Source organism: Larkinella punicea, assembly GCF_003334855.1.
Classification (GTDB): domain Bacteria; phylum Bacteroidota; class Bacteroidia; order Cytophagales; family Spirosomataceae; genus Larkinella; species Larkinella punicea.
On the sequence record NZ_QOWE01000038.1, the window covers coordinates 1 to 52,352 of the forward strand.

General features: G+C 53.0%; 27 protein-coding genes and 2 tRNA genes. 17 read left to right on the forward strand and 12 right to left on the reverse strand.

Going from position 1 to position 52,352, the window contains the following annotated elements; genetic code table 11:
* Positions 1-320: 320 nt before the first annotated feature.
* Positions 321-392, reverse strand: a tRNA-Glu gene (locus tag DUE52_RS30735).
* A 190-nt stretch (positions 393-582) separates the two neighbouring features.
* Between DUE52_RS30735 and DUE52_RS30740 the strand changes: the two genes are divergently transcribed.
* Positions 583-3,153, forward strand: a complete 2,571-nt coding sequence (locus tag DUE52_RS30740) for a M14 family zinc carboxypeptidase (RefSeq protein WP_114409978.1) — start codon at positions 583-585, stop codon at positions 3,151-3,153.
* Between the two features lie 112 nt (positions 3,154-3,265).
* Here DUE52_RS30740 and DUE52_RS30745 read toward each other — a convergent pair whose 3' ends face one another.
* From DUE52_RS30745 to DUE52_RS30765, 5 genes are all read right to left on the reverse strand, one after another.
* Positions 3,266-6,103 (reverse strand): Kelch repeat-containing protein, encoded by a 2,838-nt coding sequence (locus DUE52_RS30745; protein WP_114409979.1) that lies wholly within the window; start codon positions 6,101-6,103, stop codon positions 3,266-3,268.
* Between the two features lie 406 nt (positions 6,104-6,509).
* A complete protein-coding gene (locus tag DUE52_RS30750; RefSeq protein WP_133299988.1) occupies positions 6,510-9,845 on the reverse strand; it encodes a putative Ig domain-containing protein in 3,336 nt (1,111 codons plus the stop codon).
* Between the two features lie 177 nt (positions 9,846-10,022).
* A complete protein-coding gene (locus tag DUE52_RS30755; protein WP_165841067.1) occupies positions 10,023-14,012 on the reverse strand; it encodes a hybrid sensor histidine kinase/response regulator transcription factor in 3,990 nt (1,329 codons plus the stop codon).
* A 155-nt stretch (positions 14,013-14,167) separates the two neighbouring features.
* Complete coding sequence (locus DUE52_RS30760) at positions 14,168-16,885, reverse strand: putative Ig domain-containing protein (RefSeq protein ID WP_114409982.1); 2,718 nt, start codon at positions 16,883-16,885, stop codon at positions 14,168-14,170.
* Positions 16,886-17,136: 251 nt separating this feature from the next.
* Complete coding sequence (locus DUE52_RS30765) at positions 17,137-21,072, reverse strand: hybrid sensor histidine kinase/response regulator transcription factor (protein WP_165841068.1); 3,936 nt, start codon at positions 21,070-21,072, stop codon at positions 17,137-17,139.
* A 182-nt stretch (positions 21,073-21,254) separates the two neighbouring features.
* Here DUE52_RS30765 and DUE52_RS30770 point away from each other — a divergent pair, with 182 nt between their 5' ends.
* Positions 21,255-23,450 carry a carbohydrate binding family 9 domain-containing protein gene (locus DUE52_RS30770; protein ID WP_114409984.1) on the forward strand — a complete coding sequence of 732 codons (2,196 nt, stop codon included), beginning with the start codon at positions 21,255-21,257 and terminating at the stop codon, positions 23,448-23,450.
* Positions 23,451-23,516: 66 nt separating this feature from the next.
* Entirely contained in the window at positions 23,517-23,702 is a 186-nt protein-coding gene (locus DUE52_RS30775; protein WP_114409985.1) for a hypothetical protein, read from the forward strand.
* Between the two features lie 207 nt (positions 23,703-23,909).
* Here the strand turns inward: DUE52_RS30775 and dapA are convergent, their stop codons facing one another.
* The 4 genes from dapA to ligA all read right to left on the reverse strand — a co-directional run bounded on the left by dapA (position 23,910) and on the right by ligA (position 28,688).
* Positions 23,910-24,806 (reverse strand): 4-hydroxy-tetrahydrodipicolinate synthase, encoded by an 897-nt coding sequence (dapA, locus tag DUE52_RS30780; protein ID WP_114409986.1) that lies wholly within the window; start codon positions 24,804-24,806, stop codon positions 23,910-23,912.
* 81 nt (positions 24,807-24,887) lie between these two features.
* Positions 24,888-25,406: a hypothetical protein gene (locus DUE52_RS30785; protein WP_114409987.1), complete on the reverse strand. Its 519-nt coding sequence runs from the start codon at positions 25,404-25,406 to the stop codon at positions 24,888-24,890.
* Positions 25,390-26,613, reverse strand: a complete 1,224-nt coding sequence (locus tag DUE52_RS30790) for an AAA family ATPase (protein ID WP_114409988.1) — start codon at positions 26,611-26,613, stop codon at positions 25,390-25,392. Before DUE52_RS30790 ends, DUE52_RS30785 begins: the two co-directional genes overlap by 17 nt.
* A 29-nt stretch (positions 26,614-26,642) precedes the next feature.
* Positions 26,643-28,688: an NAD-dependent DNA ligase LigA gene (gene ligA, locus DUE52_RS30795; protein WP_114409989.1), complete on the reverse strand. Its 2,046-nt coding sequence runs from the start codon at positions 28,686-28,688 to the stop codon at positions 26,643-26,645.
* Between the two features lie 180 nt (positions 28,689-28,868).
* Between ligA and rpe the strand changes: the two genes are divergently transcribed.
* The 13 genes from rpe (at position 28,869) to DUE52_RS30860 (ending at position 48,450) form a co-directional block, all read left to right on the forward strand.
* Positions 28,869-29,561 carry a ribulose-phosphate 3-epimerase gene (gene rpe / locus DUE52_RS30800; protein WP_114409990.1) on the forward strand — a complete coding sequence of 231 codons (693 nt, stop codon included), beginning with the start codon at positions 28,869-28,871 and terminating at the stop codon, positions 29,559-29,561.
* Between the two features lie 40 nt (positions 29,562-29,601).
* Positions 29,602-31,017, forward strand: a complete 1,416-nt coding sequence (locus DUE52_RS30805) for an alpha-amylase family glycosyl hydrolase (RefSeq protein WP_114409991.1) — start codon at positions 29,602-29,604, stop codon at positions 31,015-31,017.
* A 120-nt stretch (positions 31,018-31,137) separates the two neighbouring features.
* Positions 31,138-33,174 carry an OmpA family protein gene (locus DUE52_RS30810; RefSeq protein WP_114409992.1) on the forward strand — a complete coding sequence of 679 codons (2,037 nt, stop codon included), beginning with the start codon at positions 31,138-31,140 and terminating at the stop codon, positions 33,172-33,174.
* Positions 33,175-33,284: 110 nt separating this feature from the next.
* Complete coding sequence (locus tag DUE52_RS30815) at positions 33,285-35,018, forward strand: glycosyltransferase family 39 protein (protein WP_310587840.1); 1,734 nt, start codon at positions 33,285-33,287, stop codon at positions 35,016-35,018.
* Positions 35,019-35,834 (forward strand): transketolase, encoded by an 816-nt coding sequence (locus tag DUE52_RS30820; protein ID WP_114409994.1) that lies wholly within the window; start codon positions 35,019-35,021, stop codon positions 35,832-35,834.
* 85 nt (positions 35,835-35,919) lie between these two features.
* Positions 35,920-37,917 (forward strand): NAD-dependent epimerase/dehydratase family protein, encoded by a 1,998-nt coding sequence (locus DUE52_RS30825; protein WP_114409995.1) that lies wholly within the window; start codon positions 35,920-35,922, stop codon positions 37,915-37,917.
* A gap of 139 nt (positions 37,918-38,056) precedes the next feature.
* Positions 38,057-38,968: a transketolase family protein gene (locus DUE52_RS30830; RefSeq protein ID WP_114409996.1), complete on the forward strand. Its 912-nt coding sequence runs from the start codon at positions 38,057-38,059 to the stop codon at positions 38,966-38,968.
* Positions 38,969-39,037: 69 nt separating this feature from the next.
* Positions 39,038-40,738, forward strand: a complete 1,701-nt coding sequence (locus tag DUE52_RS30835) for a hypothetical protein (RefSeq protein WP_114409997.1) — start codon at positions 39,038-39,040, stop codon at positions 40,736-40,738.
* Position 40,739: 1 nt separating this feature from the next.
* On the forward strand, positions 40,740-42,416 hold the full coding sequence (locus DUE52_RS30840; protein WP_114409998.1) for a TMEM165/GDT1 family protein: 1,677 nt from the start codon (positions 40,740-40,742) through the stop codon (positions 42,414-42,416).
* 3 nt (positions 42,417-42,419) lie between these two features.
* Positions 42,420-43,562 carry an acyltransferase family protein gene (locus DUE52_RS30845; RefSeq protein ID WP_114409999.1) on the forward strand — a complete coding sequence of 381 codons (1,143 nt, stop codon included), beginning with the start codon at positions 42,420-42,422 and terminating at the stop codon, positions 43,560-43,562.
* A 152-nt stretch (positions 43,563-43,714) separates the two neighbouring features.
* A complete protein-coding gene (locus DUE52_RS30850) occupies positions 43,715-44,488 on the forward strand; it encodes a glycosyltransferase family 2 protein (protein ID WP_114410000.1) in 774 nt (257 codons plus the stop codon).
* A gap of 124 nt (positions 44,489-44,612) precedes the next feature.
* A complete protein-coding gene (locus tag DUE52_RS30855) occupies positions 44,613-47,399 on the forward strand; it encodes a hypothetical protein (RefSeq protein ID WP_133299990.1) in 2,787 nt (928 codons plus the stop codon).
* A gap of 10 nt (positions 47,400-47,409) precedes the next feature.
* On the forward strand, positions 47,410-48,450 hold the full coding sequence (locus DUE52_RS30860; protein WP_114410002.1) for an alginate O-acetyltransferase AlgX-related protein: 1,041 nt from the start codon (positions 47,410-47,412) through the stop codon (positions 48,448-48,450).
* A 14-nt stretch (positions 48,451-48,464) separates the two neighbouring features.
* Here DUE52_RS30860 and DUE52_RS30865 read toward each other — a convergent pair.
* Both DUE52_RS30865 and DUE52_RS30870 read right to left on the reverse strand, forming a co-directional pair.
* Positions 48,465-48,539: transfer RNA gene (locus DUE52_RS30865), tRNA-Val, on the reverse strand.
* Positions 48,540-48,561: 22 nt separating this feature from the next.
* Positions 48,562-49,881, reverse strand: coding sequence for an MFS transporter (locus DUE52_RS30870; RefSeq protein ID WP_114410003.1), 1,320 nt, complete (start codon positions 49,879-49,881; stop codon positions 48,562-48,564).
* Positions 49,882-50,050: 169 nt separating this feature from the next.
* Here DUE52_RS30870 and DUE52_RS30875 point away from each other — a divergent pair, with 169 nt between their 5' ends.
* Positions 50,051-52,117, forward strand: coding sequence for a thioredoxin domain-containing protein (locus tag DUE52_RS30875; protein WP_114410004.1), 2,067 nt, complete (start codon positions 50,051-50,053; stop codon positions 52,115-52,117).
* Positions 52,118-52,352: the final 235 nt, after the last annotated feature.

Below are 52,352 nucleotides of genomic sequence, written 5' to 3' on the forward strand. Positions count from 1 at the left end.
TTCCAGGATGAACTCGGGTAACAGGAACTGAATCAGGGGCAAGAAACTCTCCAAAACAATACAGGTTTGATCAAAAACACAAACCTAAAAAAATCCTACGCCCTCCACAACTTTTGCTCTTGATCCAGGATTTCCTTGCCGGTATGCATACGGTGAGAAACGGGTTAGAACGTCAAATGTAACGGATTGGGAACCGCCATTCAAGCACCCGGACGCATCCGGACAGAAGCGGGATCAGGTATGGGAACCTGCCGGCTGCGTTTTGCCGCAAATTTTCCACAAAAAAATAACCCCGACAAAGTTTGTCGGGGTTATCGGAGTGACCAATACGGGAATCGAACCCGTGTTTCAGCCGTGAAAGGGCCGCGTCCTAACCGCTAGACGAATCGGCCATATCCAGTTTTCAGTTGGTCGGCGACTCATTTGCTAACCCTGATTCTGAAATTGTGGTGCAAAGATACGGCTAAAATTGATAGCTGCAAATCTCCGGCTAAAAAAAAATGATTTTTCTGCGATTTGACGGGGGTTTGTGGTTTCGACTTATTTTTGGGGATTGCCCGATAAATTCATTATTTGCACTTCATGAAAAGACTCTCCTCATTCGGTCTGTGCCTGTTAATGGCTCTGACTACGCTCGCTCAGAACACGTTACAACATCCCGATCAGTTTTTAGGCTATACCGTCGGCAAGCGGTTTTCGCCCCACCACCGGGTGCTGGCCTATGCCGAACAGGTGGCCCGGCAAGCTCCCTCCCAGGTAAAAATAATTCCGTACGGAACCACTTTTGAAGGTCGCCAACTGCTGGCGGTGGTGGTGGCCTCCGAAAAAAACATGGCGCGGCTGGAAGAAATCCGCACCACGCACCTCAAACAGATCGGTCTGGGAAATACCCCCGCTGCAACCCCTCAGGCCGCAAATTCGACGCAACCGCCCATTGCCTGGCTGAGCTACAACGTCCACGGCAACGAAGCCATCAGCTCCGAAGCCTTCATGCTGGTGCTCCACGATTTGCTCAATCCCACGAATGCGGTTTCCCGGAAAATCCTGTCGAATACCGTCGTCATTCTGGACCCCGGCCTGAACCCCGACGGCCACGACCGCTATGTCAACTGGTATAACCAGATGGGTGGCGTACACCCCGACCCAACACCCCTGGCGCGCGAACACAGCGAACCCTGGCCCGGCGGCCGCTACACCCACTACCTGTTCGATCCGAACCGCGACTGGGCCTGGCAAACCCAGGAAATCACGCAGCAGCGAATGGCACTATACCAACAATGGATGCCACACCTGCACGGCGACTTTCACGAAATGGGGCCGGAAAGTCCGTATTATTTTGCCCCCTCGGCCAAGCCCTACCACGAAGATATTACGCCCTGGCAACGGGAATTCCAGCAGATTATCGGACAGTATAACACCCGGTATTTTGACAAAAACGGCTGGCTGTATTATACCCGTGAAAATTTCGACTTGTTCTATCCGAGCTACGGCGACACCTGGCCGACCTACAACGGCGCCATCGGCATGACCTTTGAACAGGGCGGTGGTGGCCGGGCCGGACTGGCCTATCGCAAAAACGACGGCGACACGCTCACCCTGCGCGAACGCATCGACCACCATTATACCGCCAGCTTCGCCACCCTCGAATCCGTGGCCGACCGCCCGGATGATGTGGTGAAAAACTTCAACCGTTTTTTCGAAAAATCGCTGACCAATCCGGTGGGTGAATTCAAAAGTTACGTCATCAAAACCGCCAACGATGAAGGCCGGATTACGGCACTCCGGAAACTGCTCGACAACAACCAGATCCGCTACGGGCTGGCCGGAAAATCCCAGAAACTGGTGGGCTTCAACTACCAGAACCAGAAGAACGAAGCGGTTACGATGGAGAGTAACGACCTGGTGATCAGTGCATACCAACCCAAATCAACGCTCCTGAAAATTCTCTTCGAGCCTAAATCGACGCTGGAAGATTCCGTGACCTACGACATCACCTCCTGGTGTATTCCGTACGCCTACGGTTTAAAAGCCTACGGTTTGAAGGAGAAACTGACGCCGGTGGCCTATGTCAGTCCGGCGACTGCAACGGTTCCGGGAGCCACCGGTTCCGGGCCAAAACCGTATGCCTACCTGGTGCGCTGGCAGTCGGCGCAGGAGGTTCAGTTTCTGGCCGGTTTGCTGAAAAACAAAGTGCGGGTTCGGGTGGCGGAACGAACATTCAAGCAGGGCGAACAGCGGTTTGAAGCCGGCACGCTCATCATCACCCGCGCCGGAAACGAGCGCCTGGGCGACCGTTTCTACCAGATCATCCAGCAGGAAGCCAGCAAACGGAACATCCCGCTCATTCCTGCATCCACCGGTTTTGTGGCCGAAGGGGCCGACTTTGGTTCCGGCAGTGTTTTCTCCCTCAAAAACCCCCGGGTTGCGGTCATTGCCGGCGATGTCACTTCCCCGACGTCCATGGGTGAAGTCTGGCATTATTTTGATCAAGACCTCGATTATCCACTGACGCTCATCGAAGCCAATTCCTTCCCGAATGCCTCACTCGCCGAGATTGATGTGTTGATTATGCCGCAGGGATACGGCTACGGAAAAATCCTGAACGACCGGACGTTGACCAAACTGAAAGACTGGGTTCAGGCGGGTGGAAAACTCATTGTGATGGAACGCGTCACCTCGTTTTTTGCCGAAAAACCGGACTTTGGCCTAAAGAAAAAAGTGGATAAACCGGACGCAAAAAAAGAGAAGACCGATAAAAAACCGGATACCGATGAGTCGCTGCGGGAATACGGCGAACGCGAACGGGAAGCGATTTCGGAAGAAACGCCGGGCAGTGTCTACCGCGTCGATCTGGACCGGACGCATCCGCTGGCCTTTGGCTATCCCAACGGCTATCATGCGCTGGTTCAGAACGTCTACGACTACGATTTCCTGAAAGATGGATGGAATGTCGGCTACCTGAAGAAAGACAATTATGTGGCCGGTTTTGTGGGGAAAAATGCCCGGTCGAAGCTCAACAACACCTTGCTGTATGGCGTGCAGGAACTGGGCAAGGGCAGCATCGTCTACATGATGGACAACCCGCTGTTCCGCGGTTTCTGGTATAACGGGAAGCTGTTGTTCGGCAATGCGGTGTTCATGGTGGGGAATTGAGTTTTTAGAGGAAAGAGAAAAGACAAGAGCGCAAAGACAAACCGGTTTTTTGAAAACACGGCTAATCTTACACTCTTGTCTTTTCTCTCTTGTCTTTTCTCTCTAGTCTGATCTACCTTTTGAACAGCTTCAGCGTCCGACTCTGGCCGTTGGTGCTTACGTTCAGGAACAGCAGACCTGCCGGAGCACCGGAAATACCGAAGCTCTGCTTGTCGATGGCAGCCGCTTTTTCAATCTGGCGCTCACCAATCACCCGGCCCTGAACGTCTGTCAGCGCAAAGCGCAGCGGCTGCCCTTCGGCTCCGCGAACTTCCACCTCGACCCGATCGTTCACCGGGTTGCCCAGTAAAGTCAACTGAAGACCTTCGGTTCGTTCAGCCGAAAGCCGACCTGGTGACGGACAATTCAGGATTTTTCCCGAATCCTTCAGATCATACGTACTTCCCTGAACACGGGCATGAATCTTGGTATCGCCAACGCCTTTCAGAACGTCAGGAACCACAAAACTGTAGGCATGAGCCCCATTGCCTTTCCCGGCATTCTTCAGGTCGACCCGGTAAATATTGGCCACCGTACTGCCCCATACTGTACCACTGCTCAGGGTATAGAATTCGACCGTCACCGGTGCGTTGGGCTTCTTGCGATCCCAGACCCAGCCGCGAATCGTGCCACATTCTACTTTGTCCAGATAGCCTTCAAAATCGCCGGTGACACCACCGGAAGAAGCCGGGCTAACCGTCAGCGGAAAACTCACACTATTGCTGGCTCCGCCTTCATCCGTCGCCTGATAGGTCAGCACAAACGTGCCATCCACCGTTGGAATACCGGTGATGATGCGGGTGGACATATCCAGGGATAAACCGTTGGGCAGGCCCGTCAACCCGTACGAAAGCGTCGTTCCTTCCGGATCGGTGAAGGCTACCAGCGTGGCCGAAAACGGTACACCCACCTGAGCCGTCAACGGTGCAATCATAACCGTCGGAGTCGGCGGTTTGGGTAGTTCGTTGCCCGGATTGGCCCCGCTGCCCTGGCAAATCAGGGCTTTCGGTGAATCTTTCAGAATAAAGCTGCTGTTGGTCACCCGGGCCGACAGCAGGTGCGACTGGTTGTCTTTGATCGATTCCGGAATGGCAAAAAGAAAGGCATGTTTCCCATTTCCTTTGCCCGCGTTCAGCAAATCCTGCCGGAAGACATCAGCCTGAATGGTTGCAATAACGTTGGGTCCATCCAGAATTTCTACTGAAACAGCGGTATTGACCTTGTTACGATCCCAGGCCCAGCCCCGGAACGTGCTGCAATCGGCCCCGTAGATAAAACCGTCGAAACTGCCGGTAACCGACGGGGGCGCGACCGTGACCGTGGCACTGCCGGCGGGGCTGACACAGCTTCCCAGCGTGCAGGTGGCCGAGTAAACCAGCGTGGCTGTGGCGGAAGTAGGCACCGAAATGCTGGTGCCGGAACCACTGGTGGCATTGGAACCCGTCCAGGCAACCGACCCGGATTCACAGCCGGTGATGGTCAGGGAAACGAAAGGGGTATTCTGAATAACCGTCACGTCGTTTTGCCCCGAAAACGCCACCGTGGGTGCCGGAGGCAGGGAGAGAACCGTCAGGGCGAAGGCGTCCGACCAGGCCACTCCACCGTCGCCACTGACCCGGCAATAGTAGGAATCCGAATCGGTGGTTTGTACCCCCGTCAGCGATAAGGTTGCCGAGGTCTGACCATCAACCAAGGTTGCGGAAGTACTGGCGGCTCCTTTGTACCATTGATAGGTCAGGTTATCACCCAAAGCGGTTAGGGTAGTGGAAACAGGGCTCCCCTGACAAACCGTGGATGAAGACGGTGTCGGCTGCTGATCAACGGCTGTTGCCGTGTAAATGTCGACCAGAACCGTTGATCCCCCGTCCAAAGCGCCAACAAAGCCTCCGGCAAAAAGCGCTTTATTTCCGACACTGGCCGATGCCAGATCTTTCCGCTTCTTGGTAAGATTGTCCGTTGTCCAGGTGTCTAAAGTCATATCGTAAATATCGACGACGGTAGAGCTCCCCGAAAGATTTTCACCGCCGGCAAAAAACACCTTGTCACCCACGGTAGTTGCGGTCAGATTGGTTCGTTTACTGGACAAGGTAGCCTGCGACCAGGTTGTGGTAGTGAGGTCATAGATATCTACCCGGTCGGAGTAATCTAATAAACCTTTAACACCGCCCGCAAAAAAAATCTTGCCCCCGGCAACCACGGCCGCTAAACCACCCCGGGCTTCCGATAAGTCACTCGCTGTCGACCAGGTGCTGGTAGCAACATCATAAATATCTACCTTTTTTGAAAAACCACCCAACAGACTTTTATACCCTCCGGCAAAATAGATCTTGCCATTGGCAGCAACCCCAGCCAGACTGGAGCGGGCTTCCGACAATTCGCCAGTGGTCCAGTTTTTATCAATTAAATCGTAAATATCGACGGTTTTAACCGTTGTAAGGAGTTTAACAATCCTACCTTCCAGGTGAATACCGCCGGCAAAAAGGACTTTTCGTCCTGCCTGGGCCGATGCCAGTAAGGAACGACTCTCCGAGAGATCGGTCTGGGACCACGTATCATTGGCAACGCTGTAGATGTCTACACGTTTGGAAAAACCCTTCTGGTCTAAACTACCTCCGCCGGCAAAAAATACGGAATCCGGTGAAGCAGTTGCGGTCAGGTCACCCCGGCTTTCGCTCAAATCGGCCTGCGACCAGGAATCCGTACCCAGGGTATAGATGTCGATCTTTTGGGAAGCCGTCACGCCTTCGAACCCGCCACCGAAAAAGGCTTTACCGCCGGCACTCGTACCGGCCAGTTTGTTACGACTCTGGCTTAAACTCGCGGTGGTCCACTGCGCCAGAGCGCCGGGAATGTGTAACCCCCAGGCAAGCAACAGACATAAGGTTAGGGAAAACTGGAAATTTTTTTTCATAAAAAATGGATTAAAGTGTTTGGAATAGACTAAATAGAAATCTGCCCCGGACGGCAAACGCCCGGATCAGGTACTGAAAGAAAAGAAGAAAATCAGGCGGAATTGACCGAGGTAAAAACCGGGGAAATGTACTTAAAACCAGGAAAAAGAGATCGAAAAATTCGTAGTGTAAATTTCATTCGATTGATCGATAAAGGACAGGATTTGTAAGACATTGCAAAATATGAACAAATAATAAAATAATACTAATACTTAGTTCAAACATATGAAAAAAAAGGCAACATGTCGTTTTGACAGACAAAAAATCCGGCCAGATACTCAATCTGGCCGGATCTGAAAAATGTAGAAAGCGGTAGGATGTCTCCCATCTGGCACGTCCGGCCAGAGCCCCTTCTAATCGATTCAATCAATTAATTTTCAACACCTTTAAGATCTTTGTCTGCTCGGTCGTACTGGCCCGCAGGATCATTAAACCCGGCAATTGACGGCTGAGATCAAAATGATACCGCTCCCGAATTCCCGCTTTTTTAATCGACTGTTCCATCCGTATTTCTCCCTGCGTATCGATCAACTGCAGCCGCAGCGGCTGACCTGTTGCACCGGAAATTTCAACCGCTACCCGATCGGTTACCGGATTGCCCAACAGGACGACGGATAACGTCTCTTCCTGCTCGGCCGACCGCCGAACCGGCGAAGGACACGTCAGCGGTTTTCCCGAATCTTTCAGCACATAACTGCTGCCCTGCACCCGGCCATAGAGCACATGCGTCCCCGTGCCAATCAAGCTGGCGGGAACCGCGAAACTGTACGCATGAAACCCGTTGCCTTTTCCCGCATTCTTCAGATCGACCCGGTAGAGGTTCGCCACCGTGCTGCCCCAAACCGTACTGCCCGTATAAAACTCCACGGTCACCGGCGCGTTGGGCTGATTGCGATCCCAAACCCACCCCCGGATGGTGCCGCATTCCACCTTGTCAAGATACCCCTCGAAATTGCCCGTTACCGTCGTGGTGGCTGCGGCAGTGACGGTTAACACAAAACTGACACTATTGGTCGCTCCGGCCGGATCAGTGGCTGAGTAGGCCAGCACAAAACTCCCCGCTTCGGTCGGGGTGCCGCCAATCACCCGAGACGCGCTGTTGATGGTCAAACCAGCGGGCAACCCGCTCAATCCGTAGGTCAAACTGCCGGATTCCGGGTCGGTAAAAGCCACCAGCGTAGCCGAGAATGGCACGCCCACCTGAGCGGCCAGGGGCGCAACCAAAACCGTCGGCGTGGGCGGTACGGGTGGTTTGTTGCCCTCCGGCGTCGTGCTGCCCTGACAAACCAGGGCTTTGGGCGAATCTTTCAGCATAAAACTGCTGCCCACGACCCGCGCCGAGAGTTGGTGCAGCAAACCGTCTTTCAGCAGATCAGGAATGGTGTAGCGAAACGCATGTTTGCCATTTCCTTTGCCCGCATTCAGTAAATCCTGGCGAAAATCCCCCGCAGGGAGTGTGGCAATGACGGCAGAACCGTCCAGAATTTCGATGTTGAGGGCGGTATTTACCTTGTTTCGATCCCAGGCCCAGCCCCGGAAACTTTCGCAATCGGCTCCGTTGACAAACCCGTCAAAGCTGCCATTGACGAGGGCCGGCGAAATCGCAACGGTGGACGTACCGGGTTCAGAAACACAACTGCCGATGGTGCAGGTGGCGGAATAAACCAGCGTTCCGGTAGCGGAAGTCGGAACCGTGATCAGGAAACCGGTCCCCGTCGTCGCGTTGGAACCTTTCCATTCAATACGCCCGGATTCGCAACCCGTAATGGCCAGGCTGACAAAAGGGGTATTTTGCAGAATGGGTAACGTGATTGACGGCGGCAGGTTCAACACCGGCGTCGTGGGCGTCGGATGAACCGTCAGCCCGAAAGCATTCGAAGTCAGGCTGTTACAGCCGGTGACAACCACCACGTAGGAACCGGATCCATCCGGTTGCACATTGTCCAGACTCAGTGTCGCCGAGGTTTGATCCGGTCCCAGCGAAATCCCGTCTTTGTACCATTGATACGTCAATGGGCTGTAACCGGAAGCGGCCACCGAAACACGGATGGGTGTGCTGGCACAGACCACCGACGCAGAAGGCGGCTGGCTTGTAATCGAGAATGGGATGGCCTGAAATTCATACGCACCCATGTCGATGGGGCCGTTGTTATAAAACCGGGGATTGCCCGCCAGATCGGTCGTTCCACTGATGGCGGTGGTGCTGCCCGGGTAGCCCGCATCGACGGCTGGTGAACAGGCCGTCAGTTGCAGATCGGAAGGACTCGCAAAGGGCGACACGGAGGTAGACCGGTTATTGGTGCCTTCATACCCGGTTGTTTCGGGATCGAACAGACCGTAGCCGGAAGTCAGGGTAGCATTTTCGTTGTAGATCGCCTGGTCTCCGCCGTTGTTCCAGACGATGCAGTTGGTCAGTTTCGGATGACTGGAACCAGAATCCGTAACTTTATTAAAAATACCGCCCCCCTGATAGGAAGCGGTATTGCCGGTAAATGTGCAGTTGATCACTTTGGGGCTACATTCGCCATCCTCGGCGTTGTTGTTAATGGCTCCGCCCGATTGAGCCACATTTGCCATAAATACACAGTTGGTCAATTCAGGACGAAGCAGCCCTCGGGTTACCTGGTTATACATTCCACCACCCCCGTAGGTTGCGGTATTGCTGCTAAAGGTACAATTCGTCAGCACCGGCGTGTTGGGTTCATCGTCCGTCCGGATCAGCATACCGGCCCCACTTCCCGCTTTGTTTTCTGAAAATAGACAGTTGGTGGCAACCATGGCACAGGCATGATTGTACATACCTCCTCCCATGATCGAAGATTCATTACCGATAAAGTCACAATTCGTCAATTCCAACCGATTCTCGGCATTGAAAAGGGCCCCGCCACCGAATGCAGCCGTATTTTTTTCAAACAAACAGTTGGTGAGTACAAGCTTGCTAAGATCATCATCGGCAAAAGTAAATAGGCCTCCGCCATTTTTACTGGCCATATTCTCAGTGAATCGACAGTTTATCACGGTTGGCCCGCTAATACCCCACAACGCGTCGTTGGCTATGGCTCCACCAAAACCAGCGGAATTATTGATAAAGCTACAATTCCGAATCAATGGGTTACACACACTAAAGTCTCCATCGTTATAGATTCCACCGCCTTGGCCATCATCCGAATCACCATCTGCATTTCCGGCAGTGATCACAAACCCGTCAATAACCGCACTGTTGGTTAAACTCAACGAGGCCGGGTTGCTGATCACATGCCGGGAATTGTCGTCGATGGTACCCGGATCACCAATTTCTCCACTGAGCGTCGTACTCGACGGCGTGCTCAGGTTGAGGGTTGGCCGACTGCTTAACTGGCTTTCATTACCCACAAAACCGCCATAAATCGCCACGTTGTTGCGCATCGAAAAACTAATGCCCCGGTCGGTGGTGGTGGTGGGTTTGTACAAGCCGGCCGCTACCCAGACCTGCACGCTTTCGTCGGCATGGGTTTGCGAATAGGTGCTGGCTGCTTCGATCGCAGTTTGCAGATCAGCCCCGGCGTAGGCTTCATTCCAGGATGTGCCGTTTTTTGTCGAAACGCCCCCCGAAGGACTTACGAAATAAATTTTCTGCGCGTAACCCGTCAGACTGGAGAGCAGTAAAAAAGCCATCAACAACCGATGGGTCGATGGCATCCAAAACCATACAGATGTTTTCATAAAACCGGAATTAAGGTGGAAAATCAATTCCCCAAAATTCCCCTCCTGCACCCAGACGGGCTGTTGATCCTGTTCCAAATACTGTTGATCTTGTTTCAAAATCACGCGATTTCAGCTTTTTACCCCGGTTAACGGGAAAAGTGGTGATTTCGTAAACGACAGAACCCGTATTATGCATCAGGTGTCTGCTTCAACAAATTCGGAAGGCGTCACCTGGTAGAGTTCGCGGAAGCAACGCGTAAAATACGAGTGGTTTTCGAAGCCAACCAGCGTGGCGGTTTCCGAAACCGGGTGGCCCTTTCGGAGAAAATGCGTTGCACGTTTCAGCCGGTAGTTGCGGATAAATTCTTTGGTTGGCAAACCGGTTAAGGCTTTAATTTTCCGGTACAAATTGGTCCGGCTAAAACCGGCCACCAGCGCCAGTTCGTCAACACCGAAGGTCGAATCGTCGAGGGCATTTTCGAGGAGCGTATAAAGTTTCTCCAGAAAGGGATCGATGGTTTCGGCCACCGGAAGCGTCATCAGTGTCGACGGACTGAGCAGCGATGCCCGCACCCAATCGCGTATTTTCTGGCGTTGTTCCAGCCGATTTCGTACCCGCAGTTGCAGTTCCGAAACCAGAAACGGTTTGGTGAGGTAATCGTCGGCACCGAGCGAGAGTCCTTCCAGGCGGTTCTCCGTCGAGGATTTCGCCGTTAGCAAAATGACCGGAATGTGGCTTGTCGCGTGGTTTTCCCTGATTTGCCGGCAGAACGTAAACCCGTCCATCACCGGCATCAGGACGTCGGAAATGATCAGTTCCGGCATCCGGTCAATCGCCAGTTTCAGGCCTTCCGCGCCGTTTCTGGCCCGATGAATCCGATACGCCGTCGGCAAACTGGTGGTGATCAAATCGGCCAGTTCATCGTTGTCTTCCACAATTAAAACCGTGGTTCGTTCCTCCATTACCCCCTCATCCGGTTCTTCCCTGGCCAAATCCAGCGCCACCCGACTCACGACTTCAGGTGTCGGAATGGCCGGAAATGGCGGACGCCAATCATCGTCCCGATCACGGCTTATCTGACCACGATCCGCCCTTCCATACGGCAATTGAACCGTTACGGTGGTACCTTTACCCAGCTCACTTTCCATCGAAATCCGCCCGCGCTGCAACTGAACCAATTCTTTCACCAGGGCCAGCCCGATCCCGGTACCTTCGTGCTGACGCGTGGACGAGGGATCGACCTGATAGAACCGGTCGAAAATAACCGGCAGTTGCTCCTTCGGGATTCCAATTCCGGTATCCGAAATCCGGACAACCCATTCGGATTGACCCGGCGCTGGCTCCTGAATGGCAACGGCAATTTGTCCGCCTTCGGGGGTGAATTTCAACGCATTCGCCACCAGGTTATAAACAATCCGCTCCAACAGGGACGAATCAAACCAGTACTGATGGTCCGTTATCCCGCAGACAGTCAACCGGATCGCTTTCTGATCGGCGGCTTCCTGAAACGTCTCCACCACCTGTCCAACCCATTCGCCCGGATTCCCGACTCGTTCTTCGACGGTCATGGCGTTGGCATCCAGCTTTGACAAATCCATCAATTGGTTGATCAACCGCAACAATTGGTGTGCATTCCGGCTGACGGACGACAGGCGGTGAGCGTATTTTGTTCCGTGTAAATCCTGAATCAATCCATCTACTGGCGAGAGAATCAATGTCAACGGCGTTCGAAATTCGTGGGTAATATTGGCAAAAAACCGGGTTTTCATCTCATCCACAGCCTTGAGCTGTTCGGCTTCCTTCTGTTTCAGTTCCACCTCCCGCTGCTTCAGTTCGATCGACTGCCGGAGTTGGAGCCGGTTGCGGTAGGCCCGCAAAAAAACCGCGAACAGGCCCAGAACCAACAGGCCATACAGGGTGTAGGCCCACCAGGTGGCCCACCAAGGCGGCCGAATCGTGATACCCAATTGCCGGACATAACGGCTCCAGACACCGGACGTGTTGGAAGCATTGACCAAAAACCGGTAGTGTCCGGGTTGCACATCCGTATACACCGCAACGGGTCGTTCCGAGGTAATCCAATCGTCGTCCAGTCCCGTTAACCGGTACCGATACCGGTTTTTGGTCGATTTATTATACTGCAAAGCCGCGAATTCAAGATTCAGGAAGTTCTGATGATGCGGCAGCGTGAGAGAGGATACGGCCTGCTCGGGCTGCTCCCCTACCGGCGAACCGACGCCCGGTTTGACATTTCGATTATTAACCTGAATACCAGTTAGTTCCACCGAAGGTTGGTAGGTGTCATTTTTAATCTGGTCCGGATAAAAAGCCGTTATGCCTTCCAGCCCGCCCATCATGATTCGCCCGTTGGGGAGTTGCAAAAAATGAAACCGGTTGAATTCATCGGCCAGAATGCCATCCTGTGATGTATAACTCTGGCCCAGAAACGAGTGCCGGTTTAAGCGAAAAACACCTTTATTGGTTCCGATCCAGACGTTTCCACTGCGGTCGGGAATGGCAGAATACACCACATTGTTGGGCAAACCGTGGGTCATTGCAAACCGTCGGCATTGTCCCGTTCGCTTATCGAAACGGCACAGCCCGCTTCCGAATGTTCCAATCCACAGGGTGTTTTTGTCGAGCGGATCAGCAGATAAACAGAAAAGTGCATTACTGCTCAGGGAAGCCGTTTTTTGGGGTTGATGGGCATACCGTCGAATCTGGCCGGTCACCCGATCTACCCGGTATAACCCGTCAGCTTCGGTAGCCAGCCAGAACGCCCGTTCATCGACGACCAGTTGCTGAATGGTTGAAGGAAGTGAAAAACGGTACGGAAATACCTGCCAGCGTTGCCGGGATTGGTCATACCCGGCGAGCTGGTTTGCAGACACCACCCAAATTTGACCAGCAGGATCACACGCCAGGGATAAGTAGTTAACATCCTGTCCCCTACGCTCTTTCGACGGAGTCCATGCTGGCGAAGAAACCGGTTTTATCCGCTTCGTTTTCAGGTCCAATTGATAAATTGGGCCACCCAGATTAAACCAGAGGATACCTTTTTTATCGAGGGCATACCGGAAATGATACGGGTCGGTTGAAGCCGGAAACGGGGGTAAATCAGCCTGCGAAACCCCCAACTGATCGCGGAGCAGGTCGGTGTAAAAATTGGTTCGGTAGGGATACCGTTCAAAGCCATTTTCTGACAGATCGTATTTCCGGACACCCGATCCGTTGGTACCGATCCAAAGAACGTCGGAACGGTCGATAAAAAAACTCTTCGCCGTTATGCCGGCGGTTAACGCCGGCAGGTGCTGCAAGCCGGTTTGTTCGTTGAACCGAAACACCTGATTGAACCACAGCAGGTAATCATTGCCCCGACTATCGGATGTAAAACTGGCTTCCCACCATAAAAAATCACCCAGGGGAGGCAGCGGAAATACAGTGACCCCGCCGGTTTTGGTATGCATCAGCGTCAGGTGCCGACGGGAATGCACCAGGAGATCGCCGTTTTTCCGGACGTGCATCCGCCCCAGAACACGGTCCGGCATCGATGCCGGATTTCCGGGCTGGTGCCGGTAATGAATAAAGTGCCCCGTCCGCTCATCCAGTCGGTCGAGTCCGCTATCGGACGTGATCCAGAGGTTCCCCGAATGGTCTTCTACCGCATCCCGCAACTCGTTGTTACTGAGCGATTCCGGGCGATCGGTATGTTTATACCACCGAAACCGGTTGGTGCGGTAGTTCCAGCCAACCAGGCCGTTATTCCGAAAAAGGAACCAGACCCGGTTTGCGGTACCGGGACACACATCGTACAAGGTATCCCGACCAAAATGGCGCTGGTAAAAAGGCTGATGTGTGATGTTCTGAAAGGTCTCCAAATTCGGGTCGAACCGATCCAGATTGTCGTGTTCACTCTTGATCCAGAGGTTGCCCTGAGGATCGGACTTCAGCCTGTAAACGTCGGGAAACGAAATCGAAGTCTTTGCTCCGGATGCCGGCTGAAAAACCCGAAACCGCTGCCCGTCGTAGCGACACAGGCCGTCGCGGGTGGCCATCCAGATAAAGCCTTTCTGGTCCTGAATGATGGATGACACAAACGCCTGGGGCAATCCCTGGCGTTCGGTCAACACTTCGGCAGGTGGCAACGCTGTGGGCTGAGCAACCAGGCCAGGCCATAAACCCACCCCGGCGGCCCAGGTTCCTATTGCAGTTAAAATTTGACGGGCCCAAAATCGCATGGTCATGCGGAAACATTCCTCACTTCATTTGCCCACAAATTTTAATCCAGTATTTGGCATATACAAGCAAAATCATTTTGGCGCCTTCCGCTGGCTGAAACTCACGGTTTCACGACTTTAAGCGTCCGGGTCTGGTCGGCGGTACTGACGTTCAGGAACCACATACCGGCGGGCAGGGTCGAAATGCCAACGCTTTGTTTCTGAACCACGCTGGCTTTTTCGATCCGGTGTTCAGAGACGATGTGACCCAGGCTGTTGGTGAGCACAACCCGCAAAGCCTGTCCTTCTGCGCCCCGGATTTCCAGTTCCACCTGTTCAGAAACCGGATTGCCCAACACCGTTACCGTCAGTTCCCGGACATCTTCGGCGGATAAGCGAACCGGTGAAGGACACGTCAGCGGTTTTCCCGAATCTTTCAGCACATAACTGCTGCCCTGCACCCGGCCATAGAGCACATGCGTCCCCGTGCCAATCAAGCTGGCGGGAACCGCGAAACTGTACGCATGAAACCCGTTGCCTTTTCCCGCATTCTTCAGATCAACCCGGTAGAGGTTCGCCACCGTGCTGCCCCAAACCGTACTGCCCGTATAAAACTCCACGGTCACCGGCGCGTTGGGCTGATTGCGATCCCAAACCCACCCCCGGATGGTGCCGCATTCCACCTTGTCAAGATACCCCTCGAAATTGCCCGTTACCGTCGTGGTGGCTGCGGCAGTGACGGTTAACACAAAACTGACACTATTGGTCGCTCCGGCCGGATCAGTGGCTGAGTAGGCCAGCACAAAACTCCCCGCTTCGGTCGGGGTGCCGCCAATCACCCGAGATGCACTGTTGATGGTCAAACCAGCGGGCAACCCGCTCAATCCGTAGGTCAAACTGCCGGATTCCGGGTCGGTAAAAGCCACCAGCGTGGCTGAGAATGGTACGCCCACCTGGGCGGCCAGGGGCGCAACCAAAACCGTGGGCGTGGGCGCGACCGGCGGTTTGTTGCCCTCCGGCGTCGTGCTGCTCTGACAGATGAGGTTTTTGGGCGAATCTTTCAACATAAAACTGCTGCCCGCGACCCGCGCCGAGAGTTGGTGCGGCAAACCGTCTTTCAATGATTCGGGAATGGGGAAACTGAAGGCGTGTTTGCCATTGCCTTTTCCAGCGGTTTGCAGATCCTGCCGAAACACATCAGCCAGCATCATGGTAATGACCGTGGGGCCATCCAGAATATCGATTGAAACCGGCGTGTTGGCTTTGTTGCGATCCCAGGCCCAACCCCGGAAACTACCGCAATCGGCCCCATTGACATACCCATCGAACGAACCGCTGACCAGCCCCGGCACAATCGAAACGGTGACGGAACCGGGGTCGGAAACACAACTGCCAATGCTACAGGTAGCCGAGTAAACCAATGTGGCCGTCGCTGAAGTAGGAATCGCAATACTGGTTCCGGTGCCGCTGGTGTTGTTAGGCCCGCTCCAGCGCAGATTACCGGTTTCACAGCCCGTGATCGTCAATGAAACCAAAGGTGTATTTTGGATAATCGGTAGGGTAATCGACGGCGGCAGGCTCAGCACCGGTATGGGTAAGGGACTTCCCTGAAATTCCAGGGCTCCGATGTCGATGCGGCCGTTGTTGTAGAACCGGGGACTTCCCGCCAGATCGGTCGTTCCACTCGTCGCGGTTGTGCTGGCCGGATCGCCCGCGTTGATCGCCGGGGAACAGGTCCGGAGTTGCCGGTCGGTATCGCTGACAAAGGGCGAGGTAGTGGTCGTCAGGTTGGTATTCCCTTCGAGGCCCGTTACCGTATCATCGAACAAACTATACTGGGCGGTGACGGTTGTGATATTGTCATTATAAATGCTATTCTCCCCACCATTGTTCCAGAACAGGCAATTAACGACCGTCAGGTTTAATGTTCCACGGGCTTTGAAATTATAAATAGCTTTTCCCCGCATATCACCTGAATTGTTGACAAACGTGCAATTGATCAGCCAGGGGTGCAGTTTCCCGTCGTTATTTCCGCTAATGTTCATCATGCCTCCTCCCATGCCCTCCGTTACACTATTTCCTGAAATTTCACAGTTAATGAATCGAGGGCTTCCGCTTGAATTATCTTCACTCAGGTTATATACCCCGCCACCAGATCCACTATATCCCGCCCATTCGGCCCGATTGGCAATAAAACTACAATTGATAAAATCCGGATCAGAATCCTTCGCCTTGCTTATATTAAGAAGACCACCCCCATTACGAGCTTTGTTGTTCAGAAAACAACAATTCCGGATGATCGGACTGCTATCCGAGTTGTAGATACCTCCGCCACCACCCCCATCCGAATTCCCCCCGGTAATCAAAAAGCCATCCAGTACCGCCGTGGAAGTCAATGAGGCATTAAAAAGCACATGAAACGAATTGTCGGCGATCCCGGGCTCACCAATATCCCCACTCAGGGTCGTGCTTGAAGGCATACTGAGGGTAATCGGCGGACGCGCACTCAAGGCGTTTTCATTGCCCACAAAACCTCCGTAAATAGCCACATGATCCTTCATGGTAAAGGAGATGAATCGGTCTGTTCCCGTAGTGGGTTTATAAATCCCCTGGGCTACCCAGACCTGTACTACCTTCTCCTGATTGGCCTGCCAATACGCGCTGGCGGAATCGATAGCGGTTTGCAATTTCGAACCGTCATAGGCATGTTGCCAACTGGAGCCGTCCCGGGAGCCTGCTCCGTTTTGGGTAACGTAAAAAACAGTGGGTTGGCTAAAGGCGCTCTGTGTGCCAAAAAGCAGCACCAGTAGCCAAAAGTAAATTTGAAGAAATGATTTCATAAGGTACAGGAAATTGATGGGGTTAAATAGACCTCAAAGGTCTGTTTCCATTCCCAAACCGATTGTTAATCCTGTGCCAAACTCCTGTTAATCCTGTGCCAGGTAGCGTTTCGAGGGGTTTCTATGATAAAAAAGGGGTTGTCTCGCGGAGTTGAGCGGAGAAGAAAAGAGTTAAGCGGAGAAATTAGTAATAAAACTCTGCTTAACTCTTTTCTTCTCCGCTTAGCTCCGCGAAACAACCTTTTCAACACTTATTCAACTTGGGATTCAGCAAATTCGGTGGGTGTCATTCGGTAGAGTTCACGAAAGCAGCGGGTAAAGTAGGAATGACTTTCAAAGCCCACCATCGTTGCCGTTTCCGAAGCCGAATACCCCTGACGAAGCAACTGGGCACCGCGCTTCAGACGATAATTGCGGATGAACTGATTGGCCGGCAAGCCGCTCAGGGCTTTCACTTTCCGGTATAAATTGGTTCGGCTCAATCCGGAAACTTCCGCCAGTTCGTCAACTCCAAAGGCCGAATCATCGAGGGCGGTTTCGATCAACTGATAAAGTTTATTCAAATAGGGATCGACGGTTTCAGCCACCGGAAGCGTAACCAGTGTCACCGGGCTGAGAAGCGATGCCCGCACCCGCTCGCGCACCAACCGGCGTTGTTGAAGCAAATTCCTTACGCGCAGTTGCAGTTCCGAAACCAGAAACGGTTTGGTAATGTAGTCGTCAGCACCCAGCGAGAGCCCCTCCAGGCGGCTTTCCGTCGATGACTTCGCCGTCAGCAGCATCACCGGAATGTGGCTGGTCGCATCGTCCGCCTTGATTTTTCGGCAAAATTCAAATCCATCCATCACCGGCATCAGGACGTCGGAAATGATCAGTTCAGGCATCCGCTCGACGGCGATCCGCAGCCCTTCGACCCCGTTGGCGGCCCGGTGAATTCGATACCGGTCGGGCAAACTCCCGATGATGAAATCAGCCAGTTCATCGTTGTCTTCCACCAGCAACAGCTCCGTCTGCTCAGCATTCGGGTTGACTGACTCCTGGGGGTCAACCTCCCGTTCCGGTGGGCCGAAACTCGTATGAACCGGTTCCATCCGGGACAAAACCACTGCTGGCAACTTCGAAGAAGCCTCCGTTTTTCCACCGGTTTTTGCCCGGCGATAAGGCAGTCTAACCGTCACACAGGTACCCAAACCAACCTCACTTTCCATCGTGATCAGCCCCTGTTGCAGTTGAACCAGTTCATTGACCAGAGCCAACCCAATTCCCGTCCCTTCATAGGCCCGGGTCGAGGAAGGATCAACCTGATAAAACCGCTCAAAAATGGCCGATAGCTGTTCTTTCGGAATGCCGATTCCGGTATCAGAAATCCGGATGATGTATTCCGAAGATTCGGGTGTGGCCGGGCGGCATTCCATGTAAACATCAATCTGACCGCCTTCCGGCGTAAACTTCAACGCATTGGCAACCAGGTTATAAACGATACGTTCCAGCAACGAACGATCGAAAACAAAAGCCCCGGTGGTCTGATCCTGAACCGTCAACCGGATGACTTTCCGACTGGCAGCTTCCTGAAACGTCCTGACCACCTGCTCAACCACCTCGCCCGGACTCCCCACCCGTTCTTCGACTTTCATGGCCTGGGCGTCGAGTTTCGACAAGTCCATCAACTGGTTAATCAATTGCAGAAGTTGGCGGGCGTTTTGATGAATGGAAGTCAACCGCCGAACATAGCCGGTGCCTTCCAGTTCTCTGATCAAACCTTCCAGGGGCGACAGAATCAGGGTCAGGGGCGTCCGAAATTCGTGGGTAATGTTGGTAAAAAACCGGGTTTTCATCTCCACTTCCCGCTGCTTCAGTTCGACTGATTGCCGGAGTTGCAGCCGGTTGCGGTAGAAGCGCAGAAAAATATAGAACAGACTGATCAGCAATGCACTATACAGGACGTAAGCCCACCATGTAGCCCACCAGGGTGGTAGAATCGTGATGGTGAGCTGGCGAACCACCCGGCTCCAGCTCCCGGAGGTATTGGACGCATTGACCAAAAACCGGTATTTCCCGGGTTGCAAATCCGTGTACACCGCAACGGGTCGTTCCGATGTAATCCAATCCTTATCCAGATCTTCTAACTGGTACCGGTACCGGTTTTTGCCAGCTTTGTTGAATTGTAAAGCCGCAAATTCCAGATTCAGAAAGTTCTGGTTGTAAGGCAGATTCAGCGATTGAAGGGTCTGTTCGGGAAGGTCGCCCATCGGAGAATCAGCACCGGGTTTGATTGTCCGGTTATTAATCTGAATGCCCGTCAACTCTACCGCAGGCTGGTAAGAATCATTGGTAATCCGGTTGGGATAAAACGCCGTAATTCCTTCCAAACCGCCCATCATGATCCGCCCGTTGGGAAGCTGTAGAAAATGAAACCGGTTGAATTCATCGGCCAGCACGCCGTCCTGTGTCGTGTAATTCTGTACCTGCAACGTCCGGCGATTGAGCCGTCCGATGCCCTTATTGGTGCCGATCCAGATGCTTCCCAGCCGATCCGGAATGGCGGAATAGACGACGTTGTTGGGTAACCCATCGGCGATGGTAAACCGCCGGCATTGCCCCGTCCGTTTGTCGAACCGGCCCAGCCCGCTGCCAAAGGTTCCCAGCCACAGCAGATTTGGGTCGAGTGGATCAGCAAACAGACAAAACAGGGCATCGCTGTTCAACGAAGCCGGATTTCGGGCATCGAACCCAAAGCGCCGGGTCTGCCCCGACGCCCGATCGATGCGGTAGAGACCGTGGAACTCCGTAGCCAGCCACAAGGCGCGGTCGTCGACAACCGCCTGCTGAATGTCAGAGGCCACCGAAAACCGGAACGAAAAAACCTGCCAGCGTTGCTGGCTTTCATCGAACCAAACCGCCCGGTTTTTGTAAACGGCCCAGATTCGGCCTCCCGGATCAGCCGCTAACGGCACATACATACGTTCATCGGATTCGCCGGGCAATGCGGGCGGCTGAATGGTCTGAATTTGTTTCGTTTTCAGATCCAGGCGATAAAAGGGTTGACCCCGATTGAACCAGAGCAGCCCTTTCCCATCGACGGCATAGCGAAAATGATAGGAATCGGTGGAGGGCGAAAACCGGGGAATCCGCGACGTCGGCATACCCAACTGATTCACTAACAAATCCGTACAAAAATCGACCCGATACAGCGACTGTTCAAAACCCGTGGTTGCGAGATCGTATTTCCGGACGCCCGCGCCGTTGGTGCCGATCCACAACACATCCGAGCGATCGACAAACACACTCTTGGCGGTGATGTCCTTCGTCAGTTCCGGCAGGGGTTGCAAACCCGACGACTCATTGATCCGAAAAATCTGATTCTGCCACAACAAGTAATCGTTGCCCCGGCTGTCGGACGTAAACCGGGCTTCCCACCAAACGTCATTTCCCAGGGGCGGAAGTGGAAAAGCCCGGATTTGACCCGTTTTTGTGTGAAAGAGCGTGAGATGCCGCCGGGAATGAATCAGCAGATCGCCGTTTTTCCGGGCGTGCATCCGGCCCAGAATCGAATCCGGCCACGAAACCGGCTTCCCGGATGCAAGCGGATAATGAATAAACCGGTGCTGGCTTTCATCAAACCGATCCAGTCCGCCATCCGATGTTACCCAGATGTTGCCCCGACGGTCTTCCCGGACGTCCCGAACCACATTGTTACGGAGGGAATGGGGCTGGCTCGTGTGCCGGAACCGCCGGTAGCGGTTGGTTCGCAAATCCCAGCAAACCAGTCCGTTGTTGCGAAAAATCAGCCAGACGCGGTTGCGACTGTCGGGGCAAAGATCCCAGAGGGTGTCGCGCCCGAAATGACGGCGGTAAAACGGTTCGCGGGTGATATTCCGGAATGTTTCCGTGGCCGGATCAAGCCGGTCCATCTTGTTCTGTTCGCTTTTGATCCAGATGTTTCCTTCGTGGTCGGGAGTCAGGTTGTACACATCCGGAAACGAAAGTGCGGTTTTCGCCGGTGAGGCCACCTGGAAAACCCGAAACCGCTGCCCGTCGTAGCGACACAGCCCGTCGCGGGTGGCCATCCAGATAAATCCCTGCCGATCCTGAATAATGGACGACACAAACGCCTGGGGCAAACCCTGTCGTTCGGTCAGCGATTCGGCAGGCGGCAATGAAATCGGTTGGGCTACCAGGGTTTGCATGGGCAACACCCCACACAAAAGCAACCCGATTAGGCGGATTGGTCTCCGTAAAGTAGATCTGAAGCGTAGAAATGGCATGAAATCAATCCACAAAAAATACAAATACGATTTTAATCATCCCGCCGGGACTTGCCGTATCTTTGTCTGTTTTATTTTGAAAACCACTAAAATAGCGAGCATTTGTGAGATTTTTCCGGTTGTTCCTGCCCTGCCTGATTTTTTGTACCTCCCTTTACGCCCAAAAGAAAAACGACGCCTATCAATACCACATTCGTCAGACAACCTCGCCCGTTCGAATCGATGGGGTGATGGATGAGCCGGGCTGGCTCGAAGCCGATACGGCGACCAACTTTTACATGGTTTTGCCGATGGACACCAGTTTTGCCCGCCTTCGGACGGATGTCAAAATGACGTACGATCAGCAAAATCTGTACATCATTGCGGTATGTTATTACGATCCCACCGCTTCGGTCCGGCAAAACCGGCCGTTTGTCCAGTCGCTCCGGCGCGATTGGGAGTTTGGCAAAAATGACAATTTCATTTTCTTCATGGACCCCTTCGACGACCAGACCAACGGTTTTACGTTCGGAGCCAATGCCGTCGGGGCGCAGTGGGACGGTTTGTTGTATGAAGGCGGAAAAGCCAACCTGAGCTGGGATAACAAGTGGTATTCGGAGGTTAAAAATTACGACGACCGCTATGTTTTCGAAGCCGCCATTCCGTTTAAAACCATTCGCTATAAAAAAGGCATTACCCGCTGGGGCATCAATTTCAGCCGCCAGGATTTACGAACCACCGAAAAGTCGAGCTGGGCGCCCGTTCCCCGGCAATTTCCGACGGCCTCGCTGGCCTATACTGGCACCATCGTCTGGGATCAGGCTCCTCCGCAGGCCGGCTCCAACATTTCGCTGATCCCCTACGCGCTCGGCGGGTTAACGCGCGACTACGCCAACCAAAAACCAACTTCTTACCGGGGCGATGTCGGGCTGGATGCCAAAGTGGCCGTAACCTCGTCGCTGAACCTGGATTTGACCGTCAATCCGGATTTTTCCCAGGTCGACGTGGACCGGCAGGTGACGAACCTCGACCGGTTTGAGTTATTTTTTCCAGAACGAAGGCAGTTTTTTCTGGAAAACGGCGACCTGTTTACCAACTTCGGCTACGCCAACATCCGCCCATTTTTTTCCCGCCGGATCGGCCTGGGCGTGCCCATCCGCTTCGGAGCGCGGCTGAGCGGAAAACTCAACAAGGACTGGCGCATTGGATTGATGGATATGCAAACCGGAAAAGTGGATGAAACCGGCTTGCCCGCCCAGAATTTTGCGGTGGTCGCGCTGCAAAGGCGGATTTTCTCGCGTTCCAACATCGGCGCCATTTTCATCAATAAGGAGTCGCTCAACTACGATCCGGGGGCAACCGAAGCCGGAAAACCGGTCTATTCCAGATACAACCGGAACATCGGGCTGGAATACAACCTGGCCTCCTCCAACAATGCCTGGACGGGGAAAGTCCTGTTTATGAAGTCGTTCGACCCCCAAACGGGCGGAAAGCGTAACCACGTTCATGCCGCCAACCTGTTGTATAGTAACCGAAAGTGGATTATTGGCTGGCAGCACGAATACGTAGGTAGCGACTACACGGCCGAAGTCGGGTACGTTCCGCGACGGGGCTATATCAAAGCCAACCCGACGGTCAGTTACCTGATGTTTCCGAAAGGTGGAAAAGTGCTGAGTCACGGCCCGCAGCTTACCTCGTTTTACATTTACAACGAGAAGTTTGAACAAACCGACAATCAATCCATTTTTACCTACCTGACCACTTTTCGGAGTAAAAGCGTGCTGTCGGTTTGGGCTGCGCACGATTATGTGCGGCTCTTGCAGCCCTTCGACCCCACCAATACCGGTCGTGACACCCTGGCGCGCGGAACCGAACACCGCTGGAATGCGGTTGGTGTCGACTACATTTCCAAACCGCAGAGTTTGTTTACGTATTTGTTCTCGGGCCGTTACGGCGGTTATTTTGCCAACGGCACCCGTTTATTTCTTTCCACCGAACTGGGCTATCGTTTTCAGCCCTACGTCAGTCTGGCCTTGAGTGCCACCTACAACGACATCCAACTGCCCGAAACGAAATCCACGACCAAATTCTGGCTGGTGGGTCCGCGCGTCGACCTGACCATGACGAACCGGGTATTTTTCACTACGTTCGTGCAGTATAACGAACAGGCCCGCAATGTGAATCTGAACGCCCGGTTCCAGTGGCGCTACCAACCCGCTTCCGACCTTTTTCTGGTGTATACCGACAACTATTTACCAGGTTCGCTCACGGTGAAAAGCCGGGCACTCGTGCTCAAGTTTACGTATTGGTGGAACGTGTAGCCTGGTTTCTGTAAACAAATAAATAAAATTGGGAGTTGATTACCTGAACATTAACCCCCACAAACCATGCGTAATTTCACTCATTTTCTATACACCCTGACGATTTCCCTGTTTCTGCTGGTCGGGATGACCAGTTGCGAACTGGTCGGCGATATTTTCAAAGCGGGTCTTTGGGTCTATGGCATCGGTATCGTTCTCGTCTTATTCGTGGCGATCTGGCTGTTCAGAAAGGTGTTCGGCGGTGGCCGATAGCGATTAGGTCAGACAATAGCTCATCTTTACTAGGACTTTCGCATCTGCCCCTAAATCCCCTAAAGGGGACTTGGACGCAGCTTAATCCGGATGCAAAAAGTCCCCTTTAGGGGATTTAGGGGCAGATGCGAAAGTCCTATTTACATTAAAAAACCGCCCTTGTTGTAGCAAGGGCGGTTTTTCATGTGAAGCCAATCCGAGCGGTTTTCAGGCCACCAGTTCGACCAGTTTATCGCGTTGCAAAACCTCCCGCATCCGTTCGCCCAGATCATCCGAAGCCGTGTAGAGCGGCAGACGAACCGTGGAAGAAATCAGGCCCAGAATTTCCAGGATTTTTTTGATTCCCACCGGGTTACCTTCTTCGTATAACAGCGGATCGATGCGCAGGAAATGGCCGAGTTCGGTACGAGCAAACGCAAAGTCACCTTGCAGGGCGGCATGGATCATATTCGTAAATTTCGCCGGTAACGCATTGGCAACCACCGACATCACGCCAACGCCACCGATGCTGATGATGGGAACGCCCTGCACATCGTCACCCGAAATCAACAGGAAGTCCTCCGGTTTGTCGCGGACAATTTCCATGCACTGCTCGATGATGCACGAGGCTTCTTTGACGCCGATGATGTTCGGGTGTTCGGCCAGGGTGCACACGGTTTCGGCGGTCATGTTGATGCCGGTCCGGGGCGGAATGTTGTAGAGAATAACCGGCACCGGGCTGGCGTCGGCGATGCGCGTAAAGTGTTCGATCACCCCGCGTCGGCCCGGTTTGTTGTAATACGGACACACCGAAAGAATGGCGTCGATGCCCTCGAAATCGGTATCTTTGATCGTTTCGACAACTTCCGGCGTGGCATTGCCGCCGATACCGTAGACGATCGGTAATTTTTTCGGGTTATTTTCCTTGAGATACTGAAGTAGCTGTTTCTTTTCCGATTTGGTCACCGTCGGCGATTCACCCGTGGTACCTTGCAGCACAATATAATCGACACCTCCGTCGGTAATGTGCTGAACGACTCGGCCAAAGCCATCGAAATCGATGGTCAGGTCGTCGTTGAATGGGGTAACAATGGCGACCCCAACGCCGTGGAAACGAGCATTCATGTATTTACTACTGGATTAGAAGGAATAAGCAAACCGGAAATTAGGACAAAGGTACGGTTTTTCGGTGGATAGCGGAATAATTCAGGTAAACCGTTTGCGATTCCCGTGGTATAAAGTCGCTCCCAAGCGGGCAAACTCAAATTCGTCGTTCAAATCGGACGCTTTTTGCGTGGGCCGGGCTTCTGTCCTTCCAACACATGCATACGCTTCAAGGCGTTTACTGGTAAAGGAGAGAACGTTCGTAAAATGCGAAATGGTTGCCTTTAACTGGCTTTTTGCCTTCTGGTTATGGCTTGCTCGCTGACCAGCTTTGGAGGTTTCTTTTATTTCAACGAAAACAAACGTCTTTGCATCAAAAACCGCAAAATCACACCGCTCAATCGGGTCGTTGTCATCAAACAAACATTTATCGATTGCTAAAAAATGAATGGATTTCGCGGCCGGATTCTCAACAGTGAAATGAATGATTCCGTCGGAGTCGGTTTGTCGGTAACATCGTTTTGTTTCAGAATCGTAAATTCCAAACTCCTGATCTGAAATCGTTTCAAGGCAACCGTTTAAAACCGTTTGGGGAAATACCCGCTCAATTTGTTCTTTCACGCTGGCCGTTCCGGTAAATGGTTAAAAGTTGATCCCGTTCACCGGCTATATTCTCCGAAACATCATCGAGTTCATTATCCGCAATCAATCCGGTTGATTCATTCACGATGGAACGGATGGTGCCGTTTTCTACGAAGTAGGCTGAAAAATCAGCCGGATTTAGCCAGGATTCTGAGGGAATAACCTGTTCAATTTCAGCCCGGTTTTCAGGAATTGATTCGGCTACTATTGAAGCAAACAGGAGGTTATTGATCGCACTCAACACATAAGGACTATGCGTTGTCATAACCATTTGGGACGGATGAAGGGTAGTTTCTCCCTGTTTTAGTAAGTAATAAATCAATTCTTTTTGAGCCTGCGGAAATAGGTTAAGCTCCGGTTCTTCCAGAATAAACCGCCGGCTTTCCTTGTTTCGCAAGTGATTCACTACCAACAACAAGGGAATGATTGACTGGTACCCACTGGCACTTTTCCCCAAATCGACAGAACCCTGATCACCGTAATAAATTCGGTCTTTCCCGTTTTCGTACGAATACCGGATGTCAAGAAATGGAATGGACAGGGTATTGATTTGATTGCGGGCTTCTTCAAAATTCCGCCCAAATAGCGCCAGCGGTTTTGGAATATTGATATCGGAATACATCAAACTCCAGATGGCTGAGGAAAGTAATGCTGTTAAATTCCTTTCTGAAGGGATATAGTTAGATGGACACATTATAACATACTCTTTCAAAAAGGACTGATGAAAACTGTGGCTTATCCCAAGCATATTTCCTCCAGACGAAAAAGGAGGTTGTTCCTTTGTTTTCTTGTTATAAGTGTGTGAGTAAGTAAGGAAATCCCAAGGAACTCCCCATTCTTCATAATCAAGGTTATTAGTCCGCTTTTGATCGATCAGTTTTTTATTTAATTCTAATCCATAATCTGTTAAATTAAAAGTAAGGTCTCCTTTGTATTCAATATAATACATTAAAGTTTCGTATCGAAAATAGGAATTATACCCCACATAGCTTTCAAGATTATAATTTACTAAAAGATCTGTGGGAAGTCCGCCAATTGGGAATATACTCCGATCTGTACACAATGCAATCAACTTTGCCAACGTACTTTTTCCAGAGCCTTGCGGACCAATGAAAACCGTATTCTTCCTGACGTCGACAGTAGCTTCTTTAATAGGTCCACAGTTCCGTACGATCAATCTCTCCATACTACAATATTACGCGAATAAGTCGGTTCCTACCCATTCAACATCGCCAGAAACTCATCTTCTCCAATCATCGGAACCGCCATTTTGGTGGCTTTCTCCACTTTCGACGGCCCCGGATTTTCGCCGACAATCAGGTAATTCAACTTCTTGGAAACCCCGCTCAACAGCTTTCCGCCGTGGGCTTCAATTTCGTTTTCGAGTTCTTCGCGGCTGAAATTAGCGAATGTGCCGGTATACAAAAACGTTTTGCCGACCAGCGTCTCCCCTTTTCTCTCCACCGCTACCCGGTCCGTTTCCATCTGCAGGCCTGCCAGCCGCAACCGTTCGACAAATACCTGATTGTCGGGATCGGCAAACCAGGCCACCACACTCTGGGCAATCCGGTCGCCCACTTCCGGAACGCCGAGCAATGCCTCATGGGGAGCCGCCCGGAGCGCGTCGATGTTGCCAAAATAATCCGCGAGTTTTTCGGCCGTCGTGTTGCCGACATACCGGATGCCGATGGCAAACAGCACATTCGAAAAAGGCTGGGCTTTCGAGCGTTCGATGGCCGTCAGGATGTTTTCGACGGATTTCTCCCGCAAACTGACGACCCGCTTTTTGCCGGTTTCCGGGTCGGTAAATACTTTCTCCAAGCCCAGCAGTTTCTCCACGGTTAGTTCGTACAAATCAGCCGGGCTGCGCACCAATCCCCGGTCGATCAGCATTTCGATCTTGCCTTCGCCCAGGCTTTCGATGTTCATGGCGCGCCGTTGGATAAAATGTTCGAAACGAGCTTGCAACTGCGGGGGGCAAGCTTTTTCGTTCGGGCAGTAAAAATGAGCCTCGCCTTCTTTCCGCACCAAAGGCGTTTCGCAGGCCGGACAAAGCGTCGGATAAACGATGGGCAAACTGGCTTCGGTTCGCTGACTGAGGTCGACACCGGTTATTTTGGGAATAATTTCGCCCCCTTTTTCGATAAAAACCGCATCGTTCAGCATCACGCCCAACCGCTGAATTTCGTTGGAATTGTGCAGCGACGCGCGTTTGACGACCGTTCCGGCCAGCAAAACCGGTGTCAGATTGGCCACCGGTGTTACTGCCCCCGTCCGCCCAACCTGATACGAAACGCTGTTGAGCACCGTCGTAGCGGCCATCGCCTTGTATTTGAAGGCAATAGCCCAGCGCGGACTCTTGGCCGTGAAGCCAAGTTCCCGCTGCTGGTCGTAGCGATTGATTTTGATGACGATGCCATCCGTCGCCAGCGGCAGTTCGAACCGCCGGGTTTCCCATTCGTTGATGAACGCCATCACCTCCTGAATCGAACCGCATTTCCGCCAGGTGGGTGACACGTTGAAGCCCCACTGTTTCATGACCACCAGACTTTCTTCGTGGGTTTCAAACACTTCCGGGTCCGACAAAAACGAGTAGAGGTAACAATCCAGCCGCCGTTTGGCCACCGCACCGGAGTCCTGCTGCTTGAAGGTGCCGGAAGCCGCATTGCGCGGATTGGCCAGCAACGGTTCGCCAATGTCTTCGCGTTCGCGGTTAATGCGCTCAAATTCAGCGAGTGGCAAAAAGCCTTCACCCCGGACTTCAAACAACGGCGGCACATTGGAACCGTTCACTTTCAGCGGCAGGGTGCGAATCGTTCGAACATTGGCCGTAATGTCATCCCCCCGGACGCCGTCGCCCCGGGTGACGCCCCGCACCAGAATCCCGTTTTCGTAGGCCAGGCTCAGGGCAACGCCGTCGAATTTCAGTTCGCAGATGTATTCGTAAGCCGCCCCGTTGAGCCCTTTTTGCACCCGGACATCGAACTCCGTCAACTCCGCTTCCGAGTAGGTATTGCCCAGCGACAGCATCGGAAACCGGTGAAAAACCGTGGCAAATTCCTTGCTGATGGTGCCACCCACGCGGTGCGTCGGGGAGTCGGGCCGACCGAATTCGGGGTGTTGCCGTTCCAGGGTCGTTAGTTCCTCCAGTAGTTGGTCAAAGGTAAAATCATCGACCTCTGAAATACTGTTTTGGTAGTACTGGAAGTTATAATGATTAAGCCGATCAGTAAGTTCAGCGATTCGTTCCTGAGGATTCATTCTATTTTTAAACTAAAATTGCACCGGGTTTACGCAGGCGTCAGTAATATCCAAATTAAACTGCAATCATACTAAATCCTGTACGGACTCGGGCATCCGGTTCGAATTGTTCCAACAAAAGAATTAATTTTGGTGTCAACTTTTGCTATTCGGAAACATTATTTCACTAAAAACGCCTTCATGATTCCACCTTTGATTGCCCCTTCTATCCTGGCTGCTGATTTTGCAAACCTGCAACGCGACGTTGAATTACTCAACCGCAGTGAGGCCGATTGGATTCACGTGGACGTGATGGATGGCGTTTTTGTACCCAATATTTCGTTTGGCATTCCCGTCTGTGAAGCCGTTAACCGCCACGCTACCAAACCGTTAGACGTTCATCTCATGATTGTGCAGCCGGAGCGGTATGTCGACGCGTTTGCCCGAGCGGGTGCTGCCAATCCCGACCGGCCGGGCACGATCACCGTTCACCTTGAAGCCTGTACGCACCTGTACCGCACGCTGACCCAGATCCGGGAAACCGGTTGCCGGGCGGGGGTGGCGCTGAATCCGCACTCGCCGGTGGAGTTGCTGGCGGATGTTCTCGAAGAAGTTGACCTGATTCTGCTGATGTCGGTCAATCCGGGATTTGGCGGACAATCGTTTATTCCGCATACCTTGCAGAAAATCCGAAAACTGCGCAGGCTACTGGCCGCTTCGGGTCAAACCGCTTTTATTGAGGTAGATGGTGGAGTAGGGAATGATAATGTAGCGGCTTTGGTAGAGGCTGGTGCCGATGTGCTGGTGGCCGGCAGTTCCGTTTTTCGGGCCGCCGACCCCGCCGAAGCAATTCATACCCTGAAACAGTTTGGCCAGACCGCCCGGCCGGTATAAACGGAAGCTTAGTCAATTTACACGACCTTTTTAATCAGGCATGTATACGAAAATATTTTGTGGTTTACTGTTGGGAAGTTTGCTGTTTTTCTCGGTTCTGTCCTGCAAGCAAACGCCAACCACCGGGAACGATCCGACCAGCGTCAACGACTCCAGCGTGGTTCAAAGTCGAATTCCCACCGTCGATTGGGCCAAAAACGCGACCATCTACGAAATCAATATCCGGCAATTTTCACCGGAAGGCACGTTCAAAGCCGTTGAAACGCAACTTACCCGCCTGAAAGAACTCGGCGTCGATATTCTCTGGTTCATGCCGATTCACCCCATCAGCAAAGAAAACCAGCGCACCCTGCCCGGCAATCCGTACGCCGTGGAAGATTACAAAGCCGTCAATCCAGACTACGGCACACTGGCCGATTTCAAGGCCCTTGTCAAACAGGCTCACGACCTGGGCATGCACGTGATCATCGACTGGGTGCCTAACCACACCGGCCGCGCCCACACCTGGGTGAAACAACACCCGGACTGGTATACCCAAATCAACGGCAAGATGAGTCCGCCGATTGACGACCAGGGCAAGGTGACCGATCGCCCGGACGTGTTTGACCTCAACTACAAGAACCCGGAACTCCGGCGCGCCATGATAGACGCCATGCAGTTCTGGGTGCGTGAATGCGACATCGACGGCTACCGTTGCGAAGTCGCCGGCTATGTCCCGGATGATTTCTGGAGCGAGGTCCGTCCCAAACTCGACAGCATCAAAACCGTCTTTATGCTGGCCGAGTGGGAAGACAAGCCCGAGCATTTCAAGGATTGTTTTAACATGAATTATAGCTGGAGTACCTACCAGCTTATGAAATTGATTGCCAAAGGCAAACGCCCGGCATCTGCCCTCGATTCGCTGCTGGCCCACAACAAGGAACGGTTTCCGCGTGGCTATTACCAGATGCAGTTTACACAAAATCACGACGAGAATGCCTGGGTCGGCACCCCAACCGAACTGTTTGGCAATGGCGTCGATGCCTTCACGGTGCTGGCGTTCACCTTTGATGGCATGCCGCTGGTGTATAACGGCATGGAATCCAACCTGAGCAAACGGCTAAAGTTCTACGAAAAAGACCCGATCTACTGGGGCAATTACAGCAAAACGGATTTCTACAAAACCCTGTTGACCCTGAAACACCGCAACCAGGCGCTCTGGAACGGCCTGGCCGGTGGTCCGCTGATCAAAATTCCGACGGAGAAAGACGACAAAGTGTACGCTTTTTACCGCCAGCAGGAAAACGACCGGGTCATTGTCATCGTCAACCTCAGCCCAACGCCCCAAACCATCCGGCTCAACGGCGACGGTTTTGAGGGCGTCTATACCGAAGTGTTCAGCCGCCAGCCCGCCGAACTGCGCAACTCCCTGACGTTTGCCCTCAAACCGTGGGAATATAAGGTGTATACGAATTAAGAGTTATGAGTTAAGAGTTAAGAATTATAAGTGCTATCTTGGTTTAAGGATGCGGATTCATCCTTTTAACTCTTAACTCATCATTCTTAACTCTAACTCATCATTCATAATTTAACTTACATGATCCGGGGAGTCTTACTAGTGCTGGGATGTGTGGTGCTTCTTGTACCTGCGGTTTCGGGTCAAACCGTGCAGTGGGCCAGTTCCGTCGTGGGTTTTTCGTCGGAAGGCCGGGGGGAAGCCTATTCGCAGCAATACCGGGCGAATCAAATCTTGGGAAAACCGAACCGGTTGCCGCAGGTTGGCGACAACGTCTGCGCCTGGTCACCGCTCTACCCCGACGGCCCGAACGAGGAATGGATAACCGTCCGGTTTGCCGCAGCCATTCCCATTCACCAGATCGCCATTTTCCAGAGCGGAAACCCCGGCGCCATTAGCCAGGTTTTGATCATCGACGGATCGGGGCGGGAAATCCCCGTTTATCAGATGGGTCCTTCGGCCCAGATCGCGGAGAGTGGGCAAACCCCCATCCTCCGCATTGCCCCCACCGATCCGGTCATCACCGCCAACACCATCAAACTGGTCATTAGCCCCAACCGGATTAAAGGGCCGAACCAGATCGACGCCATCGGAATTTCGTCCGATCCGCAGCCCATCGACATTGGTATCAACGTTTCCAAAGACGCTCCCAAGGATCTGGTAAAGGAAAACATTGGTTCGCAGGTCAATTCACGGGGACAAGAAGTAGCGCCGGTGATTTCGCCGGACGGCAAAACGCTCTATTTCACGCGGGGGCAACACGAACGCAATACCGGGGACCCCAAAAGCCAGGACGTCTGGTATTCAACGCTCCAACCGAATGGCGAATGGGGAAACGCAATCAATATCGGCCCACCGATCAATACAACCGCCGATAACGCCGTCAGCGGCATGTCGCCGGATGGCCGAACCATTTACCTCATCAACGTCTACAAACCCGACGGTTCCGTGACCTACGGTTTATCCAAATCGACGCTGGGCAAGAATGGCTGGTCGTTCCCGGTCGAATGTGTGATTGCCAACAACCACAATCTCCACAAAAATGCGTACACTGAATACGCGATTGTGCCGGATGGCAAAACGATGGTATTGTCCGTCCAGCGCCGAAATTCGCTGGGAAATAAGGACTTATACGTCTCATTTTTACAACCGAACCAAACATGGAGCGAACCGGTCAGCATGGGGCCGGTTTTGAATACCGCCGAATACGAAGGTGCTCCTTTCGTGGCTTCCGACTCCCGAACGCTCTATTTTACGTCTGCCGGGCGGCCCGAATATGGGAATGGGGATATTTTCGTCAGCCGTCGGCTCGACGATTCCTGGACCAACTGGTCGGAACCGGAAAACCTGGGGCCGGTCATCAACACCCCGGAATGGGACGGTTATTTCACCATTCCGGCCACCGGCGATTACGCCTATCTGAGTTCGATTCAGAATTCGATGGGTGGCGAAGATATTTTTCGGCTGAAACTGTACCCCGCCATCAAACCCGATCCTGTGGCCATTGTATCGGGCCAGGTCATCGACGGTGTTACTAAAAAACCGGTCGCTGCGGAGGTTTTTTCAACAATTGCCCCCGAAAACAAAGAAAACAGCCGGGTTAATTACGATCCCGAAACCGGTGACTTCAAACTGTTGCTGGCCATGTCGAGCAGTTATAATCTGACGGCAAAACGCGAAGGCTACTTCCCGTCTACCGAATGGATCGACCTCAGCAAAGACAAACGCTTCAAGGAAATCCGGAAAAATCTGATTTTAACGCCGATCAAAGCCGGGCAGCGGGTCGTCCTGCGCGACGTTCTCTTCGAACAAAGCAAAGCCATTCTTTTAACCGGCTCTACGGCCGAACTCGACCGCGTGGTGCAGATGCTGAAAGAATACCCAACGATGGAAATTCAGGTCGATGGACACACTGACAACCAGGGGGTTTGGGACCTTAATATGAAACTGTCGCAGGATCGGGTTCGGGTCGTTAAGGAGTACCTGCTGGCGCAGGGTATCCCCGACCTGCGCATCCAGACCAAAGCCTGGGGGCCGAGCAAACCGATCGCCAGTAACGAGACCGAAGAGAAGCGTCGGTTGAACCGAAGAGTAGAATTTACGATCCTGAAAATGTAAAGTCCCACAAATCAGTTTAATTTTACCCGCAGAAAAGTTATAGTATTGGATTAATGTCTCTATCGCCCCCTCGTCGAACGTCTGTTTTTATTCTGTCCGGAATTATTCTGTTGGCTTTTATCCTCCGGATTTACCGATCCGACACCTACGGTATCTGGTTTGACGAAAAGGCGACGCTCCTCATCAGCCAGTGTATCGCGATGGAAGGAGCCAATCAACACGATGTGTTCGACAAGAAAGATTCGCCTTATTTTACCCCCAAAGAGTTCTGGAAACCCAAAACCTTCGCCGATTTCAGTGAAGCTGTTCAACGGAGTGACATTGGGCACAGCCCCGCTTATTATGCGGTTTTGTGGATTTGGGAAGAGATTTTCGGCCTCAGCGATTTGTCGATCCGGTTTCCATCGATCATCTTCAGCACACTAACGGTTTTACTCCTCTATTTTTTTGCAAAACGCCATTTTCGGTTGGAACCGGAATCGGCGACCCGGCTGGCGTTGATCAGCGCGTTCATTGCAGCCATCGAGCCGTTGTTCATCGCCCACAGCCACATCGCCCGCAACTACTCGATGACGTTCTTTCTGACACTGCTGTCGACCCATGTTTTTCTGATCATCATGGAGAAAGAGCAGAAGAAGAAAGCACCGACGAAGCTCTACCTGGGCTATTGCGCGCTCATTGCGACCTCCATTCTATCTCATTACCTGACGGTTACGGTTTTTCTGTGCCATGGTTTGTACGCGTTGCTCTACGTCCGTAAATGGCCGATGTGGTATAAGTTGGGCGCGTCCTTTGCCGTAGCCATCGGGTTTGTATCGCTGTGGATGATTTTCGGCGGTGGGCAATCCACGTTTTTCACCCTGAACCACCAGGCCGTCTTCTACCGCAACCTGGCGCTGACCAACCCCGTGAACAGCGGTTTTGGCCTGATTCTTCCGGCCACGATTCCCAACGTTTTCTGGCGGTCGCTGCCCATCTGGAGCGATCTGGTGCTGTTTACCAACGGCCTGGCGACGGCGACGGCCGGTTACCGGAATGTGGGGGTTGCACTGCTCATCGGCCTGCTTTCGGTATTCCTTATTTACCGGTATCGGAACCAGCGCCAGCCCCCTCAATGGGTCAAATTCGTGCTGCCCGTTCTAATGCTGGCCGGGCTGGCGTTCTACAGCATTTATCCGTTGCAGCACCTGGTTTTGTCGGCGACGCTGCCTCTTTTCTATTTGATGATTGTGGCTTTGCTGGAAGATTTCAGGCCGAACGACCGCCCGTTGATCGTTTTTCTGGTGCTGCTTTCGGTGGTTCCCACCCTGTTTCTGATCCTGATGGCGTTCCGCTCCGGGCATACCTACGGGCTGACCCAGCGGTATTCCGGTTTTTCATTTCCGTACGTGATCATCCTGGTTGCCATCCTGATTCGGAAACTTTCGACGCAAAAATTGTGGCTTAGTTTACCCCTGACGGCGGTTTTGATCATTCAGGGCGGTTTGGTCATTCAACTGTTGCAACGCATCTATAACGATACGGCAGCGAAGTATACGTCGTTTTCCGTTCCCCGCACCACCAATCCGTTTCGGGAATCCGCGAAGAAAATTGAAGCACTCTATGCCCCCGGCGATACGGTTTTGTATCCGTCGCTGAAACGCCGGGAATATTCCGATATCGACAAAAGTGGTCGACCGTATGCCATTATCGATGCGCAGTTGGTCAACATCTATTTGCCGAAAGACGCCACCTATTACCAGCGCATCGACCCTATGGAACGGGATAAGATTGTACTGGTCAAAGGCAAGACGGGCCAGAAAATCACTATCTTTGACCTCGAAGGAACGAAATACAGGTATTAAATGACTTCACCAGCACTCACAACCGATATTACGACCCTCAGCGGCCAACTGCGGCTGAAGGTTCTCGAATTGTATAATAAGGCCCACGCCGGCCACATTGGCTGCTCGCTGAGCTGCCTCGATATGATGATTGCCTCACTGATTCTGCGGAAACAGGAAGAAGACACGTTTATTCTGTCGAAAGGACATGCCGCAGCGGCCCTCTACGTCTGCCTGAATCACCTGGGCGAAATTTCGGACGAACAACTGCAATCATTCTACAAAAACGGCACCACCCTGCCCGCTCACCCCGCGCCCAACAAACACAAAGGCATTCCGTTTGCCACCGGCTCGCTCGGCCACGGTTTTCCGATTGCGTCGGGCATTGCGCACGCGAACAAATTGCAGGGCAACACCAACGCCGTGTACGTGCTGATGTCGGACGGGGAAACCAACGAAGGCACCACCTGGGAAGCCGCCCACTACGCCCTGCAGCAGGGGCTGGATAACCTGACCGTGTTGATCGACAAAAACGGTTTGCAGGGATTTGGCCCCACCGCCGACGTGTTTGGCGACACCGCCGATGTGGCAAAGTGGAAAGCCATTGGTTTTGACGTCGTCGAAGCCGATGGACACGATGTGGAAGCCCTGCTCGTGATCCTCGACACGCTTCGTCTGCAAACCAACGGCAAGCCCAAAGTGATCATTGCCCATACGGTGAAAGGCAAAGGCGTTTCGTATATGGAAAACCGGCTCGAATGGCATTATTTACCCATGACCGCCGACCTCTACGATCAGGCCTGCAACGATATAAACGACCGGTATTTTACCGCTTGAAGCCTTTTTTAGAAACACCCGTCAGGTTTTGGAAACCTGACGGGTGTTTCTAAAAAAGGTAAATACATTTACAAGTTAACCACGAATGTCTAAACAGATCCTACCGTACCAGGACAGCATCCTTCAACTAAAAGGACCCATTTTCGTCTTCGGAGCCAGCGGCTTTATCGGTGCCAATTTATTCGATCAGATTTTTCAGCTCCGCAAGGATTGCTATGCCCTGACGCACGACGCCACCAAAGCCTGGCGGCTGAAGTTGCTGAACGTTCCGGCGGAAAATGTCATTCACTGCGATATACTTTCCTATAAATCGGTTCAAGAGATTTTTGACCGCTACAAACCCCGCACCATCTTCAATCTGGCGGCATACGGGGCCTACAGCAAACAGAAAAACGTCAACCTGACCTACGAAACCAACGTCAACGGGACGGTCAACATCCTCGAAAACTGCACACCCGACACGGTGTATATCCACGCCGGCAGCAGCTCGGAATACGGTTTTAACTGCACCGCCCCGAAAGAAACCGACCGCGTCGAACCCAACAGTCACTACGCCGTTTCGAAAGTTTCGGCGGCTTATATGCTGGAATTTTACGCCCGTGTCCACGGCCTCAAAACCCTGAACCTGCGGTTGTATTCAATTTACGGCGGCTGGGAAGAACCCGACCGGCTGATTCCCCGGCTGGTGGAAGAAGCCCGGAAAGACACCCTGCCCCCACTGGTTTCGCCCGACATCAGCCGCGATTTTGTCTACATCGATGATTGCGTAGAAGCCTTTGTTCAGGCCGCTTTGAAAGTCGACAAAACCATCAGCGGACGGTCGTATAACATTGCAACGGGCCAGAAAACGACCATGCGCGAGTTGGTCGACGAAACCCGCAACACCTTTGGGTTGACCATCGAACCCGTCTGGGGCAGCATGGGAAACCGGCAATGGGACCTCAGCGACTGGTATGGCGACCCCGAAGCCGCCAACGCCGATCTGGGCTGGAAAGCCCGGACGCCCCTGGGCGTTGGACTCCGGAAAACCGCCGACTGGCAGATCCAGCACGAGTACGCCGAGCGTGTATTGCCCGCTTTCGCCAACCCGACGCTCAACCCGGTTATTACGGCCATTATTGCCTGTTACAAAGACGCGCAGGCCATTCCGTATATGTATGATCGGCTGGTCAAGACGTTCAACGAGATGAAGGTACGGTACGAAATCATTTTCGTGAACGACAATTCGCCGGACAACCAGGAAGAAGTCATTGATGGTATTTGCGCGAAAGACCCCAACGTGATCGGCATTACGCATTCGCGCAATTTCGGTTCGCAGTCAGCATTTCTGAGCGGCATGGAAATCTCCTCGGGCGATGCCGTGGTGCTGATGGACGGCGATTTGCAGGATCCGCCCGAAATCATTCCCAGCTTCTACGAAAAATGGCAGCAGGGTTTTGACGTCACGTATGGCGTTCGGGTGCAGCGCGAAATGCCGCCCCACGTTCATTTCTTTTACCGGACGTTCTACCGGCTGTTCAAGAAAATGTCGTACATCAACATTCCGGTCGATGCGGGGGATTTCTCGATGATCGATCAGAAAGTGGTGCGCGAACTCGTGGCCCTGCCCGAAACCGAGCAGTTTCTGCGCGGACTGCGGGCCTGGGTGGGCTTCAAGCAAACCGGCGTCGGTTATGTGCGGCCTGAGCGGATGTTCGGCGTGTCGACCAACAACTGGACGAAGAACATCTGGTGGGCGAAAAAAGCCATTTTCTCCTTCAGTTTTGCCCCGCTCGAATTGATGTCCTACGCCGGATTCCTGCTAACAGGTTTGTCGCTGCTGGGCATTCTCTGGCAGATTTTGGCTAAATTTGTATTCTTCCCGAACACCCCTGCCGGAATCTCGACCATTATTGTGCTGGTCATGCTGTTCGGTGGCATCAATTTGCTGGGGGTGTCGTTTGTCGGGGAATACATCAGCAAGATTTTTGAAGAAACGAAAAAGCGACCCAAATTCATCCGCACCAAGGTTCGAAAAGGCGAACAACTCTATAAAACCGCATCCGAAATCCGGGCGCTGGTAGAAGCGAGAAAGACAAAATAAAGAAAAAAGAGTTGTTTCGCAGAGTTGAGCGGAGAAAAGGGGACGGGGCCGCCCGTGCGGTTAAGCGGAGAAATATAAAAAAACTCCGCTTAACTCTGCTTTCCTCCGCTCAACTCTGCGAAACCAAAACCATACTAGAATGCGTAAAGAATTTTCTGCTGCGATGGAACGGATTGCTGCGGCTGATGAGAAAATCATCTTCATCACGGGCGACCTGGGATACAATGCGCTTGAAAACGTGGCCGCCATCATGGGGCCGCGCTTCATCAACGCGGGGGTGGCCGAACAGAACATGGTCGGCGTGGCCGCCGGAATGGCCTATAAAGGGTATAAAGTGTTCTGTTACAGCATCGCGCCCTTTGCGGTGTACCGCTGTCTCGAACAGTTTCGCAACGATGCCTGTCTGCACAATTTGCCGGTTTTTCTGGTTGGCAACGGTGGTGGCTACGGCTACGGCATCATGGGCTCGACGCACCACGCCATCGAAGACCTGGCCTGCCTGAGCGGTTTGCAGAACGTCAAAACCTGGATTCCGGCCTTTGCCGACGAAATTGATTCGATTGTCGATAGCATCGTTTCCGAAGGTCGCCCGGCGTATTTGCGGCTCGGTGCCGGACCGAAAACCCCCGAAGGCAGCGAAACCACCGGATCGTTCAAGAAAGTGGTGAGCAGCGAAAACCCGAAAGGAACCGTTGTAGCCCTGGGGCCGGTAGCCGCCAATGTGCTGAAAGCCCTGCAAACGTCCGACGCCCTTGGCAATCAGTTCGACGTCTACACCGCCCTGAATCTGCCGCTGGATTTGCCGTCGGATTTGGGCCAGCAATGGGCGGAAGCGAAAAATCTGCTGATTGTGGAAGAACACGTCAGCATTGGCGGTCTGGCGCAGCAATTGTCGGTTAAATTACTCGAAAATGGCCTGTCGTTCCGGCAGTTTGTCAGTTTGTCGGCGCAGGGCTATCCCGACGGATTGTATGGCGATCAGAGTTATCACCAGCAGCAATCCGGCCTGGATGCTACGTCTATTCAGGAAAAACTGGCGTCTTTTTTATGATACGATCGTTACACAGGGTTGATCAGAGAACATCAGAGGGAACCAGAGAGGATTTGTTGAGTTGACCGAATGGAATCGAAAACACAAGCGGGAGCGGTTCAGGAAATCCGACCGAAAGCGGTTTCTCAACGATCCGTCTTCCTGGGCGGGATGGTGTTGCTGGTCCCGATCCTGGTCTATTTTTGGGTATTCAGCCGCTACGCCATCAATGTTCCGAAGTTTGAAGACCACATTCTGAAGACCTTTCTCTTCAATCTGGAGAAAGCCGATTCGTTCCGCGACAAGGTGTACGAGTTTTTCCGGCAACACAACGAACACCGCATTGTCTACGACCGGCTGATTACCTGGCTGGATTATAACCTCACCGGCAAGCTGAACTACATCCACCTCATGGTGGTGGGAAGCCTCAGCCTGGTTGCGCTACTGGTCGTGTTTGTCAGGGCGTTGCGAAAAGCCAATGCGCCCGTCTGGATGGCCCTACCGGTTTCGCTGCTGCTTTTCAACCTATCCCACTGGGAAAATATGTTCTGGGGCATGGCAGCCCTGCAAAACTTTACGGTGGTCGCGCTCGCCATTGCTGCCTTCTACGAACTGGCGTTTAAAAACCGGGTGAGCTGGGTGGCCATTCTGCTGGCCGTTGTGGCCACGATCACCAGCGGCAATGGCCTATTGATCTGGCCGGTGGGTCTGGTGCTGATTTTTCTGCGTCAGGATTACGTGGGCGTTCTCCGCTGGCTGGCCGCACTGGCCGTCACCTTCCGGCTCTATTTTCTGAGCTACCAGAAACCGCCGGGTAATCCCGCCGATCAGGGCACGTTGCTGGATCAAATCCACGGCTGGTTTCTCTTCAACGGGGCATCCGCCGAGGCTTTTCCGATTCAGAATTTTATGCTCACCTGCCTGATTCTGGGGATTATGATAGTTGGATTGGCCGCATGGACGGGCTTTTCGACGCTCTGGCAACGCTTTCGCGGGATTAAACTGAGCCCGTGGCAGTTGTTTTTTCTCGGTGGTGTGGCCTTTCTGGTCGGAACGGGCCTCGTCGTGGCCTTCAACCGCGTGGGATTTGGTCTGGGTACGCTCACCACCAGTCGCTACAAAATCTACTCTCTGACCTTGTTGGCTTTTCTGTTTTCGTTCTGGATTGCCAACGCGAGCCCTTCACGCCGGTTTCTGACGGCGGTTTTAGCCTCCGGTTTCAGTCTGCTAATCGCTTTTTTTTCGTATACGACCTATTTAGACGAAACCATCAATTTGAGAAATTACCTGGCCACCATGCAATTCAACTGGACGTATACCCAAAACCGGCCGGTTTCAACCATCGATGCCCAGACCCGCGAATGGGTCGATAACGCGCCGGCTTTTTACGATGCGCAGTTGTCTGCTCTCTATCAGGAGTCCAAACCGGCTGCCGTTATCCGACTGGATACGCTTTTTAAAGCCAACAACGAGTTTGTGATTCGGGTGGACTCCTTTCCAACGCTGGGGATTCGCGACCAGGGTGCCTACCTGATTGCGCGGTCGCCCCGCCGAATCTATCTTTTTCCAACCCGTCAGAATCTTTCCGGCAGTCGCAAGCGATGGATTAAACCGGCGGCCACTTTCGGCTCCGGTTTCACGGCGCAATTTCTCGAAGCCGAACTGGAAGCAGGTACGTATAACCTCCAGATTCTGGCCGTCGGCCCCAATTCGGAGTGGCGGTTTTATAACACCGGACGTCAGGTTGTTTCGACCGGAAAGCCGCTGGAATCCTTTAAGAAAAACTGGTAGTATGCAGGTATTCCGTAAATCGATCACGCTATTTTTACTCCTGACGCCGGTTTTTCTGGTTGGCGCAACGGTTTTAAAATACGCCATCGACCTTCCGTACTGGGATGATTACCTGGTTCAGACGCATTTGATTTCCCTGAAAAGCGACACGGGAACCCTCCGCAAACTCAGTCGGCTGTTCGACCAGCACTGGGAACACCGGATCGTCTGGACCCGCAGCATTTTCTTTCTGTATTACAAACTCACCGGACAACTCAACTACTATAACCTCACGCTGGTCGGGTTCAGCGGTCTGGCGGTTTTGTTATCACTGCTGTATGCAGTTTTCCGGAAAACCCGTTTGCCGCTGTATTATTTTCTGCCGGTGCCGTTTCTGCTTTTCACACTGCAATCGCACGAGAACCTGATCTGGGCGATGGCTTCCATCCAGAATTTTTACATCCTGGTTTTCGCACTAGGGGCCTTTTATCTGCTCGCCTATCCATCGCGCCGGGCATTTGGGGCGGCTTTGCTCGTGGCCACGGTCGCCAGTTTCACCAGCGGGAACGGTTTTCTCATCTTTCTGATCGGTGCGATGTTGCTGTTCGGGCAGCGGCACTTCCGCCGGGGAGCGCTCTGGCTGGTGGTCGGTTTGGCGTGTGTGATTGTCTACTTTTACAGCTATAACCGCATCACCTTTTTCCCTTCGCCTTATCTCTACGGCTTCGGGCAGTGGATCAAAGCTTTTTTTGTGTTCGTCGGTGGTTTTGTCGACACCTATCCCTACCCCAAACCCGTTGCCATTGGCTATGACAACCCGATCTGGCTGACCATTCTGGTGGGCGTTCTGTTCATCGGGTTTGCAATCTGGCAACTGATCCGGCTTTTGCTGACGTATTTTCTGACCAACCGCCGTTCCATCCCGGCGATGCCCTGGTTCTGGCCCGCTTTTTTCGGCGGCAGTCTGCTGTTTCTGCTGGCGACGGATGCCATGACGGTGTATGCCCGCGTGGGTTTCGGCGGAGCGGGGTACATGCTCCAAAGCCGGTACAAAATCTATTCGGGGCTGTTCATCAGCATCTGTTACCTCTACGCTCTCTGGATTTATCAGAAGCAGGACTGGTTGCGGTTTGTCTGGGCCGTCGCGCTGGTAGTAACCGTTCCGATCAGCCTGTATGCGGATTACCAATGTCTGGAAGGCGTCATCAACCAGCGCCGGAAAACCGTGGCGTCGTACCTGACCTGGCGGCTGCAAACCCCGATCCGAGAACAACGGGCCTTTGAATCGGTGTATCACCCCCAGCCGTCTTCTGATTCCTACATCAACGCCGTACAAACCGCCCCAAAGGATACCACGGCGGTTTTCGACCGCATCAACGAAGCGCATTTTTTTCTGAACGTTTTCAAAAAGGATGCCGCGAACCCCACGCTGGAACGACCCGAAAACGGCTCCTACATCGTGCTGCTGGGGGCAGACAGCAGTTACGTCTACCCGGCCCGGCCCCTTCGCCCCTATTCAGTGCCGGAGTCGGACCTGAAATCCAGCAAAACCGGCTATTTTAGCCCGGCGTTTCTGGCGCAGGTTCCGAAAGAAGCCACCAGACCGGGAACATACCGAATGGCCCTGTTGACCAACCGCAACGATTCGCTACGGCTGGAAATGAGCCCGGCAGTTTTTCGTCACACCACCACGTATTAACCCATGTCCCTCTTGACACCAGCGACCGAAATCCCATCGAAAGAGAAACTTTACCTCATTCAGTTAGACGGACTGCGGTTTCTGGCCGTCACGCTGGTGATGCTCGATCACTGGCTGGGCGAGAAAAACAGCCTGCCGCTGGGGTATTTTGGCGTCAACCTGTTTTTTGTCCTGAGCGGTTTTCTGATCACCCGCATCCTGATTCACAGCAAGCAGGCGGATGACCGGCTTCAGCGGACGCACGGGCATTCGCTGCGGCAGTTTTTCATCCGGCGGAGTTTGCGGATCTTCCCCATCTATTACCTGACCATCATCATCCTCGCACTGATCGGTTTTCAGGCTGCCCGGGAGAATTTCGTCTGGTTTATGACCTACACGCAAAACTTCTGGATCATCATTCACCAGACCTGGTTTGGCGCGCTGGATCACCTCTGGTCGCTGGCGGTAGAAGAGCAGTATTACATCTTTTTCCCGTTTCTGGTGCTGTTCCTGCCACTCCGCCGGTTGCCGGTGGTTTTGGCATCGCTGGTGGGGCTGGCCTTCCTTTTGCGGGTGTACCTGTTCGTGACCGGAGCGCCCTGGATGGTGCAGTTTGTTTTCATGCCCGCCTGTCTGGATGCTTTCGGCCTGGGCGGAGTGCTGGCCTTCCTGATGGTTTTTCGCCGGGAGCAGTTCAACAAGCTGGTTGGCAATACGGGTTTTCTGCTGGCCAGTCTGGCTTTCTACGCCCTCAATGTGTATCTGATGTCAACGACCTCTTCGTTACGGAATGTGTATACGGACGTTTTCGACCGGTTTTTCACCTCCTTGTTCTGCTTTTTCATCATCGGAAAAAGCGTCGTGGGCTACGGCGGTCTGGCCAAGTGGGTGCTCGAACATCCGGTGAGCAACTACCTGGGCCGCATCAGCTACGGATTGTATTTATTTCATAATTTGGTATTTAATTATTACCACACACCACCCGATTTTATTACCGTTCGGGCCTGGAACCGGGTCCTGCGGGAGATGCCGTTTCTGGTCGATACCGGAGCCGATACGACGCTTAAATTTCTGTTTTTTTACGGGATTACGGTACTGTTAGCCACCGTTTCCTGGTATGTAGTCGAGAAGCCGCTCAATGCCTTAAAAGACCGCTTTTCGTATTGATTTTCCGGAAACATGCCCGTTGAATAAATCTAAGTGCGGAGGTAGGACAATTCCTACTTCCGATTTCCTTATCTTTGCCTAATTAATTTCGTCAAACCGGCAATTCGAACGCATTTGGTCAACGTTGCCACTTATAAGTCTGCTACCAGCTAATGAGTTTACACCTGTCAATAGTAATGCCGGCCTACAACGAGGAAGAGTGTATCCACGAGGTAGTAGAAACCTGGGTCGATCTGCTCACCCGGCAATTTCCAACTGAAAATACGCGTCTGATTGTGATCAACGACGGTTCCAAAGACCGCACCGGTGCCATCCTGGATTCGCTGAAACCCAAATATCCAACCAAACTGGAGGTTGTTCATACGCCCAATGGTGGACACGGCAATGCTGTCGTTCGGGGCTACCGCCACGCCGTCGCCATGGGTTCGGAATACGTATTCCAAACCGACAGCGACGACCAGTTTGTAACCGACGATTTTGCCAAGCTGTGGGCCAAACGCCATGAATCCCATTTCATTCTGGGCTACCGCCAGATTCGCTTCGATGCACCCGCCCGGCTGGTCATCACCCGGATTCTGAAGTTCAGCCTGTTTCTGATTTACGGAACCTACATCAAAGACAGCAACATTCCGTTCCGGCTCATCAACGGAGCCTACCTGAAAAAACTGCTGGAACAACTGCCGGACCCGACGCCCTTTGCGCCTAATATTTTCCTGGCTGTCATGGCGCGGAAAGCCGGTCAGAAAACCTTCGACATTCCCATCGTTCACAAAGAACGACTGACGGGTACGGTTTCCATTTTACGCTGGAAACTGATCAAAGTCTGTTTGCAAAGCTTCCGGGAACTGGCAGAATTCCGCCTGGAACTGGGCGCGAAAGTGAAAGCCCTGAAAGCCGTGGATGTGAAGCAGCCCGTTAAACTGTAAGCAACCCCCTGCCAGGAATGCGCCCGGTCGCCCGTGATGACGCAGATTGAACGGATCTCCACAGATTTTATCTGCGAAAATCCGCCCGGTCTGCGTTTTATTTTTGACGATTGACCGCTGACCATTGACGATCGACGGTGGTCAGCGGTCGATCGTCAATGGTCTACTACTCAAACTCACCTACATGACCAAAAAGCAGCTCTGGATTGGCATTGGGATTTTGGCGCTGATTCTCGGCGGCTACTTCGGGTATCGCTGGTGGAAAGCACCCGCCCGTTCGACCTGGATGCTGATTCCGTCGGATGCACTGCTGGTTCTGGAAAGTGCGACCTTGCAGGATACACTCTCCAAACAGGCCCGGCTGAACGAAATGGCCCTGCAGACTACCCCGGTTTTTCAGGAAGCTGCCCACAGCCTCGAAAAATTCGTCTGGGCACCCCTCGACACCGCCAGCGCCATTCAGTTTCTGAACGGAAAACCGATCTGGTATTCGCTGCATCCCACGTCCAAAGACCGGCTGGGGTTCATCTTTTACATTCCCATCCGCTCCTTGCAGGATCAACCGTTTGTCGACCGCATCCTGAACCCCAATGCCGACCGCTTCCGGGTGCTCAGCCATCCGTACGAAGACACCCGGATTCATGAACTGCTCACGGTCCGCAACGAATCCCTGGGGTCGTTCGTCGTGCTGGACGATTACCTGATCGGCAGTCCTTCAACAATATTGATGGAAAGCGTCGTTCGGCGGATGAAACAATCGTTTACCGAAACGCCCCTGCAACGGGCCGACGTGACGCTGATCCGGCCGGGTAATCTGGCGGGCATTTACGTTCGCAGTTCGGTGTTGTCGGCCATTCTTTCGCCGAAGGAGGAAAGCACCGATTACCAGTCAAAATACATCAAAGCCCTCTTACCCACGGAGTTACTAACCCGGTTTCGGCAGTCGGCTTCCCGCTCCCACCTCATCGGCCTGTCGACGGACGACATTGGTTCCAAAAGCGCCCTTGCCAATCTCTTCGACCGGCAAACCCCTTTTAAGATCAATTGTGGTGCGCTCATTCCCGACCAGACGACCACGCTTTTTCATTTTAGCCTGAGCGACGGCCCCCGGTTTGGCAAGGCCCTGACGGCGTTTATCAACTCGGAAGACGAAGACGACACCCGCGAGGGTCGCCGGAAACTCCGCCCTTTGTTGCAGAACGAAGAAAACGGCATTTATAAATACGTCGGCAACGAAATGGCGCTGCTTCGGATGGATGCTCCCAGCGCCGACCGACGGCTGGTGATGTTGATTCACTCGCCCAATGTCGATCGTTTGTGGGATCGCTACCAGCTTGCGGCCCTGCTGGCTTCCGGCACCGATCGTCTGTCGAGTTCCAAACCGTTCCTGCGCTACCGGATTTCGTCCATCGAAGCTCCCAACCTGCCGGCGTTTCTGTTTGGCGGCCTGTTTCGCGGTTTCGAGCAAAACTGGCTGGCCCAGGTGGGCGATTACCTGGTGATTGCGAACGGGCAGGGCGTTTTGCAGGAATACCTGCAATCCGTCGAGCAACGAACAGTCTGGTCGGAATCCTACCGCCAGCGGGATTTGCTAACCCAGACCCTGCGCCCCGCCAACTTTACGGCCTACACCCGTTTCAGCCGGGCGGGTGAATCGGTTACCGCCAACTGGCCGCAATCCTGGCAACAATTGCTGAACCATGACGAAACGGCACTGGACAATGTCGAAAACCTGATCTACCAAAGTACCTACGGACGGGAACGGATTTATTCGACACTCATTCTGGGCCACACAACCCGGCGCGCCAGCGAAGCGGTTTTGAACCGGATTTTTCTCCAGCGAAAAATTGCCCTCAATGCTCCCCTGCTGAGTCAGCCGATGGTCATCGGCGATTTTGTCGGCAGCTCCGGGGCCATCTGGGCGGTCGATCAATCCCAGCAATTTCTGCTCATTACCCCCGAAGGCGAAAAACATCCGATGGGGTCAGTCAATGGCCCGGTGATCAGTCCGATGGTGCCGGTCGATTATCTGAGCAATGGACGTTTGCAATACGCGTTTGCAACGGCCCGTTCCTTATACATAGCCGACCCGGTGAATGGTCTGGCCAAATTGCAATCGATCCCATTGCCGGAAGGCCTTGAACCTCGGACGATGATGGCCCCCCGGCGCGATCAAAACCGCTCCCTGATTCTGCTCATGCTCCATGCAAACGGCAGTGTGTACGGTTTTGACCGGCAGCGGAAGCAGTTTGTCCGGCAATTTCCGGTGAATAATGCCGGCGGAGAGGGCGTATCGTCTTTTCACGCAGCCGTTCGCAACCAGGCCCTTTCGGTGGCTTCGGTTCAAAAAGACGGCAAACTGTTTTACTGGAACGAAAATGGCGGTTTTGCCCCCGGTTTTCCACTTGATTTAAAAGCGGAACTAACCGGACCGGCCTGGCTGGAAGGTGGAAATCCGACAACCCTCACCACCCTGACGCGACAAGGCGAACTGCTCAGTATTTCGGCCGATGGAAAGGTTTTGGAGCGGAACCAACTGGTTCGGCCCATCCGACGCGGTTCCTTCCGACTGCTGCCCGAAGTGAATCAGAATGGTTATTTGTTGCTTCGGACGTCGGATACGGAAGCGGCCATTCTGGATCGAAAAGGCAATTCGTTGTTTGAAGTGCGGGGATTACGACCGGGGCAGACGACCATCCGTTACCACATTCTGGGTTCCGGTGTCAATCTGATCAGCGTAAAATCCGGTAATTTTACCACGATTTACGACCTCGCGGGCCGTCCGATTGGTGACCGGCCCATTCCGGGAAATTTCCCGGTGGAGTTGCAGTTTTCGGCTACCCGTAATAAATTATTTGTCTACAGTACTGACAACAAAGCCGTTCAGATCTGGTCGGTGAAGTTGCGTTAAGCAGGAGTCTATGAACATTGGCGTGATTGCCCGGTATTTGATTTTGCTCGTTGGAATTCTCGTTTACGTCGGGAGTTGTCATTCGGATGTCATGAATTCGGCCCAGAAAGAGGGACTGATTCCCGACGATTACCGCTTCGGTGATCTGTACCGGATGGCGAATTTACCCCAGTTTAAAGCCGAACAGATTCCCTGTCCGCCCGCCTACCCGGCCGATGGTCCGCGGAAACCCATTCATCTGTACATCATTGGCGATAGTTTTTCCGAACCCCCGCGCGTTACGCTGAACGACTTCCCGATTGAATATTTTCACCGCACCAAGTGGGACACACACCACCGGGTTCAGTTGGATACGACCAAAACCAACATCCTGATCATCGAATCCGTTGAGCGCCATTTCCGGGATCAGTTTGGGAAACACATCGACGAACTGACGGTGGTATCAGACACCACCCAGGCCGAACCGACGCCCGAAAACCGCATGACCTGGCAAAGCATTACGAAGGAAATGGAAACGTTTTTTTCACGGGATGCCGTCGAAGCCCGGCTGGAAACCATCCTGTTCTTTTCGGACTGGGCGCTGTGGTTCAAGGAGTTGAAAGCCTGGCTGACGCTGGATTGGTTCGGCCGCGTGAATCCCAAAACGACCCTGTCGCCCGACGGAAAACACTTGCTGTATTACCTCGATACGGATACATCGCTGACGAACTCATCGTTCAGGCCCCTGCCCGATTCGCTCCTGAACCGGTACATCGATACGATCAATGTGGTGGCCGACCGGTATCGGAAAGCCGGTTTTGATCAGGTGTTTCTATCCGTTATTCCCAACAAAACCAGCATTTACGCACCGGGCATGGGACCGCTGCCCTACAATCATCTCATCGAACGCGTTCAGCAAAATCCCCGGCTTGCCATTCCGGCAATCGATGTCTACACGCCTTATACCGCCAGTTCGGTTCCGCTGTATGAAACCAGCGATGCGCACTGGAATTGCGCCGGTCGGGAAATCTGGATGCGGGAAGTAACAAAAAAGCTTACCACGGTTAAGTGATAAGCTTCGTATTGTAGGACGTAGCGGGCTCGAACCGCTGACCTCCGCCCTGTCAAGGCGGCGCTCTGAACCAACTGAGCTAACATCCTGTCGTCGTTTCAGGCCACAAAATTAGGAGATTTCTTCGGTTTCCAAACGAACGCGGTAAACTTTTTGTGAAGGAATTCGCCACAGCAGCAGCAATCCGGCCACAAAAAGCACCAGCAACGCCAAAACACTGTTGCGCATGCTCCCCGTAAGCTGCTCGATGAGTCCGTACATCAGCGTCCCAATCACGATGGACAATTTATCCGTTACATCGTAAAAACTGAAATACGAAGCCGTATCCTGCGTACCATCCGGGATGAGTTTGGAATACGTCGCCCGCGACAACGCCTGAATGCCGCCCATCACCAAACCGACCACCACGGCCAGCGCATAGAACTGGTTTTCACTCATTACGTAATACGCCCCGACGCAAATCCCGATCCAGACCGTTACGGCCATCATCAGCGCGTAAATGTTGCCAAACCGCCCCGACAGCCGGGCAAACAGAATGGCCCCTGGAATGGCGATCAACTGAATGAGCAGAATGGTGATGATCAGACTTTGGGCGGGTAATTTCAGTTCGTCACTGCCAAAAATGGTAGCGATGTACATCACCGTTTGGACGGCCATGTTATAGATAAAAAAAGCCAGCAAAAACCGTTTCAACAACGTTTGCGTCTGCACCTGCGCATACACTTTCTTTAATTCCCGAAAACCGTTGAAAATCCAGTTGCCCGAGGTTTCGGTGCGAATCCGGCGCTCGGCGTTGGGCAAATACCGGAACGAAAGCATGGCAAATCCGAACCACCACACGCCCACGGTCAGAAACGAAATCCGGGAAGCCATCGCGCTGGACAGTCCACCGTACCATTGCGGGAACAAAATCATGGTCAGGTTGAACACCATCAGCAGCACACTCCCGATGTACCCCATCGTAAAACCGCGCGCGCTCACCCGGTCGATCTGGTCTTCGGTCACGATTTCGGGTAGATACGAATTGTAGAAAACGATGCTGCCGCCCCAACCGACCAAACTGAGAATAAAACAAAAAACCGCAAAGGTCGTCGTCTCCTGCGTGAAGAAATACAGGAGCGCGCAACTGATGGAACCCAGAATGCAGAAAAACTTCATAAACGACTTCTTCTGACCGCTGTAATCGGCCAAAGCGGACGAAAAAGGGCTTAGTAGCGCAATCAGGAGAAAGGAGGCCGAAACGGAATAAGAGAACAGAACTGAATTTTTCACCGGAAAACCCAGAAAATCAATGACGTTGCCGCCCGCTTCGTTCAAAGCCGTCGCGCTGAAGTAGACCGGAAAAATACTGGAAACGATGACCAGCGAATGCACGGAATTCGCCCAGTCATACAGACACCAGGCGTTGACAATACGGGGGTTGTTTTTCATAAAAAGGGAGGAAGGCGTATTGATGTAACCGAATACAATCGTCCGTAAAAATAAACGGAAATTTGGTGTCGTCAATAATCCTTTCGTGGATAAAAACCGGTCTGGCTAAACTTCTACCCGACAAACCGGGTTAAATTGACAACCTAACCGTGCTTTCGAGCCATTCCCTATGAACCGACTTGCCCAAGAAAGTAGCCCCTATCTCCTGCAACACGCCCACAACCCGGTCGACTGGTTTCCCTGGGGCCCCGAAGCGCTGCAAAAAGCGCAACAGGAGAACAAACCGATTCTGGTGAGCATTGGGTATTCGGCCTGCCACTGGTGCCACGTCATGGAACGAGAATCCTTTGAAAATGAGTCGGTTGCGGCTGTCATGAATGAGCATTTCGTGTGTATTAAAGTGGATCGGGAGGAGCGCCCCGATGTCGATGCCATTTACATGGATGCCGTTCAGGCCATGGGGGTGCAGGGCGGCTGGCCCCTGAACGTGTTCCTGATGCCCGACGCTAAACCGTTCTACGGCCTGACGTATCTCCCCGCCCGTCAGTGGGTGAACCTGCTGACCAGTGTGCGCTCGGCATTTGCCGAACACCCGGATCAGTTGGCCGAATCCGCCGAGGGTTTTGCCAAACAACTGAACATGAGCGTAACGGAGCAATATTATCTGACCGATGCCGCTCCGGCCTTTACCCGGGAGTTGCTCGAAGCAATGTATCAAAAACTGGCCGCATCGTTCGATTCGGTGAAAGGCGGCCCACGTCGGGCACCCAAATTTCCGATGCCCAGCATCTACGGTTTTCTGCTGCGGTATTACCACATTACTAAAAACGAAGAGGCTCTGAACCACATTCGCCGGACGCTCGATTTCATGGCACTGGGCGGTATTTACGACCAGATCGGGGGTGGATTTTCCCGTTACTCCGTTGATGACCAATGGTTTGCTCCCCACTTCGAGAAAATGCTGTACGACAATGGCCAGTTGGTAACGCTTTATTCCGAAGCCTACAGCCTGACCCAAAGTCCCTTGTATCGCCAGACTGTTTTCCAGACGATTGACTTCCTCCAGCGTGAATTGACCAGTCCGGAAGGCGGTTTTTATTCGGCACTGGATGCCGACAGCGAAGGGGTCGAAGGCAAGTTTTATACCTGGACGACGGCGGAATTGCAAACCATCCTGGAAGACGATTTCAGATGGTTTAGTGAATTGTACCACATTTCGCCCGATGGCAACTGGGAAGAACACGCGGGCGTTGGGCGTAACATTCTGCACCGCGTGGTGCTGGATGAGGATTTTGCCCGGATGCAGGGATGGTCTCAGGCGGAATTAGCCGACAAACTTTCTGTTGCACACCAGAAATTGATGGCCGTTCGGGACCAGCGCGTCCGACCCGGTCTGGACGACAAGATTCTGTGTTCCTGGAATGGCCTGATGCTTAAAGGACTGGTGACGGCCTACCGGGTTTTCGGGGAAGCCTCCTTCCTGGATCTGGCCGAACGAAACGCGCAGTTTGTTCAGGAAAAACTGACCCATCCCGAAACTGGTCAACTCTGGCACAGCTACAAATCCGGGGTAAGGGAACAGGACGGTGTCGCTACGATTACGGCCTATCTGGAAGATTACGCGGCTGTCATCGACGGTTTTTTGGCACTCTATCAGGCCACATTCAAGGAAGAATATTTGCTCCAGGCCGACCGGCTCACCCGCTACACACTCGATTATTTCTGGGACGAAGAAGACCATTTGTTCTTTTTCACCGATCAGGTTGGAGAACCGTTGATTGCCCGAAAAAAGGAGGTTTTTGATAACGTCATCCCAGCGTCCAATTCCATGATGGCCCACAACCTCCACGCGCTCAGCCTGTTGCTGGAACGTGCGGTCGATGGCGCTCCGGCTTACACGGATCTGCTCACGGCTATGCTCGGTCGGGTGCAACCCCTGCTGCAACAAAATGCCGATTACCTGACGCACTGGGCCGCGCTCTACGCGATGCGGGTGCAGCCAACCGCCGAACTGGCCATTGTGGGGCCAGATGCGGAGCAGTTCCGTCGCGAGATTGACCAACGGTTTTATCCCAATAAAATTTTGGCCGGAACCCGGACAGAAAGTGATTTGCCATTGCTGGAAAACCGGACAACGGTAAACGGAAAAACCGCCATTTACGTCTGCTACAACCGCGCCTGTCAATTGCCGGTAACGAGTGTGGAAGCCGCGTTTAGCAGTCTGGAGAACGAATAGCGGGACTTTCGCTTGTTGCCCCGTTCCCCTAAAGGGGACTTTTGCATCCAGATTTATCGCGTCCAAGTCCCCTTTAGGGGAACGGGGCAAATTTCAGGAGCAAGACGTAAGGGATCAAGAGCAAAAGTTGTGGAGGGCGTAGGATTTTTTTAGGTTTGTGTTTTTGATCAAACCTGTATTGTTTTGGAGAGTTTCTTGCCCCTGATTCAGTTCCTGTTACCCGAGTTCATCCTGG

Excerpts from the sequence above, each read along its gene's own strand:
- ligA (WP_114409989.1), bottom strand. The coding sequence starts at position 28,688 with ATGAATCCTCAGGAACGAATCGCTGAACTTACTGATCGGCTTAATCAT.
- DUE52_RS30860 (WP_114410002.1), top strand. The coding sequence starts at position 47,410 with ATGAACATTGGCGTGATTGCCCGGTATTTGATTTTGCTCGTTGGAATT.
- DUE52_RS30830 (WP_114409996.1), top strand. The coding sequence starts at position 38,057 with ATGCGTAAAGAATTTTCTGCTGCGATGGAACGGATTGCTGCGGCTGAT.
- DUE52_RS30765 (WP_165841068.1), bottom strand. The coding sequence starts at position 21,072 with ATGCAAACCCTGGTAGCCCAACCGATTTCATTGCCGCCTGCCGAATCG.
- dapA (WP_114409986.1), bottom strand. The coding sequence starts at position 24,806 with ATGAATGCTCGTTTCCACGGCGTTGGGGTCGCCATTGTTACCCCATTC.
- DUE52_RS30845 (WP_114409999.1), top strand. The coding sequence starts at position 42,420 with ATGTCCCTCTTGACACCAGCGACCGAAATCCCATCGAAAGAGAAACTT.
- DUE52_RS30760 (WP_114409982.1), bottom strand. The coding sequence starts at position 16,885 with ATGAAATCATTTCTTCAAATTTACTTTTGGCTACTGGTGCTGCTTTTT.
- DUE52_RS30740 (WP_114409978.1), top strand. The coding sequence starts at position 583 with ATGAAAAGACTCTCCTCATTCGGTCTGTGCCTGTTAATGGCTCTGACT.
- rpe (WP_114409990.1), top strand. The coding sequence starts at position 28,869 with ATGATTCCACCTTTGATTGCCCCTTCTATCCTGGCTGCTGATTTTGCA.
- DUE52_RS30750 (WP_133299988.1), bottom strand. The coding sequence starts at position 9,845 with ATGAAAACATCTGTATGGTTTTGGATGCCATCGACCCATCGGTTGTTG.
- DUE52_RS30870 (WP_114410003.1), bottom strand. The coding sequence starts at position 49,881 with ATGAAAAACAACCCCCGTATTGTCAACGCCTGGTGTCTGTATGACTGG.
- DUE52_RS30835 (WP_114409997.1), top strand. The coding sequence starts at position 39,038 with ATGGAATCGAAAACACAAGCGGGAGCGGTTCAGGAAATCCGACCGAAA.
- DUE52_RS30825 (WP_114409995.1), top strand. The coding sequence starts at position 35,920 with ATGTCTAAACAGATCCTACCGTACCAGGACAGCATCCTTCAACTAAAA.
- DUE52_RS30810 (WP_114409992.1), top strand. The coding sequence starts at position 31,138 with ATGATCCGGGGAGTCTTACTAGTGCTGGGATGTGTGGTGCTTCTTGTA.
- DUE52_RS30805 (WP_114409991.1), top strand. The coding sequence starts at position 29,602 with ATGTATACGAAAATATTTTGTGGTTTACTGTTGGGAAGTTTGCTGTTT.
- DUE52_RS30790 (WP_114409988.1), bottom strand. The coding sequence starts at position 26,613 with ATGGAGAGATTGATCGTACGGAACTGTGGACCTATTAAAGAAGCTACT.
- DUE52_RS30850 (WP_114410000.1), top strand. The coding sequence starts at position 43,715 with ATGAGTTTACACCTGTCAATAGTAATGCCGGCCTACAACGAGGAAGAG.
- DUE52_RS30840 (WP_114409998.1), top strand. The coding sequence starts at position 40,740 with ATGCAGGTATTCCGTAAATCGATCACGCTATTTTTACTCCTGACGCCG.
- DUE52_RS30775 (WP_114409985.1), top strand. The coding sequence starts at position 23,517 with ATGCGTAATTTCACTCATTTTCTATACACCCTGACGATTTCCCTGTTT.
- DUE52_RS30875 (WP_114410004.1), top strand. The coding sequence starts at position 50,051 with ATGAACCGACTTGCCCAAGAAAGTAGCCCCTATCTCCTGCAACACGCC.
- DUE52_RS30820 (WP_114409994.1), top strand. The coding sequence starts at position 35,019 with ATGACTTCACCAGCACTCACAACCGATATTACGACCCTCAGCGGCCAA.
- DUE52_RS30745 (WP_114409979.1), bottom strand. The coding sequence starts at position 6,103 with ATGAAAAAAAATTTCCAGTTTTCCCTAACCTTATGTCTGTTGCTTGCC.